The sequence below is a fragment of the Mesorhizobium sp. 128a genome (assembly GCF_053848025.1).
In genome coordinates this window covers 406,643-461,480 of the sequence record NZ_JBSPKY010000002.1, presented here as the reverse complement: position 1 = coordinate 461,480, position 54,838 = coordinate 406,643, and the positions used below count along the sequence as shown (strand labels likewise).

Annotated in this window: 55 protein-coding genes, 1 tRNA gene, 1 other RNA gene and 1 pseudogene (2 of these 58 cut by a window edge); 41 read left to right on the top strand and 17 right to left on the bottom strand. The window is 62.6% G+C overall.

Annotated elements, in window-relative coordinates:
• Positions 1 to 135, top strand: partial view of a hypothetical protein gene (locus ACWTU9_RS05980; protein WP_455857484.1) — the 3' portion only. It extends 63 nt beyond the left edge of the window; the window shows 135 of its 198 coding nt (coding positions 64-198); its start codon lies off the left edge, out of view; its stop codon occupies positions 133 to 135.
• A gap of 98 nt (positions 136 to 233) precedes the next feature.
• Here ACWTU9_RS05980 and ACWTU9_RS05975 read toward each other — a convergent pair whose 3' ends face one another.
• Complete coding sequence (locus ACWTU9_RS05975; protein WP_455857483.1) at positions 234 to 1,280, bottom strand: class I SAM-dependent methyltransferase; 1,047 nt, start codon at positions 1,278 to 1,280, stop codon at positions 234 to 236.
• Between the two features lie 276 nt (positions 1,281 to 1,556).
• Between ACWTU9_RS05975 and ACWTU9_RS05970 the strand changes: the two genes are divergently transcribed.
• Positions 1,557 to 3,536 carry a putative bifunctional diguanylate cyclase/phosphodiesterase gene (locus ACWTU9_RS05970; protein WP_455857482.1) on the top strand — a complete coding sequence of 660 codons (1,980 nt, stop codon included), beginning with the start codon at positions 1,557 to 1,559 and terminating at the stop codon, positions 3,534 to 3,536.
• A gap of 741 nt (positions 3,537 to 4,277) precedes the next feature.
• A complete protein-coding gene (locus ACWTU9_RS05965; RefSeq protein WP_455857481.1) occupies positions 4,278 to 4,877 on the top strand; it encodes a hypothetical protein in 600 nt (199 codons plus the stop codon).
• 703 nt (positions 4,878 to 5,580) lie between these two features.
• Here ACWTU9_RS05965 and ACWTU9_RS05960 read toward each other — a convergent pair.
• The 3 genes from ACWTU9_RS05960 to ACWTU9_RS05950 form a co-directional block, all read right to left on the bottom strand.
• Entirely contained in the window at positions 5,581 to 6,117 is a 537-nt protein-coding gene (locus ACWTU9_RS05960; protein WP_455857480.1) for a hypothetical protein, read from the bottom strand.
• Positions 6,118 to 6,133: 16 nt separating this feature from the next.
• The gene (locus ACWTU9_RS05955; protein ID WP_455857479.1) at positions 6,134 to 6,355 is read right to left on the bottom strand and encodes a hypothetical protein; all 222 of its coding nucleotides are present in this window, start codon (positions 6,353 to 6,355) and stop codon (positions 6,134 to 6,136) included.
• Positions 6,356 to 6,424: 69 nt separating this feature from the next.
• A tRNA-Ser gene (locus tag ACWTU9_RS05950) sits at positions 6,425 to 6,514 on the bottom strand.
• Between the two features lie 368 nt (positions 6,515 to 6,882).
• Here ACWTU9_RS05950 and ACWTU9_RS05945 point away from each other — a divergent pair.
• The 3 genes from ACWTU9_RS05945 (at position 6,883) to ACWTU9_RS05935 (ending at position 8,686) form a co-directional block, all read left to right on the top strand.
• Positions 6,883 to 7,593, top strand: coding sequence for a 50S ribosomal protein L21 (locus ACWTU9_RS05945; protein ID WP_454572914.1), 711 nt, complete (start codon positions 6,883 to 6,885; stop codon positions 7,591 to 7,593).
• 100 nt (positions 7,594 to 7,693) lie between these two features.
• On the top strand, positions 7,694 to 7,963 hold the full coding sequence (gene rpmA / locus ACWTU9_RS05940; RefSeq protein ID WP_015315190.1) for a 50S ribosomal protein L27: 270 nt from the start codon (positions 7,694 to 7,696) through the stop codon (positions 7,961 to 7,963).
• A 135-nt stretch (positions 7,964 to 8,098) separates the two neighbouring features.
• Positions 8,099 to 8,686: a GNAT family N-acetyltransferase gene (locus ACWTU9_RS05935; protein WP_454572915.1), complete on the top strand. Its 588-nt coding sequence runs from the start codon at positions 8,099 to 8,101 to the stop codon at positions 8,684 to 8,686.
• Positions 8,687 to 8,871: 185 nt separating this feature from the next.
• On the opposite strand, the gene ACWTU9_RS05930 is transcribed toward ACWTU9_RS05935, so the two are convergent.
• Positions 8,872 to 9,735 carry an endonuclease/exonuclease/phosphatase family protein gene (locus ACWTU9_RS05930; RefSeq protein ID WP_455857478.1) on the bottom strand — a complete coding sequence of 288 codons (864 nt, stop codon included), beginning with the start codon at positions 9,733 to 9,735 and terminating at the stop codon, positions 8,872 to 8,874.
• Between the two features lie 170 nt (positions 9,736 to 9,905).
• Here ACWTU9_RS05930 and obgE point away from each other — a divergent pair, with 170 nt between their 5' ends.
• The gene (gene obgE, locus ACWTU9_RS05925; RefSeq protein WP_455857477.1) at positions 9,906 to 10,937 is read left to right on the top strand and encodes a GTPase ObgE; all 1,032 of its coding nucleotides are present in this window, start codon (positions 9,906 to 9,908) and stop codon (positions 10,935 to 10,937) included.
• Between the two features lie 2 nt (positions 10,938 to 10,939).
• Entirely contained in the window at positions 10,940 to 12,067 is a 1,128-nt protein-coding gene (proB, locus tag ACWTU9_RS05920; protein WP_455857476.1) for a glutamate 5-kinase, read from the top strand.
• Positions 12,068 to 12,086: 19 nt separating this feature from the next.
• On the opposite strand, the gene ACWTU9_RS05915 is transcribed toward proB, so the two are convergent.
• The gene (locus ACWTU9_RS05915) at positions 12,087 to 12,575 is read right to left on the bottom strand and encodes a hypothetical protein (RefSeq protein ID WP_455857475.1); all 489 of its coding nucleotides are present in this window, start codon (positions 12,573 to 12,575) and stop codon (positions 12,087 to 12,089) included.
• Between the two features lie 78 nt (positions 12,576 to 12,653).
• On the opposite strand from ACWTU9_RS05915, the gene ACWTU9_RS05910 reads away from it, so the two are divergent.
• From ACWTU9_RS05910 to ACWTU9_RS05900, 3 genes are all read left to right on the top strand, one after another.
• On the top strand, positions 12,654 to 13,934 hold the full coding sequence (locus tag ACWTU9_RS05910) for a glutamate-5-semialdehyde dehydrogenase (protein ID WP_455857474.1): 1,281 nt from the start codon (positions 12,654 to 12,656) through the stop codon (positions 13,932 to 13,934).
• A 204-nt stretch (positions 13,935 to 14,138) separates the two neighbouring features.
• The gene (locus ACWTU9_RS05905; RefSeq protein WP_455857473.1) at positions 14,139 to 14,771 is read left to right on the top strand and encodes a nicotinate-nucleotide adenylyltransferase; all 633 of its coding nucleotides are present in this window, start codon (positions 14,139 to 14,141) and stop codon (positions 14,769 to 14,771) included.
• Between the two features lie 221 nt (positions 14,772 to 14,992).
• Positions 14,993 to 16,273 (top strand): MFS transporter, encoded by a 1,281-nt coding sequence (locus ACWTU9_RS05900; protein ID WP_455857472.1) that lies wholly within the window; start codon positions 14,993 to 14,995, stop codon positions 16,271 to 16,273.
• Between the two features lie 69 nt (positions 16,274 to 16,342).
• Here ACWTU9_RS05900 and ACWTU9_RS05895 read toward each other — a convergent pair whose 3' ends face one another.
• A complete protein-coding gene (locus tag ACWTU9_RS05895; RefSeq protein ID WP_454589042.1) occupies positions 16,343 to 17,197 on the bottom strand; it encodes a mechanosensitive ion channel family protein in 855 nt (284 codons plus the stop codon).
• Between the two features lie 240 nt (positions 17,198 to 17,437).
• Here ACWTU9_RS05895 and rsfS point away from each other — a divergent pair, with 240 nt between their 5' ends.
• From rsfS to ACWTU9_RS05855, 8 genes are all read left to right on the top strand, one after another.
• A complete protein-coding gene (gene rsfS / locus ACWTU9_RS05890; RefSeq protein WP_454572924.1) occupies positions 17,438 to 17,815 on the top strand; it encodes a ribosome silencing factor in 378 nt (125 codons plus the stop codon).
• A gap of 62 nt (positions 17,816 to 17,877) precedes the next feature.
• On the top strand, positions 17,878 to 18,360 hold the full coding sequence (gene rlmH / locus ACWTU9_RS05885; RefSeq protein ID WP_455857471.1) for a 23S rRNA (pseudouridine(1915)-N(3))-methyltransferase RlmH: 483 nt from the start codon (positions 17,878 to 17,880) through the stop codon (positions 18,358 to 18,360).
• A gap of 210 nt (positions 18,361 to 18,570) precedes the next feature.
• The gene (locus tag ACWTU9_RS05880) at positions 18,571 to 19,914 is read left to right on the top strand and encodes a murein hydrolase activator EnvC family protein (protein ID WP_455857470.1); all 1,344 of its coding nucleotides are present in this window, start codon (positions 18,571 to 18,573) and stop codon (positions 19,912 to 19,914) included.
• Between the two features lies 1 nt (position 19,915).
• Positions 19,916 to 21,241: a S41 family peptidase gene (locus ACWTU9_RS05875; RefSeq protein ID WP_454572927.1), complete on the top strand. Its 1,326-nt coding sequence runs from the start codon at positions 19,916 to 19,918 to the stop codon at positions 21,239 to 21,241.
• Between the two features lie 180 nt (positions 21,242 to 21,421).
• The gene (locus ACWTU9_RS05870) at positions 21,422 to 22,600 is read left to right on the top strand and encodes a divergent polysaccharide deacetylase family protein (protein ID WP_455857469.1); all 1,179 of its coding nucleotides are present in this window, start codon (positions 21,422 to 21,424) and stop codon (positions 22,598 to 22,600) included.
• 5 nt (positions 22,601 to 22,605) lie between these two features.
• A complete protein-coding gene (locus tag ACWTU9_RS05865) occupies positions 22,606 to 23,124 on the top strand; it encodes an RNA pyrophosphohydrolase (protein ID WP_455857468.1) in 519 nt (172 codons plus the stop codon).
• 295 nt (positions 23,125 to 23,419) lie between these two features.
• Complete coding sequence (gene alr, locus ACWTU9_RS05860) at positions 23,420 to 24,553, top strand: alanine racemase (protein ID WP_455857467.1); 1,134 nt, start codon at positions 23,420 to 23,422, stop codon at positions 24,551 to 24,553.
• 90 nt (positions 24,554 to 24,643) lie between these two features.
• Positions 24,644 to 25,900 carry a D-amino acid dehydrogenase gene (locus ACWTU9_RS05855; protein WP_455857466.1) on the top strand — a complete coding sequence of 419 codons (1,257 nt, stop codon included), beginning with the start codon at positions 24,644 to 24,646 and terminating at the stop codon, positions 25,898 to 25,900.
• 3 nt (positions 25,901 to 25,903) lie between these two features.
• On the opposite strand, the gene ACWTU9_RS05850 is transcribed toward ACWTU9_RS05855, so the two are convergent.
• Together ACWTU9_RS05850 and ACWTU9_RS05845 are read right to left on the bottom strand one after the other, a co-directional pair.
• On the bottom strand, positions 25,904 to 26,314 hold the full coding sequence (locus ACWTU9_RS05850; protein WP_455857465.1) for a phospholipase D-like domain-containing protein: 411 nt from the start codon (positions 26,312 to 26,314) through the stop codon (positions 25,904 to 25,906).
• Positions 26,315 to 26,607: 293 nt separating this feature from the next.
• Positions 26,608 to 27,489: a LysR family transcriptional regulator gene (locus ACWTU9_RS05845; RefSeq protein ID WP_455857464.1), complete on the bottom strand. Its 882-nt coding sequence runs from the start codon at positions 27,487 to 27,489 to the stop codon at positions 26,608 to 26,610.
• A 365-nt stretch (positions 27,490 to 27,854) separates the two neighbouring features.
• Here ACWTU9_RS05845 and ACWTU9_RS05840 point away from each other — a divergent pair, with 365 nt between their 5' ends.
• Together ACWTU9_RS05840 and ACWTU9_RS05835 are read left to right on the top strand one after the other, a co-directional pair.
• Positions 27,855 to 29,351, top strand: a complete 1,497-nt coding sequence (locus tag ACWTU9_RS05840; protein ID WP_454572936.1) for a CoA-acylating methylmalonate-semialdehyde dehydrogenase — start codon at positions 27,855 to 27,857, stop codon at positions 29,349 to 29,351.
• A 290-nt stretch (positions 29,352 to 29,641) separates the two neighbouring features.
• Positions 29,642 to 29,953 carry a hypothetical protein gene (locus tag ACWTU9_RS05835; RefSeq protein WP_455857463.1) on the top strand — a complete coding sequence of 104 codons (312 nt, stop codon included), beginning with the start codon at positions 29,642 to 29,644 and terminating at the stop codon, positions 29,951 to 29,953.
• 8 nt (positions 29,954 to 29,961) lie between these two features.
• Here the strand turns inward: ACWTU9_RS05835 and ACWTU9_RS05830 are convergent, their stop codons facing one another.
• Positions 29,962 to 30,651, bottom strand: coding sequence for a GntR family transcriptional regulator (locus ACWTU9_RS05830; RefSeq protein WP_455857462.1), 690 nt, complete (start codon positions 30,649 to 30,651; stop codon positions 29,962 to 29,964).
• Between the two features lie 69 nt (positions 30,652 to 30,720).
• Here ACWTU9_RS05830 and ACWTU9_RS05825 point away from each other — a divergent pair, with 69 nt between their 5' ends.
• From ACWTU9_RS05825 to ACWTU9_RS05765, 13 genes and pseudogenes are all read left to right on the top strand, one after another.
• Complete coding sequence (locus tag ACWTU9_RS05825) at positions 30,721 to 31,614, top strand: dihydrodipicolinate synthase family protein (RefSeq protein ID WP_455857461.1); 894 nt, start codon at positions 30,721 to 30,723, stop codon at positions 31,612 to 31,614.
• Between the two features lie 10 nt (positions 31,615 to 31,624).
• Positions 31,625 to 32,068 (top strand): GNAT family N-acetyltransferase, encoded by a 444-nt coding sequence (locus ACWTU9_RS05820; RefSeq protein ID WP_454589029.1) that lies wholly within the window; start codon positions 31,625 to 31,627, stop codon positions 32,066 to 32,068.
• Positions 32,065 to 33,312 carry an NAD(P)/FAD-dependent oxidoreductase gene (locus ACWTU9_RS05815; protein ID WP_455857460.1) on the top strand — a complete coding sequence of 416 codons (1,248 nt, stop codon included), beginning with the start codon at positions 32,065 to 32,067 and terminating at the stop codon, positions 33,310 to 33,312. Before ACWTU9_RS05820 ends, ACWTU9_RS05815 begins: the two co-directional genes overlap by 4 nt.
• Before the next feature lie 13 nt (positions 33,313 to 33,325).
• Entirely contained in the window at positions 33,326 to 34,327 is a 1,002-nt protein-coding gene (locus ACWTU9_RS05810) for a 4-hydroxyproline epimerase (protein WP_455857459.1), read from the top strand.
• A gap of 335 nt (positions 34,328 to 34,662) precedes the next feature.
• The gene (locus tag ACWTU9_RS05805; protein ID WP_454572944.1) at positions 34,663 to 35,565 is read left to right on the top strand and encodes a branched-chain amino acid ABC transporter permease; all 903 of its coding nucleotides are present in this window, start codon (positions 34,663 to 34,665) and stop codon (positions 35,563 to 35,565) included.
• Between the two features lie 4 nt (positions 35,566 to 35,569).
• Positions 35,570 to 37,165, top strand: coding sequence for a high-affinity branched-chain amino acid ABC transporter permease LivM (gene livM / locus ACWTU9_RS05800; protein WP_455857458.1), 1,596 nt, complete (start codon positions 35,570 to 35,572; stop codon positions 37,163 to 37,165).
• A pseudogene (locus tag ACWTU9_RS05795) lies at positions 37,165 to 38,271 on the top strand (ABC transporter ATP-binding protein); the annotation flags it as partial. The gene livM and the pseudogene ACWTU9_RS05795, both read left to right, overlap by 1 nt.
• Before the next feature lie 11 nt (positions 38,272 to 38,282).
• Positions 38,283 to 39,011 (top strand): ABC transporter ATP-binding protein, encoded by a 729-nt coding sequence (locus ACWTU9_RS05790; RefSeq protein WP_455857457.1) that lies wholly within the window; start codon positions 38,283 to 38,285, stop codon positions 39,009 to 39,011.
• Positions 39,012 to 39,028: 17 nt separating this feature from the next.
• The gene (locus tag ACWTU9_RS05785) at positions 39,029 to 39,376 is read left to right on the top strand and encodes a DUF6867 family protein (protein ID WP_181057727.1); all 348 of its coding nucleotides are present in this window, start codon (positions 39,029 to 39,031) and stop codon (positions 39,374 to 39,376) included.
• Positions 39,377 to 39,513: 137 nt separating this feature from the next.
• Entirely contained in the window at positions 39,514 to 40,635 is a 1,122-nt protein-coding gene (locus tag ACWTU9_RS05780) for a branched-chain amino acid ABC transporter substrate-binding protein (RefSeq protein WP_142869799.1), read from the top strand.
• A gap of 292 nt (positions 40,636 to 40,927) precedes the next feature.
• Positions 40,928 to 44,386, top strand: a complete 3,459-nt coding sequence (gene pyc, locus ACWTU9_RS05775) for a pyruvate carboxylase (protein WP_455857456.1) — start codon at positions 40,928 to 40,930, stop codon at positions 44,384 to 44,386.
• Positions 44,387 to 44,651: 265 nt separating this feature from the next.
• Entirely contained in the window at positions 44,652 to 44,912 is a 261-nt protein-coding gene (locus ACWTU9_RS05770) for a DUF2312 domain-containing protein (RefSeq protein ID WP_023800031.1), read from the top strand.
• 47 nt (positions 44,913 to 44,959) lie between these two features.
• Positions 44,960 to 45,412, top strand: a complete 453-nt coding sequence (locus ACWTU9_RS05765) for a hypothetical protein (protein WP_455857455.1) — start codon at positions 44,960 to 44,962, stop codon at positions 45,410 to 45,412.
• Between the two features lie 10 nt (positions 45,413 to 45,422).
• Here the strand turns inward: ACWTU9_RS05765 and ACWTU9_RS05760 are convergent, their stop codons facing one another.
• Positions 45,423 to 45,932 (bottom strand): arsenate reductase ArsC, encoded by a 510-nt coding sequence (locus tag ACWTU9_RS05760; protein ID WP_455857454.1) that lies wholly within the window; start codon positions 45,930 to 45,932, stop codon positions 45,423 to 45,425.
• A 203-nt stretch (positions 45,933 to 46,135) separates the two neighbouring features.
• Between ACWTU9_RS05760 and ACWTU9_RS05755 the strand changes: the two genes are divergently transcribed.
• On the top strand, positions 46,136 to 46,483 hold the full coding sequence (locus tag ACWTU9_RS05755) for a hypothetical protein (RefSeq protein ID WP_455857453.1): 348 nt from the start codon (positions 46,136 to 46,138) through the stop codon (positions 46,481 to 46,483).
• Between the two features lie 51 nt (positions 46,484 to 46,534).
• On the opposite strand, the gene msrB is transcribed toward ACWTU9_RS05755, so the two are convergent.
• The 4 genes from msrB to ACWTU9_RS05735 form a co-directional block, all read right to left on the bottom strand.
• Entirely contained in the window at positions 46,535 to 46,939 is a 405-nt protein-coding gene (gene msrB, locus ACWTU9_RS05750; protein ID WP_455857452.1) for a peptide-methionine (R)-S-oxide reductase MsrB, read from the bottom strand.
• A gap of 103 nt (positions 46,940 to 47,042) precedes the next feature.
• Complete coding sequence (locus ACWTU9_RS05745) at positions 47,043 to 48,221, bottom strand: vWA domain-containing protein (RefSeq protein WP_455857451.1); 1,179 nt, start codon at positions 48,219 to 48,221, stop codon at positions 47,043 to 47,045.
• A gap of 8 nt (positions 48,222 to 48,229) precedes the next feature.
• The gene (locus tag ACWTU9_RS05740; RefSeq protein WP_454589018.1) at positions 48,230 to 48,676 is read right to left on the bottom strand and encodes an N-acetyltransferase family protein; all 447 of its coding nucleotides are present in this window, start codon (positions 48,674 to 48,676) and stop codon (positions 48,230 to 48,232) included.
• Positions 48,677 to 48,766: 90 nt separating this feature from the next.
• On the bottom strand, positions 48,767 to 49,606 hold the full coding sequence (locus tag ACWTU9_RS05735) for an AAA family ATPase (RefSeq protein ID WP_455857450.1): 840 nt from the start codon (positions 49,604 to 49,606) through the stop codon (positions 48,767 to 48,769).
• Between the two features lie 145 nt (positions 49,607 to 49,751).
• Here ACWTU9_RS05735 and ssrS point away from each other — a divergent pair.
• The 6 genes from ssrS to ACWTU9_RS05705 all read left to right on the top strand — a co-directional run bounded on the left by ssrS (position 49,752) and on the right by ACWTU9_RS05705 (position 53,622).
• Positions 49,752 to 49,907: non-coding RNA, 6S RNA (ssrS, locus tag ACWTU9_RS05730), on the top strand.
• A gap of 137 nt (positions 49,908 to 50,044) precedes the next feature.
• On the top strand, positions 50,045 to 50,632 hold the full coding sequence (locus ACWTU9_RS05725; protein WP_455857449.1) for a 5-formyltetrahydrofolate cyclo-ligase: 588 nt from the start codon (positions 50,045 to 50,047) through the stop codon (positions 50,630 to 50,632).
• A 59-nt stretch (positions 50,633 to 50,691) separates the two neighbouring features.
• Positions 50,692 to 51,516: a TIGR00282 family metallophosphoesterase gene (locus ACWTU9_RS05720; RefSeq protein WP_455857448.1), complete on the top strand. Its 825-nt coding sequence runs from the start codon at positions 50,692 to 50,694 to the stop codon at positions 51,514 to 51,516.
• Positions 51,517 to 51,589: 73 nt separating this feature from the next.
• The gene (locus ACWTU9_RS05715) at positions 51,590 to 52,351 is read left to right on the top strand and encodes a TerC family protein (RefSeq protein WP_454589014.1); all 762 of its coding nucleotides are present in this window, start codon (positions 51,590 to 51,592) and stop codon (positions 52,349 to 52,351) included.
• 187 nt (positions 52,352 to 52,538) lie between these two features.
• Positions 52,539 to 53,288: a YebC/PmpR family DNA-binding transcriptional regulator gene (locus ACWTU9_RS05710; protein ID WP_454572959.1), complete on the top strand. Its 750-nt coding sequence runs from the start codon at positions 52,539 to 52,541 to the stop codon at positions 53,286 to 53,288.
• Positions 53,289 to 53,301: 13 nt separating this feature from the next.
• Positions 53,302 to 53,622: a SelT/SelW/SelH family protein gene (locus ACWTU9_RS05705; protein ID WP_455857447.1), complete on the top strand. Its 321-nt coding sequence runs from the start codon at positions 53,302 to 53,304 to the stop codon at positions 53,620 to 53,622.
• A gap of 33 nt (positions 53,623 to 53,655) precedes the next feature.
• Here ACWTU9_RS05705 and ACWTU9_RS05700 read toward each other — a convergent pair whose 3' ends face one another.
• Together ACWTU9_RS05700 and ACWTU9_RS05695 are read right to left on the bottom strand one after the other, a co-directional pair.
• Complete coding sequence (locus tag ACWTU9_RS05700; RefSeq protein WP_455857446.1) at positions 53,656 to 54,132, bottom strand: anthrone oxygenase family protein; 477 nt, start codon at positions 54,130 to 54,132, stop codon at positions 53,656 to 53,658.
• Between the two features lies 1 nt (position 54,133).
• On the bottom strand, positions 54,134 to 54,838 hold the 3' portion of the coding sequence (locus ACWTU9_RS05695; protein WP_455857445.1) for an NAD(P)H-binding protein. Its footprint extends 129 nt past the window's final position; 705 of the gene's 834 nt are visible here — the last part of the coding sequence; its start codon lies beyond the right edge, outside the window — the gene reads right to left on this strand; the stop codon is at positions 54,134 to 54,136.

Here is a 54,838-nt window from a genome sequence, read left to right as displayed (position 1 = left end):
AGGATGCTGGACGCGCAGATTACAAAAGGCGAAATGCAGACGTTTCAGAAGGTCGCGGCCATCATGGAGTGCGGCCAGGGCCGCATTGATGGCGACGACCTCATTGCTGCATCGTTCCTTGCCGGAACATCGTAGAGCATCAACTCCCTGAGTGACCATTCGGTATCCATCGCGCGTGGCAGGCCGCACCTTGTTACGCCGATGCGCGCGCGACCTCCGGCGCTCGTGCCCAGTTAGAGGTCGTCCCTCCTGACCTTGCCGTAGACGATATTCCGGTTCGAGCCATAATATACCTGCGCTTCGAAAGAACTCCCGCCGAGGGCGGCATTGATGATGTCCCGCATATCGTCAGCCGAACGCAAGATGAGTGGCCAATCCATGAAGGTCTCCATGTAACCATCCGTCGTGATCTCGTCGCTGAAATTGGCAAACAGGAATTCGCCACCCGGCTTGACGAGTTCCATGGCTCTTTGCAGCAGGCGCACGCCAGTGGCACGCGGCAGGTAATCGTAAAGCCCCGATGCGTAGACGAGATCGAATGTGCCAAGGGCGTAGGCGCGGCGCAGAATGCCGCGTACAGAGCCCTGGATTGCCTCGACTGCCGTGCCGGCAAAGTCGTGGTTCACAGTGGCTACGCTGACGGGGTCCTGGTCCAGGCCGATCCAACGGTGCAATTTACGCTTGGCCAAGGCGTCGGAGCGTTCGGCTTCCCTGAGGTGGCCGCAGGCAATCGCCAGCACCTCCGCCTTTTCCACAGTGCTGGCCGTCCCGTCCACCGTCCTGGCCAGAATATCCCGCCGCTCGCGCCCCGCCACCGAACTGGCAGCTTCGCTGGTGTACGCATAAATTTGCCGACCAAGCGAGGTCGATGAGGCCACGATATCGGCGGCTGTGGGATGCTTGTAGTAAATGTCCAGCAGCCCTGCATCGCCAGAATACCCACGAGGTTTTTCGACCGACCAACGTGTGAACGGGTCCTGGATCAAATATTCCGCGACGCGGTGCTGCTGAGCCAAAGGGACGAGTTTCTGCCAGACCGCGGGGGCAACCTGCCGGCGAAGCTTGTGGAGTCTGCCTGCCAGGCGGTGGACGGTGAGGGCGGCCGGTTTGCGCCGCGCGAAGGCCTGATAAGCAAGGTCCAGTATCAATGCGAGCTGGACCGCGCTGTTCCTCAACTCGTCGGAGTCGGCCGTCCCTTCATACGTATCGGCATGTTTTTTCATCAGCCTTGTGGTGACGAGGCTGTATTCGTCGAGCTGCAATTTTGGGTCGATAGGCATGCCGTTTACCCTCTGGTTTGCCCCCCGGCCCACGTCAAACAGCATAGTGTGTTGCTGCATGACGCGAACTATTTTAATAAAACTTTAGTAAAACTTTAGTAAAACTTTAGCCAATTGAGCGGTCATCCGCCTCCTGAACCGGCTAAATCCGAACCGCCTGTTTACCGTCGGTTAGCGACATCCGACTTTTCTTGCGGACAGTGGTGCCTTCATTCTCCGATGGCGGGCGACCTCGGCTATTGCATTCGCTACTGCAGATCGCGGAGGAGCGTTGCAATGCAACTGAGTGAGGACGTTGCCCAGAAGGTGGCGGCTGCAATTGCACGCCCGCGGTGGCATTCGGCCGATCCGGAACTGCTGGCACTGTTCCTGCAGAAAGATGCCGATAAAAATCGCAGTCTCGTGCGATGGGGAATTGCGGCTGCTGTATTCAGCTATGTGGCCTATGGCCTCTTCGATTGGTTTCTTTTTCCGGATATCGCGGATCGGCTTCTTTTGACCCGCGTTACGCTAGGGATCACGTCCCTGGCGCTTGTCGAATTTGTCGCCCGGCGAGGCTTCGCCCTTGCCACCTTGCACCTTGTAGCAGCACTGGCGATTGTCTCCGGTGCCCTTGGATGGCTCGTCTCCGCTCGTGGAACAGAGCATCAGGATGCCCTCTCCCATTTCATGGTTTTTGGCACCGTATTCATCCTGGGTGCGAATTTGTTCTTCAACTTCCGGTTCTGGCTTTCGGCCATAGCCTCCGCGACGGTCGCTGCAAGCTTTGCGTACGCCGCGATGTTCTCCCTTCAGGCCGACATGGCGGGCCGGGTTGTGCTGTCGGCCTATTTCGTGAACTGCCTGGTGCTGTCGCTTTATCTTTCCTGGCGACTGAGCCTGGAGCGGTACCAGACGTTCCTGCACGCACTTCGGGCACAGATTCAGGAGCAGGCTGCTATCCAGAAGGGGCAGAAGCTAACCGAAATCGCGGATACCGATCCGCTCACGGGAATGAAAAACCGGAGAGCGATCATTCGAGAATTCTCGGAGCTGCGCGAAGACTGGGTCGCGGACGACGACGAGATAGGCCTTATTTTGATCGACGTCGACTACTTCAAAAGGTTCAATGACGGACTTGGTCATCAGGCCGGCGACGATTGCCTGATCAAACTCGCCCACGTCCTTTCCGAGATGGCGGCTGCGAACGACGCCGTCGCGGCCCGCTATGGCGGAGAAGAATTCGTCATTCTCTGCAAGGTCACCGGACGGGCTCACCTCCATGAAATAACGCAGCAATTTTGCCGGGCTGTGGAGGATTTGGAGATCTACCACCCCGATCGGGGCGACAAGCTCAACATTGTCACGATCAGTGCCGGAGCCTCGTTGACGCGCGCCGATCAGAGCATAGAACTTAGAATCCTGCTGCAGGAAGCTGACCGCGCACTCTATGCGTCCAAGTTTGCGGGTCGGGCTACGTTCACAATTTACGACCCGCACGCCGCTGGCCGGGATCGCTCCGGCGAAAATCTTTCGGAACTGCTGAAGCTGGCGGTTTCCAGCCAACTCGTTTCTGTCGCTTACCAGCCAATTTGCGACCTGGCGTCTGGACGAGTGCTGGGCCACGAGACCCTGATGCGGGTATGTGACTTCGACGGCACCATGATCAGTCCGGCCGTATTCATACCCGTTGCCGAGCAGACCGGAGCGATAGTGGAACTGGGTACGTGGCTGATCGATCGAGCCTGCGGTGACATGGCGGAATACGGATTGGGCTCGGTCGTGACCGTGAATGTATCTGTTCTTCAGCTCAAGGTTCCCAACTTTTCACTCCGGATCACCGAAATCCTCAGTCGGCATGGCCTTGCGCCCCAGAAACTGGCCATCGAAATCACCGAAGGCAGTGACATCTTTCTGGAGGCGCAAGCGGTAAGAAACGTGGAGCGGCTGCGAAAATTGGGCGTTCAGATCTGGCTGGACGACTTCGGAACGGGATTTGCTGGCCTTACATGGCTCCGCCGTTTCAAATTCGACGTGGTCAAAATTGATCGCAGCTTCCTCCACGATTGCCAGACGTCTCGTGGCTTGAGCCTGTTGCGGGACATGGTCGGACTGCTTCGCAATCTCGGCCATGTCGTGCTCGCCGAGGGCGTTGAAACCGAAGAGCAATACATGTTGCTGCAGCGCCTGGGGGTGCACTTGATGCAGGGCTTCCTCACCGGGCATCCGGTCCCGATCGAAGACGTAAACCAAATCAGGCAAGGCCTCGTTGCCTAGAGCACGTCATCGTTTCACGGAACGGCGAAATGCCCCATCTCTTTGATTTCACCCACTTTCGGGCGGAAAACCGTTTCACACTTTTCCTGAAATTGCTCCAGTAGCCGCCAATCGAAGATCGGCACGACGATTTAACGGGAATATTCCCATGGCGGGAAGAAGTTTCCGCCGGGAAGTGCCACCACAACAAACGCTTCCCTCGGAAAGCTCCGCGACCGCTTTGGCACCCATGCGCCCGCGGTGGAATGGGATCTGAAGCCAAAGCTGAAATGCGAAGTTTGCCAGTCGAAAGATGTCGGCCTGATCTACCCGCCGGATTCAGCCAAGGTGTCCGCCATGGCCAGAACCTGTATTCGAAGGCGAAGGAAACCCAGTTCTGGCTGCTCGCTTATGAGCAGATGAGCACACGCGGGATCAACTTCTTTGACCGATGGATGGCCGAACACCTGCCGAACGCATAACGGACGATCCTGTCGCTGTGAGCGACCTCGTAGACGAGATCGAGGCAATGCTTCACCGCGATGGCAGCTTGGCGGACTGACGCCAGGGGCCCGCGCTGCTCGCTATGGCGCGGCCAGTGTATATCCATTTAAAATTTTAGGAAAATCCTTAAAAATCATTAACCACGTCGGTGGAAAAGCGATGCCATATTAGAAACTCAAAATGTAGCTGCACGTAATATTAGATGGCGGCCGGCATGGTTGGGGCTGCCTCAAGCGCAACGACAAACAGGAGAGTGTTATGGCTTCGATCAGCAAAACGTTCACCAGCATGTTGGCAGGTGGCGCAGTGATTTTCATCCTTTCGATGCCGGCAATGGCCGACAGTGGGATTGGTGTCGGCGCGGGCGCTTCGATTGGCGGCAGCGGCGGCGTCAATGCAGGCGCAGGCGCATCCATCGGTGGAAGCGGTGGTGTAAACGCCGGCCTTGGCGCATCAGTGGGCGGGTCTAACGGTGTTGATGCTGGTGCGGGCGTTTCGGTTGGAGGCGCAAACGGTGTCGGCGCTGGCGCAGGAGCCACAGTCGGCGGGGCGAGCGGAGTTACCGCTGGTCTGGGCGCTAACGTTGGCGGTGCTGGCGGCATCGGCGCTGGCGCCGGTGTCGGCATAGGCAATGGCATTAACGTTGGCGCTGGGGTCGGCGTCGGAGGGACTGTCCCCGGCACGCTTGGCACCCCCGGTACACCTGGAACGGTGACGCCCGATATACCAGGAGTTGTTGCACAGATGTCGACCAGCCAGATTAGCCGGATGAAGAAGCGCTGTGCGGATGTGCTTAGCAATGGCGCCAGCTACGACGCTGACTTGCGTCAACTCTGCTTGCTGATCTCGCGCCGCTAAGCGATCTAACCGGAACGGGTAGGGCAACAGGCAGGAGGCCAATGGCACTCTCCGGCCTCCAGCCCGTCAGAGAGCCCACCGCTCACGCCGTGGGCTTTTTGGTTCCTGTAAGATGTGTTTGTCCGGCGTCGGTGCAACGGCGTCCATCTTCTCGCAAAGGTCTTCCATCGATCAGAGCGCCTGAGACACGCCAGCGGCCATCACCGGCGTCATTCTCAGCGTCTGGCTTGGCCGACTGACCGACGCGGGGCTATATCGGCCTGAGGGCAAAAGGCTGGGCTGTTCGCAAGATCAACTCGCCGGGCGAAGACCCCACGACCTCAAGCCCGGCGAGCCTATGCCTGATCACAACGCGCGATCAGGGCCGGGATTAGCCGGCGGACATTGCGGTGCAAGGTCGATGCCTGCTTTTCGTTCCAAAATGGCACAACGTAGGGGATAGCCGCGCTCGCCGGGTTCCTTTAAGGGATGACTAATATAACGCTCGGTCTTAGCCGGTGGGTTGCCCACACCCAGGCGCCGCCGGTCAGGCTCGGCGGCCATTCCCGTCCACACCACAGGCTGCCGGGCCGCTTACGTTTTGCAACGCATTGACGCCCCAGGCCAACTCGCGAGGCGATGGTCTTCGCGCTACTGCGCGTTTGACCTTCGGCAAATCTGCTAGAAGAGGCCCGCCACCTTCGGTGGTGGGTCTTTTTTTAGCTCAGCGACTTGCTGCGACTGTTTTAACTGGTCCCCACATTCCCCCTGTAAAACTGTCAGAATCGGCGATCTGCAAGATGTTTGGCAGGTCTCTTTGATATTTTTCTCCGAACCAACCTTCATATTCGATCTGGATCGGAAACTCGGCCTGCGCCTTCCAAAAGCTTTGCCGCGGATCTCGATGGGTTAGACCAAAAGAGCATGATGTTCGAGCGCCGTTTTGGAGGAGACGGATCACGCTGGCAGGCTCGAAACAAGCCAACCATTGGCCCTTGTTCTCGTCGTTGGCTCCGGCGCCAAGGGCCCCCTCAAGCGCTGTCTGGTCGCGAATGAGGAGCTTTATATTCTTTGCCGGGATCGATCCGGAGTTAAGGATGACCAGGTTGTAAGCAATCCCCTCGTTGCCGCCGTGGTGCGTCTCAACCATTGCCGTCACGATCGGCCGGAACTGGCGATACCAGAAAAAGATCGAAAAGCCGAGCGCCACCATCGAAACGAGCAACGCGATGGTGGCGACTGCGAGATTGATCAAGTCCATGCGCTGTCCCTCAAACCTAGCGCGACAATCGCAGGAAAGAATTTGCGCCGAATGTGGCCAGCTTCTTTTCAGTCACCAGCGCTTTGCCGTCCCAGTAGAGTTCCCCAGTCTGCTTATGGATGCCGAGCAGAGTGGTTCCATCGATGCTGATGGCCTTGACGCCGGCCGGCCATTCCGGAGGCGATGGCTCGGAAATGTGCCGGTTCCTCCGAATTTCAGCCCAGTCAATTTTAGCCATTTCGTCTGTCCGCTATTTTGTGCGTAAGAGAAGAAAATCGACAGATTATATAAGTAAAACAATTGGTAATGGCGGAGAGGGAGGGATTCGAACCCCCGATGGGCTTGCACCCATGCCGCATTTCGAGTGCGGTGCATTCGACCACTCTGCCACCTCTCCGCGGTCATGGTCGGCCGTTGCCGGCGCGGCGCACTAGATAACGGCTGGGCGGGCAGGTTACAAGGCCAAATCCGCGGGGAAATTCAGCTTACTGTGGGGGCTCTGCCGGGAGAGCTGTGTTGCGGCCGCGTCGACAGGCGAGGCCGACCAGCCTTCGACCGCAGGGATCGGGTGCGACAAGCAGCCAGCATGGCTAAGGAATCCGGCCGTTTGCCTTGACTTCACCCAAACCTTCGGTTAGGGGAAGCGCGCAATCGGCGTGGAGGGTTCTTCCGCGCCGCTTGTTTTTTGAACCCGCAGACTGACAAAAAGACGGCCGAACCGCTGACGCGGTTCATCAAGGCCGACCGAACAGCGAAAGGCAAAAAATGTTCGCAGTCATTAAAACGGGCGGTAAGCAGTATCGCGTTGCCGCCAACGATCTCCTGAAGATCGAAAAACTCGAAGCCAATGTCGGCGATATCGTCGAAATCGGCAGTGTTCTCGCGCATGGCGAGGGCGAGAATGTCACCTTCGGCGCCCCGTTCGTCGATGGCGCTCTGGTCACGGCGGAAGTCGTCGAGCAGGGCAAGAACCGCACCGTTATCGCTTTCAAGAAGCGCCGCCGGCAGAATTCGCGCCGCAAGATCGGCCACCGCCAGCTTCTGACCACCGTGCGGATCGCCGAGATCCTGCTGGGTGGCGCCAAGCCTTCCAAGAAGGCCGCCGCCAAGCCGGAAGCCAAGGCTGAGGCAAAGGCTGAAGTCGCTGCCGAGGCGAAGACCGAGGCCGCGCCGAAGGAAGCCAAGGCCAAGAAGGAAGCCAAGGCTGAGGCTGCCCCGAAGGCGGAAGCCAAGGCTGAGACCGCTGTCGCTGCGCCGCTGTTCAAGGCGCCGAAGGGCGAGCCGGACGATTTGACCGTGATCAAGGGCATCGGCCCGGTCGCCGCCAAGGATCTGGCCGAGCAGGGCATCATCACCTTCGCGCAGCTGGCCAAGCTGACCGACAAGGATGTCGCCAAGATCGACGAGCACATGCCCTTCAGCGCCGACCAGATCAAGGACTGGCGCGAGCAGGCCAAGGAACTGGCGAAGAAGTAAAGCGAACCGGCGACAAGGTCGCCGGATCGGACTTGAAACGGAACGCGAACGCGTTCATAAGACCATTCAAGCGCCCCCAGGGCGCATCGGAGTTAGTTAGATGGCACACAAGAAAGCTGGCGGCTCGTCGCGCAACGGTCGCGACTCGCATTCCAAGCGTCTGGGCGTGAAGAAGTTCGGCGGCGAAGCCGTCATCCCGGGCAACATCATCATCCGTCAACGCGGCACCACCTGGCATCCCGGCGTCAATGTCGGCATGGGCACGGACCACACCCTTTTTGCGCTCGAGACCGGCGCAGTCACCTTCAACAAAAAAGCCAACGGCCGAACCTACGTATCGGTCAATCCGATTACCAAAGCCGCGGAGTAGCCGGTTCCGCACTATAAAACCGGCGCCCATCTCGGGAACCGGTGTCTGGAAGCCAAAAGGTTTGGCAAATCCAGGAAAAGGATCAGGGGAGATGGGTTTTCCATCTCCCCTTTTTTCTTGCCTGGAGGACTGAAAATGGTTGCCGAAGCGGAAGACACCGAAGACGAAAGTTACGCGATAGACTGCCCGACGCTGGCCACGGAGCGGCTGGTGATGCGGGCGCCCTGCGAAGCCGATATCGCGCAACTGGTCGAGCTTGCCGACAACCGTCATGTCGCCGAAATGCTGGCCCGCATGCCGCACCCCTATGGGGAGGCCGAGGCGCGCGCCTTCCTGGCCATGACCCGGTCGCGCCGCGCCGGCATTGCCTATGCGCTGACGCTGGCCGGCACCGACACGTTCGTCGGCTGCGCCGGCCTCAACATGACCGATCGCGGACTGGAGCTCGGCTACTGGATCGGCGAGCCCTACTGGAAGCGCGGCTATGCGACGGAGGCCGCGCATGCGCTGGTCGACCTCGCTTTCCAGCGGACGTCGACGCAGGTGCTGCAGGCCTCGACCAGGGTCATCAATCCGGCCTCGCGCAGGGTCATCCACAAGTGCGGCTTCCAGTATGCGGGCCAGGGCATGCTGAACTCGATCGTCGCCGGCCAGGTGCCGGTCGAGCGGTATAGGCTGGATCGCAAGACGTGGATCAGCCTCCGCAACTGGGTCCACTTCTAGGTGGGTCGGTATTCAGGTGATGCCGGCCTGCAAACGCTGGTTTTCTGCGCTTCCGGTGCTCACGTACTTCAAGTACGCTCCGCTCCGGTTCTCGAAAACCAGCGTTTTCGACTCGGCCTAACCTGAATCTCGACCCACCTAGCGCTCGGCCCGAATTGAGGTCCGAAAAGTCTTCGGCCGCAGGCTCAGCCCATCTCTACCCAGACCGGCAAGTGGTCCGAGCCGACGGCTTTCTGGTCGACCCACAGGCGCTTCAGCGAGCCGGCGAGCGAGGCTGAGGTGAAGATGTAGTCGATGCGTTTGTGGCGGCCTGCGTCCTCGGGCCGGTTGGGGTCGACCCAGGTGACGAGATCCGATGCATCGAGGCGCTGGGCGACATCGACGGCGAGATCGGCGGTCAGCGGCATGCCGAACTCGTGGTCCGGGCGGCCGACGAGTTCGACATACTCCGAGGAGCCGGGCAGCATGTTGAAGTCGCCCATGACGATGAAGGCTTCGGGATAGGGCAGGTCAGGCAGGCCGATCTCGGGAATGCCGGAGAGACCGCCGCCCTCGAGGGCATAGTTCAACAGGCGCTGGCGCAGAAAACGGATCTGGCTGGCGCGCTCAACCGGACTGCGATGGTCGAGGTGGGTGGAATAGAAGCGCACGAAGCCGAGCGGGGTCTCGATCAGCGCCTCGAGCGCACCGCGCTGGAAGTTCATCGCCTCCAGGCTGCGACTGCGCGGCAAAAGCAGATTGCGCGACAGTTGGATGGGCGTCTTCGACAGCACCATGTTGCCGAGCTGGAAGGTTGTGGTGATGGCGCGGCCTTCCTCCAGGCGCGAACCGACATTGACCTCGAAATTGCTGCCATAGGCGGCAAAATACTCAGGCAGCGCCTCGCCGATCTCGGTCACCATGTCGCGGTTGCCGTTCCTCGGGTTGTTGCGGGTCACTTCCTGCAGGGCAATCACGTCGGCGCCGCGCACCGCGTCGGTGATGCGGCCGAGATCGTATCGGCCATCGAGCCCGATGCCGTACTGGATGTTATAGGTGACAACCTTCATTCCCGCCCCCCTCACGCTCCGTCCCGCGAACACAGCTACTGCGTCCCCGGCAAAAGGGCATCAGGCGCTTTAGTCGCAAATCGGCCTCGCCCTTCGGTCCGCCTTGGTTTAGAGCAAGGCGCAAGGTTAGAGCAAAGCCGCAAGGCCAACGGCAGAAACTGCGTAGTCCAATGAAATTTCTCGATCAAGCCAAGGTCTATATCCGCTCCGGTGACGGCGGCGCCGGGTCGGTGTCGTTCCGGCGCGAAAAGTTCATCGAGTTCGGCGGCCCGGATGGCGGCGACGGCGGCCGCGGCGGCGATGTGTGGCTGGAAGCCGTCAACGGGCTGAACACGCTGATCGACTATCGCTACCAGCAGCATTTCAAGGCCAAGACCGGCGTCCACGGCATGGGCCGCAACATGACCGGGGCCAAGGGCGCCGACGTGACGCTGAAAGTGCCGGCGGGAACCCAGGTGTTTGCCGAGGACAATGAGACGCTGATCTGCGACCTGACCGTGGTCGGCCAGCGCTACCTGCTCGCCAAGGGCGGCAATGGCGGTTTCGGCAACCAGCATTTCAAGACCTCGACCAACCAGGCGCCGCGCCGCGCCAATCCCGGCCTGCCCGGAGAAGAGATGAACGTCTGGCTGCGGCTGAAGCTGATTGCGGACGCCGGCCTCGTCGGCTTGCCCAATGCCGGCAAGTCGACCTTCCTGGCGGCGGTGACCGCGGCCAAGCCCAAGATCGCCGACTACCCATTCACCACGCTGCATCCCGGCCTCGGCGTTGCCCGCATCGACGCGCGCGAATTCGTCATCGCCGACATACCGGGCCTGATCGAAGGCGCACATGAGGGCGTCGGCATCGGCGACCGTTTCCTCGGCCATGTCGAGCGCACACGGGTGCTGCTGCACCTGGTCTCGGCGCAGGAAGAGAACCCGGGCAAGGCCTACAAGACCGTGCGCGCCGAACTCGAAGCGTACGGCAACGGCTTGACCGACAAGGTCGAGATCGTGGCGCTCAGCCAGATCGACATCCTCGACGCCGATGAACGCAAGAAGAAGGCCGCATCGCTGAAACGCGCTGCCGGCCGCGCGCCGATGTTGTTGTCGGCAGTCACCGGCGAAGGCGTCGAAGCGGTGCTGCGCGCGCTGATGGCGGTGGTTGGCGAAGCGCGCGACAGGGCTACGGCCCCCGCCGAGACCCGCTGGAATTCATAACAATGACGGCGCAGTCGCTGACAAAATACCGGCGCATCACGGTCAAGATCGGCTCGGCCTTGCTGGTCGACCGCACCAGCGGGCTGAGGCGCGACTGGCTGGCCTCGCTTGCCGAGGACATTGCGGTGCTGGCCAATGGCGGTGCTGAGATTCTCGTTGTTTCGTCCGGCGCCATTGCGCTCGGCCGCACCATTCTGGGGCTTGGCAAGCGGGCATTGAAGCTCGAAGAGAGCCAGGCGGCAGCGGCTGTCGGGCAGATTGCGCTGGCCGGCGCATGGTCGGATGCGCTGGGCAAGGGCGCGCTGAAATCGGGCCAGATCCTGCTGACGCTCGGCGACACCGAAGAGCGCCGCCGCTACCTCAATGCCCGCGCCACGATCTCGACGCTGCTCAAGATGAAGGCGGTGCCGGTCATCAACGAGAACGACACGGTGGCGACCTCCGAAATCCGCTATGGCGACAATGACCGGCTGGCGGCGCGGGTGGCGACGATGATGGGCGCCGACCTTTTGGTCCTGCTCTCAGACATTGACGGGCTCTACACCGCACCGCCGGCGCGCGATCCCGCTGCAAAATTCATTCCGGTGGTCGACCGCATCACGCCCGATATCGAGGCGATGGCGGGTGCTGCCGCGTCCGAACTGTCGCGTGGCGGCATGCGCACCAAGCTCGATGCCGGCAAGATTGCCACGGCCGCCGGCACCGCCATGATCATCACCTCCGGCACCAGGCTGTCGCCGCTGATGGCGATCGAGCGCGGCGAGCGCGCCACCGTCTTCAGGCCGAGCGCCAACCCGGTGAAGGGCTACAAGACCTGGATCGCCGGCCAGCTCGAACCGGCGGGGCGGTTGACCGTCGACGCCGGCGCCATTGGCGCGCTTCTGTCGGGCAAATCGCTGCTGCCGGCCGGCGTCAGGCTGGTCAGCGGCAATTTCTCGCGCGGCGACACGGTGGCGATCCTCTCGCCCGAAGGCCGCGAGATCGCGCGCGGGCTGGTCGCCTATGATGCCGCCGATGCCGTGAGGATCGCAGGCCTGAAGACCGCCGAGATCGAAACCGTGCTCGGCTACGAGGCGCGCTCTGCGATGATCCACAGAGATGACCTTGTGGTGAGCGGCACCACCGGCTGAGATGCCAGCAGGCGCGTTATTATTTCTCAGCTTCAGGCGGCCATTTGGGCGGATTGCGGTACATCTTCAGAAACTCCTGCCGCATTTTCAGAAGCTCACCGCACCCTCCTAACTCTCCTTCGATAGCGGCCTTGGCGCGTCGATCCACTTCAGCCTGGGGCATATCCTTCTCTTCTCCGAAGGGGATATCGCGGATGATAGCGTCGGCCGTCATTGCTTCTGCGCCCTTTTCCTCTTCCGTCCGTTTTTTAAACTCCGCCTCAAGCCGAGCACGCGGTCCACACCCATGGATTTCCTCAACAACGACGAAGATCTGGGAAGGCGGTGTCGGCGGTGCGCCGCAATAGCGCTCGGCGAGCGCGAAGGACACTATCGTGGCCATCATGGTCATGGCTTTGCCGTCGGGACTCTCGCCGGGTTCGATCTTGTCGTCGCAATAATCGGCGGCGCGAACGCCTGTCGGCAAGAGCATCGCTCCGAGCGCAACCAGGATTATGGCTCTGTTCATTCTGCCCCCTCAGCCTTGCGGCCATTGCCGCGAAGGCCAGCCGCGTGTAAATCCACCAGGCTTCACCGGAGCGGTCAGATGCTGAAAAAACACCAAGGCGATGATGTAGTCAGTTTGATGGCCGATATCGGCCGCCGCGCCCGCGCTGCCGCCCGACCGCTGGCCATCGCCACCACCGCCGCCAAGAACGCCGCGCTGCTGGCCATGGCGGATGCGATTGTCCGTCGCGAAGCTGAAATACTCCAAGCCAACGCCATCGACGTCTCGAATGGCCACGAATCGGGCTTGTCCTCCTCCTTCATGGATCGGCTGAAGCTCGATCCGGCGCGCATCCGCGCCATGGCCGAAGGTATCCGCGAAATCGCCGCACTCAAGGATCCGGTCGGCGACGTCATCGCCGCATGGGACCGTCCCAACGGCCTGCATATCGAGCGCGTACGCACGCCGCTCGGCGTCGTCGGCGTCATCTATGAGAGCCGACCGAACGTGACGGCGGATGCCGGTGCGCTCTGCCTCAAGGCCGGCAATCCGGTGATTTTGCGCGGCGGTTCGGATTCGCTCAATTCATCCGCCGCCATCCATGCCTGCCTGGTCGAAGGGCTGAAGGCCGCCGGCCTGCCGGAAGATGCCATCCAGCTGGTGCCGACCACCGATCGCGCCGCTGTCGGCGAAATGCTGAAGGGGCTCTCCGGCAATCTCGACGTCATCATTCCACGCGGCGGCAAAAGCCTGGTCGGTCGGGTGCAGAGCGAGGCGCGGGTGCCGGTATTCGCTCATCTCGAAGGCATCTGTCATCTCTATATCGACGGCTCGGCCGATCTCGACATGGCGGTGAAGATCGCCGTCAACGCCAAGATGCGCCGCACGGGCGTCTGCGGCGCCGCCGAGACGCTGCTGGTCGACCGCGCCGTCGCGTCCACCCATCTGGTACCAATCCTCGACGCGCTGCGTGCCGCCGGCTGCGAAATCCATGCCGATCTCGAAGTGATGAAGCTGTTCGACGACGCCAAGCCGGCGACCGATGGCGACTGGGTGACCGAATATCTCGACGCCATCATCGCAGTGAAGCTGGTCGAAGGCATCGCCGGCGCTATCGACCATATCGAAACGTTCTCCTCGCATCACACCGAGGCGATCATTGCCGAGGATGCAAAGGCGGTGGAGCGCTTCTTCAACGAGATCGATTCGGCGATTCTCCTGCACAATGCCTCGACCCAGTTCGCCGATGGCGGCGAGTTCGGCATGGGCGCCGAGATCGGCATCGCCACCGGCAAGATGCACGCGCGCGGGCCGGTCGGCGTTGAGCAGCTGACCTCGTTCAAATACCGCGTGCGCGGGTCGGGACAGGTGAGGCCTTGATGCCGGTCGTTCACAAGGCCTGAAGCTTGCATCCAGGCACCCCCCTCTGTCCTGCCGGACATCTCCCCTGCAAGGGGGGAGATCAGATGTCTTTACGGCTTTCGCCAATCTCCGGCGTGGGAAGAAGCGCGTTATCGATGGAACTGCCAATCTCCCCACCTGCGGGGGAGATGTCCGGCAGGACAGAGGGGGGTGCCTAGCGCGATGCTATCCACGTCGGCGCCTGCCATCCCCTCGCCCTATCTCCGCATGCCGCACGCCGAAAAGGGCCTCGCCGTCGGCCTGTTCGGCGGCTCGTTCAACCCGCCGCATGCCGGCCATGCGCTGGTGGCCGAGATTGCGCTCAGGCGTCTGGCGCTTGACCAGCTGTGGTGGATGGTAACGCCGGGCAATCCGCTGAAGAACACGCGTGAACTGGCACCGCTCAGTCACCGCCTGGCCCAGTCTGAGCAGATCGCCAAGAACCCGAAGATCAAGGTCACTGCCTTCGAGGCGGCGCACCATATCCGCTTCACCGCCGACACGCTGGCGCTGGTCAAGGCGCGCAATCCGGGTGTCGATTTCGTCTGGATCATGGGCGCCGACTCACTTCGCGATTTCCATCGCTGGCAGCGCTGGCGCCAGATCGTCATGACCTTCCCGATCGCCGTCATCGACCGCCCGGGCGCAACCCTGTCTTTCCTGTCTTCCGTCGTTGCCAAGACCTTCGATTATGCCCGCGTCGACGAGGGCGACGCACCCAGGCTTGCCCGCATGAAAGCGCCGGCCTGGACTTTTATTCACGGCCCGCGCTCGTCGCTGTCGTCGAGCGCTATTCGCAGGCAAGCGAAGGGGTAAGGGCTGATTTCCCCTTCCCCCCTTGTGGGGGAAGGTGTCGCCGTAGGCGACGGATGAGGGGTGTTCCAGGGAACGCCGACGCCTCACTCCGCTGGAACACCCCTCATCCGTCTCGGCGTTGTCGCGCCGATCCACCTTCTCCCACAAGGGGAGAAGGGGGAAACCGCCCATGTCGCTTTTACGGCGGCCTTTCAACGTCGGCTGAGCGATGCTGCGCTGATATGGCCACTCCAGTGAATCACACCCACATCGACCCGCAGCACGGCGCCCCGCCGGCGCCGGTGATCGCCATTGCCAGTGTCGTTGTGTCGATGGCCCTGATCGCGGTCGGCAACGGGCTGATGTTCGCCTATATCCCGGTTCGGCTCGGCGTCGAGCGTTTCGATCCGACCTGGGCCGGGCTGATCATCACCGGTCTGTCGGCCGGCGGCCTTGCCGGCTGCATCCTGACCGGACCTCTCGTCAGAAGGGTCGGGCATGCTCGCGCCTTCATGGTGCTGTCGGCGCTGATTGCGCTGTCCAACGCCGCCATCGGCGCCGGCACCTATCCGCTTTTGTGGATTGCGGCGCGTGCGCTTTATGGGTTTGCCATATGCGGCCTTTTCATCGTTGCCCAGAGCTGGCTCAACGATGCCGTCGCCAATGCTATCAGAGGCCGGGTGATGGCGGTGTTCTACGTCGCTTATGTCGCCGGCCTCGGCGTCGGCTATGCTCTGCTCGCGGCGGTCGATATCGCGACGGCCGAAGCGCCGCTGATCGGCATTGCCTTCACCGCGCTGTCGATCCTGCCGGTCGGCATGACGCGGCTCGCCCAGCCGCCACCGCCGCAGGCCGCGTCCGTGGCGCTTGGCCGCGCCTGGCGGATTTCGCCAGTGGGGGTGGCCGGCATGCTTGCGGTTGGCGGCCTATCGATGGCGATCTCGGGATTCGCGCCGATCCACGCCACGGCCAAGGGCTACAGCCAGGCCGATGTGGCGCTGCTGCTCTCGGCCATGCCGGTAGGCACGCTGATCCTTCAAATTCCGCTCGGCTGGATCTCTGACCGTACCGACCGCCGCTACGTGCTCGCAGGTGCTGCGGCACTCGCCATCGTCACCGGCTTGCTGGCCATCGGCTTCGATGGGGGCGCGCTGGCGGTGCTGGTGGTGATCTATGTGATCTGGGACGGCGCTTCGGAATCGATCTATTCGCTGGCCAGCGCGCATGCCGCCGATCGCGCCGGCAAGGACGACATGGTGGCACTGTCGAGTTCGCTGCTGTTTGCCTGGTCGCTGTCGGGTTTCATCGTGCCGGGCATCGTGACGGCCCTGTCGGCCGTCTATGGAACGCAGGCCTTCATCTATGTGGCCATCGTCATCGCCACCGTCTTTTGCCTGTTCGTGCTGTGGCGGGTGGCGACGACGCGCGCCGTCCCCGCCACGGAGACCGGCAGTTTCGCGCCGATGTCGGCACAGGCGCCGTTGCCGGTAGAGCTCGCTTACGCCCCGGAAGAGCAGCGCTAAAGCAATTTCAGGAAAAGTGTGAAGCGGTTTCCGTCCGGAATTGCTGAAGCAAGGAACAGTTCCTCGGACCTACTGTCGGGTGGCGGATGCCTCCTGTCGGGCCTCCGGCGGCGGTGCCGGAACCGAGATGGCCTCGGCGTCGAAGGCTTGCTTGACGCGTTTGGTGAGATCGATCTGGGTGGCGAAGAAATCCGCCGCTGACGTCCAATAGCGCAAGGTGATGGCGACGCTGGCATCGCCGACCGTGGCGACGAAGGCGATCGGCGCCGGCTCGCGTTTGATGCGGCGCTCGCCACCGGCGACGCCCAGCATGGTCTTCTGCGCCAGGTCGATGTCGTTCCACGAGCCGATGGTCAGCGTGATGTCGCTGCGGCGCACGCCGTTGCGGGTAAAATTGCGAACCGGCTGATTCCACAGCGTCGAATTGGGCGCCAGCACGTAGACGCCGTCCGTCGTGCGAAGCTTGGTGGCGAAAAGGCCGATTTCCTCGATCGTGCCGGCAATGGCGCCGACCTCGACATATTCACCGATGCGGAACGGCCTGAGCGCCAGAAGCATGATGCCGGCGGCGATGTTCTGCAGCGTGCCTTGCAGCGCAAGACCAATGGCCAGGCCGATGGCGCCGATGGCGGCGATGATCGAGGCCGTCTGTACGCCGAACTGGCCGAGCACCATGATGACGACGAGGATCAGGATGGCGTAGCGCACGATCTTCGAGAAGAAATGGCGCAGCGTCGCGTCGAAGCCATGGATATGGCCGAGCCCGGCTGAGATCGAGCGCTCGGCGAGCCCGGCCACGGCGTAGCCGACCACCAGCAGGATGATGGCGCCGATGGCGGAGAAGGAATAGGAGACAATCAGCGTGCTGAGTTGCGCAAGCCCTGCCTGCACGGTGAGAAGCGTGTTTTGGGGGTCGATAGGCATCAGGAAAATCCGGTTGGGGGAGTGTCGATAACCCCTGCGGACGCCATGGGTTCCGATTTTTTTGAAGCTCGGCGGAACCGCAAGGTGGGCGCCACGTTCGCGCTCGCAGAGGGTCCGTCTTGAAACTGCAACGGAACTCTGCCTATCTATGGGGTGTCACCTGATTTCATGGGTGATTTGGTTGTTCTTGCTGCGAAAGGAAATACACTGAGAACAGCACTACGGAAGAAGGCCGACATCGTGCCTTCGCCGGCCGGGATCAGCGTAGACGACGCCGTGTCCCGCGCCATCAAGACAGTCCTTGCCAGTCTGGAAGACTCCAAGGCCGAAAATATTGTCTCAATCGACATTCAGGGGAAATCGAGCCTCGGCGACTACATGGTCGTCGCATCGGGCCGATCGCACCGTCATGTCTCGGCTGTTGCCGACCATCTCCTCAAGGCGCTCAAGGATGCCGGACTCGGCATGGCGCGCGTCGAGGGGCTGTCCGGCGCCGACTGGGTCCTGATCGATTCAGGCGACATCATCGTCCATGTCTTCCGCCCCGAAGTCCGCGAATTCTACAATCTTGAAAAGATGTGGCAGGCGCCGGATCTCGAGGAAGAGACCTTGCACTGAGCTCCGTCTCATGTCGTAACCGTCGTGGGTGCGACATGGGCTGAAAGCTCGGCGAGGCAGGGATGAAGATATCAGTTCATGCCGTGGGCCGGATGAAGACCGGCCCCGAGAGAGAGTTGGCCGACCGCTATTTCGAGCGTTTCGGCAAGAGCGGCCCGGCGATCGGGCTCGAATTCTCTGGTGTCGCCGAGATTCCTGAGGGACGCGCCCAGAACGCCAATGAGCGCCGCCGCGAGGAAGGCCAGAAGCTGCAGGCGCAGCTGCAGCCGGGCACGGCGCTGTTCCTTCTGGATGAACGCGGCAAAAACCTGTCCTCGGACGATTTTGCCACCCGCATCGGCCAGCTGCGCGACGGCGGCCGCAAGGCGCTGGTCATCGCCATTGGCGGCGCCGATGGTCACGACCAGCCGCTGCGCGACCAGGCCGATCTGGTGCTGTCGTTCGGCGCCGCAACCTGGCCGCACCAGCTGGTGCGTGTCATGCTGGGTGAGCAGCTTTACCGCGCGGCGACGATTCTTGCAGGCCATCCCTATCATCGTTCGTAAACCGGTGGGTTGAGGTCAACCGTACCGATTTCCGCCCCAATGCACCGCTGTTTTATGCTAAAGCGCGTCATGCGACGCGCTTTAGGTCTTTTGGTTTTATGCATGTCGTTTTCCCAAAACCGAGGTCACTTTTGGGCGACATGCATTCGGCTTCGGTTTCGATCATGGTTGATGGTTCGTTAACGAAGCCACGCATAGAGTCGGGCTTCAATGTCTGAAAGCGGGAAATCAGGAACGGGCTTCCGGCACGCGCGCTGCGGCATCGCTGCAGCAGTGGTTTTGCTGTCGCTCGGGCTTGCGCGGGCCGAAAACACGCTCGACGTGGCGCCCGACCCCGATCAAAGCCGCGCCGAATATGAGAAGGTTTCGGCCGAGATCACGCTGTCGTCCGAACGATTGGCCAAGCTTGCTGCCGACATTGCGGCGGTCAAGAAGGACCATGCTTCGATCACCGCGGCGCTGATCCAGTCGGCGATGACCGAGCAGAAGCTCGGCCAGGACATCGAGGATATCGGCGCCAGGCTCGAAGGCCTGAAGGGCGAGGAGCAGAAGATCCGCGTCTCACTGGCGGCGCGGCGCGACGTGCTGGCCGAGGTGCTGGGCGCGTTGCAGCGCATGGGGCTCAATCCGCCGCCGGCGATCCTGGTCAAGCCGGAAGACGCGCTGTCGTCGGTGCGCAGCGCCATCCTGCTCGGCGCGGTGGTGCCGGAACTGCGCCAGCAGACTGAAAAACTGCTGGCCGACCTCAAGGAACAGACGCGGGTGACAGCCTCGATCGAGGCCGAGCGGACCCGGCTGACGGCGGCGGTCGGCGAGCAGACAGCGGAGAAGAAGCGCCTCTCCATGCTGCTCGAGGCCAAGCAGAAGCTCGAGGCGGACACCTGGACCGCGATGGTGGCGGAAAAGCGGCGATCCCAGGCACTTGCGGCTAAGGCCGGCAGCTTGAAGGAACTGATTGCCTCGCTCGAGGCCGACAAGAGCCGCAAGGCGGCGGATGCTGCCAAGGCCGGCGAGCAGAAGGCCGCCGACGGCGACAAGACGGACGCGGATAGCACCGCGTCGACCGAGCTCGCCTCGCTGCCGGTGCCGGAAGGCAATCGTCTCACCGCGGCGGCGCCGTTTTCGGCGCTTCAGGGCCAGGTCGCGCTGCCGGTCACCGGCAAGATCAAGCGCCATTTCGGGGCCGATGACGGTAACGGCGCGGTGATGCTTGGCGACATGGTTGCGACACAATCGGGAGCCATCGTCACGGCACCGGCGGACGGAAATGTGCTTTATGCGGGGCCTTTTCGCTCCTATGGTCAACTCTTGATCCTCAATGCGGGAGACGGCTATCATGTCGTCCTGGCGGGGATGAGCAGAATCAGCGTCGCGTCTGGCCAGTCGGTACTCGCAGGAGAGCCGGTCGGCGCGATGGGAGAGGCCCGGGTGGCAAGCACCTCGGCCTCGAAGAATGGAAATGCCACGCCGGAACTCTACGTCGAGTTCCGCAAGGATGGAAAACCCGTCGATCCGACCCCATGGTGGGCGGACCGCTTCTCTGGAAGGACCTGAAATGATGCGGAAACTGTCGCTTCTTATTGCCGGTGCGCTGATGGGCGCGTCAGCGATGAGCCTGGTCTATGGCGCGCCCGGCTCGACGGCGAACGCTGCAGGCTCCGAAACCTACAAGCAGCTGGCGATCTTCGGCGACATTTTCGAGCGCGTGCGGGCGCAGTATGTGACGCCGCCGGACGACAAGTCGCTGGTCGAAAACGCCATCAACGGCATGCTCGCCTCGCTCGATCCGCACTCGTCCTACATGAATGCCGAGCAGGCGCAGGACATGCGCGTGCAGACCAAGGGTGAGTTCGGCGGCCTCGGCATCGAGGTCACCATGGAGAACGACCTGGTCAAGGTAATCACGCCGATCGACGACACCCCGGCCGCCAAGGCAGGCGTGCTGGCCGGCGACTATATCGCCAAGATCGACGGCCAAGAGGTTCGCGGCCTGACGCTCAACGACGCAGTCGAAAAGATGCGCGGCCTGGTCAATACGCCGATCAAGCTTACCATCCTGCGCCAGGGCGCCGACAAGCCGATCGAGCTCACCGTCGTGCGCGACATCATCAAGGTCAAGGCGGTCAAGTTCCGGGTCGAGAACGACATCGGCTACATGAAGATCACCTCCTTCACCGAAAAGACCTATGACGACCTCGAGAACGCCATCGACACCATCAAGAAGCAGGTGCCGAACGACAAGCTCAAGGGCTATGTGCTGGATCTGCGCCTCAATCCGGGCGGGTTGCTCGACCAGGCGGTGAGTGTGTCCGACGCCTTCCTCGACCGTGGCGAGATCGTCTCGACCCGCGGCCGCGATCCGAAGGATGTCACCCGCTTCGACGCCAAGGCAGGCGACGACATCGGCGCCAAGCCGCTGATCGTGCTCGTCAATGGCGGTTCGGCCAGTGCTTCGGAAATCGTTGCCGGCGCGCTGCAGGATTTGCGCCGCGCCACCGTGGTCGGCACGCAGTCCTTCGGCAAGGGTTCGGTGCAGACCATCATCCCGCTTGGCGAGAACGGCGCGCTGCGCCTGACGACGGCGCTCTATTACACGCCGTCCGGCAAGTCGATCCAGGGCAAAGGCATTACGCCCGACATCAAGGTCGACCAGCCGCTGCCGCCCGAACTGCAGGGCAGGGACCTGACGCGCGGCGAATCGGACCTCAAGGGCCATATCAAGGGCGCCGACGAGAGCGACACCGGTTCGGGCTCGGCTGCCTATGTGCCGCCAGATCCGAAGGACGATCTGCAGCTCATCTATGCAGAACAGTTGCTGCGCGGCCAGAAGACCGATCCGGCTTTCCCGCCGAATCCGGAGAAGGCCGTGCTCAACCAGTAACTCGACCAACGGCTCTGGCCGCCTGATCGATGCGATGCAATGCTGCCGGGACCGCAAGGTTCCGGCAGTTTGATTCGGGGGGCGGCTGGGGCGGCGTTCCCAAGGAATGCGCGGGGACGTGCCAGTGGTTGAATTTGCGCCTTCTGAAGCCCTTCGGAATTATGCGCCCGGGGATGCGGCTTGGCTGACATCGGCAAAGACATAGAACGCCCGCTCGGACAGACCGTCCGGCCGCGCGCCGCGTCGCGCGGGTTGAGCGCCCGTGCTGTCGCGACGACACTGGTCGTGCTGGCCGCGGTCGGCATCTCCGGCGCGATCGCGCTGCGCGAAAAGCCGTTCCGCAAGCCCGAACAGGCGGTGGTCTCGACGCCGAAGGTGACGGCGGCAGCGGAGCCTGCCGCGGCGGCACCAACCGCAGCGCCCGCGGCGCCGAAGCCGGAAACGCCACCCAAGGCCAGCGGGCCGCAGATCATCCATATGCAAACCGAAGGGGGCGATGGTCCGCCCAATGCAGCCATCGTCATCCATGACCCGTCGACGATCGGTCAGAATCTGAAGATTGCGCATATCCCTGACAAGGCGCTGATCGAGGCCAGCGACACCGGCCCGCTGCCGGTACGCGCCGCCGACGGCAGGCGGCCGTTTGACGTCTATGCGCGGCCGTGGTCGGGCTCGCGCGGCGCGCGGGTGGCGATTGTCATCGGTGGGCTTGCGGTGTCGCAGACCGGCACGCAGGCGGCAATCGCCAAGCTGCCGGCGGAAGTGACTTTGGGCTTTGCGCCGCAAGGCAACAGCATCGGCCGCTGGATGCAGGCGGCACGGCAGAGCGGGCATGAGGTCGTCATGCAGGTGCCGCTCGAACCGTTCGACTACCCCAACGTCAATCCCGGCCGCAACACGCTGACGGTGGCGGCAAGCCCGGATGACAACCTGAAGAACCTGCGCTGGGCGTTGTCGCGAACGACCAACTATACCGGCGTCATGAACTATATGGGCGCGCGCTTTTCCGCCGACGCGACGGCGATGGGACCGTTCATGGCCGAACTCGGCAAGCGCGGCCTTGCCTATATTGACGACGGCTCGTCCGCGCGGAGCCTGGCTCCCGATCTCGCCCTGAAGGACGGCGTGCCGTTTGTCGCCGGCGATATGGCGATCGATGCCGTGCAGGACCGCGGTGCCATTCTGAAGAAGCTCGACGCGCTGGAAGCCACCGCACGCGCCAAAGGCTCCGCCGTCGGCATTGGCTCGGCTTTCGATCTTACCGTCGACACGGTTGCGGCGTGGGTGCTCGAAGCGAAAAAGCGCGGCATCGAAATTGTGCCGATCTCGGCGGTGGCTATAGATCCGGAAAAAGGCTGACCTGTATGGAGAAGAAGAAAACTGTCGATCCAGAGACGCTGCCGTACCGGCCCTGCGTCGGGCTGATGATCCTCAATGGCGACGGGCTGGTCTGGGTCGGTCATCGCATCGCCGAACCGGACAGCGAATTCGCCGGCACCACGCAGCTCTGGCAGATGCCGCAAGGCGGCATCGACAAGGGCGAGGAGCCGCTGCAGGCGGCCGGGCGTGAGCTATACGAAGAGACCGGCATGCGCTCGGTCACGCTGCTGGCCGAAGCGCCGCACTGGATCAACTACGATCTGCCGGCCGATCTGGTCGGCATCGCCTTCAAGGGGCGTTATCGCGGCCAGACGCAGAAATGGTTCGCCTACCGCTTTCACGGCGAGGCCAGCGAGATCCAGATCAATCCGCCGCCCGGCGGCCATACGGCCGAATTCGATGAATGGGCCTGGCGGCCGATGCAGGACCTGCCCGACTTGATCGTGCCGTTCAAACGCAAGGTCTATGAGGACGTGGTGGCGGCGTTCCGGCATCTGGCGTAGGCGGATTTGAGCAGCCAGGTTCGCATGGTAAGAAATCCATGCTTTATTGGTTGAAGCATGGACGACGCCCGGCAATCGCCCCCTAGCGCTGCGTTAGCGCTGCCCCTCACCTGGCTGCCGCCATCCTCTCCCCGTATAGGGGCGGGGAGAGGGGCAATGTCGTCGACGATTTCGCCAATCTCCAGCGTCGCAAGAAGAGAGCGGGCGTTGAGGCCAGCCCTTTCTCCCCGTCCCTATACGGGGAGAAAGGTCCGGCAGGACAATGAGGGGCGGCGCCGACCTCCATGTGTCTGCCATGACTGAAGCGAAGGCGTGTCTGCCACAATCCGATACGATCACCGAGGCCGCCGCAGGCGCGATCCTGACCATCGATCTCGGCGCGGTCCGGGAGAATTACCGGCGGCTCAAGGCAAAGCTCGGCGGCGTACGCTGCGCCGGCGTCGTCAAGGCCGACGGTTACGGGCTCGGCGCGCGGCAAGTGGCGACGGCACTGGTTGCCGAAGGCTGCGACATCTTCTTTGTCGCGCATCTCACTGAGGGTGTCGCGCTGCGCGACGCGCTCGGGCCGTTTCCATCGATCCATGTGCTGAACGGCTTGCCGCCGGGCGCGGAGCCGGAAGCGGTTGCGGCGGATCTTGTGCCCGTCATCAACAGTGCGGCGCAGCTGAAGGCATGGGGCGGCGTCGGCCAAAAGGCCGGCCGCAAACTCAAGGCGGCCATCCAGGTCGATAGCGGCATGTCGCGGCTTGGCATGCCGCCGGCCGAGGTGGAGACGCTCGCCCGAGACGCGACAGCCTTCGACGGCATCGACGTGGCATTGGTGATGAGCCATCTCGCCTGCGCCGACGAGCCGGCGCATACGGCTAACGAGCGGCAGTGGCTGGCCTTTGAGCGCTTGCGCAAGATGCTGCCCGAGGCTCCTGCTTCGCTCGCCAATTCCTCCGGCATCTTTCTGGGGCCGACGTTTCATTTCGACCTCGCGCGCCCGGGCGCCGCGCTCTACGGCATCAACCCGACACCGGGCGAGCCAAACCCGATGCTGCCGGTGGTGCGGCTGGAGGCAAAGATCATCCAGACGCGCAGCATCGAAAAGGGTGCGGGCGTCGGCTACGGCCATGCGTTTTTGGCCAGCGGCCACTTGCGCGCGGCGACGATCTCGCTCGGCTATGCCGATGGCTGGCACCGGCGCGCCGCGTCGGCCGCCTGGTTCGAAGGTGTCAGGCTGCCCTTTGTCGGACGGGTGTCGATGGATTCGATCATCCTCGACATTTCGGCGTTGCCGGCCGGGCGGCTGCGCGAAGGCGACCTTGTCGAGATGCTGGGTCCGTCGCAGAGCGTCGATGACGCCGCCGGCCATGCCGGCACCATCGGTTATGAAATCCTGACCAGCCTCGGCCCCCGCTTCCACCGCCGCTATGTGGACGCGTAGGACGAGACGCGCCCCCTTGGCGGACGCTGCAAAATCCGGCAGACAGGAGATGGCGGCCTTCTGACAGATGTCGTCGTGGAGAGTGATGCGATGAAGATCTTCGTGTTGGGCGGCGGCGTGATCGGGGTCACCACCGCCTACTATCTCGCCGAGGCCGGCCACGAGGTCACGGTGTTCGATCGCCAGAAAGGGCCGGCGCTGGAAACCAGCTTCGCCAATGCCGGCGAGGTCTCGCCGGGCTATGCCTCGCCCTGGGCCGGTCCCGGCATTCCGCTGAAGGCGATCAAATGGCTGCTGATGAAGCATGGCCCGCTGGTCGTGCGGCCGGCCCTCGATCCGCATATGTGGACGTGGCTCATCAAGATGCTGCGCAACTGCACGGCCGATCGCTACGCCATCAACAAGGCGCGCATGGTGCCGCTCGCCGAATACAGCCGGGACACGCTGAAGGCGCTACGGGAGGCGACCGGCATCGCCTATGACGAGCGGAGCAAAGGCACGCTGCAGCTGTTTCGCACGCAAAAGCAGCTCGACGGCACCGGCGGCGACGTCGAGGTGCTGAAGAAATACGGCGTGCCCTACGAGTTGCTCGATCCCGATGGCTGCATTGAGGCCGAGCCGGCGCTGGCCAGCGTGCGGGAAAAGTTTGTCGGTGGGCTCAGGCTGCCCGGCGACGAGACCGGCGACTGCAAGATGTTCACCGACAGATTGGCCGAGCTCTGCGTGGCGCGCGGCGTCACGTTCGAATATGGCGCGCAGCTCAGGCGCTTCACCAAGAACCGCAATCGTATCGTCAGCCTCGGCGTGGATCAGCGCTCGCGGGCGGCCGACGCCTATGTTCTGGCGCTGGGCAGCTATTCGGCGCGCTTCATGCGCCTGCTGCGGCGCCCGATCCCGGTATACCCGGTCAAGGGCTATTCGATCACCGTGCCGATCAAGGATGCAACGGCCGCACCGGTTTCAACGGTGATGGACGAAACCTACAAGGTGGCGATCACCAGGCTGGGCGACCGCATCCGCGTCGGCGGCACGGCGGAGATTTCCGGCTTCGATCTCAGGCTGCACGAATCGCGCCGGCGCACGCTCGAACATTCGGTCGGCGACCTCTTCCCGGATGGCGGCGACCTCAAGGCGGCGTCGTTCTGGTGCGGGCTGCGGCCGATGACGCCCGACGGGCCGCCACTGATCGGCCGCACGGAGTTCTCCAACCTCTATCTCAATACCGGCCACGGTACGCTTGGCTGGACCATGGCCTGCGGCTCGGCCAAGGTGCTGTCCGACATCATCTCCAGCAAGGTGCCGGATATCGACGTGCGGGAATTGGGGCCGGAGCGGTATCAGAGGTAGGGATCAAAACGCCTCCTTCACCCAGCCCTTCGAGAACAGCAGCCGGTAGGCCCATGGTATCGTCACCTTGGTCGAGACCGGGTTCGAATGGGCGACATAGTCGTCGTAGACCGGCTGCATTCTGGCGTAGAAGGCGGGGTCGAGGACCATCATGCCGTTTTCCAGGTCATGGAAGAAGCTGCGGTTGTTGAGGTTGACCGACGAGATCGTCACCAGCCTTTCGTCGATCATCACGATCTTGGAATGCAGCGCGACGTCGGGCGCCTTGAATTCGCGGATGTTGATGCGGTCGCCATATTTCTCGACGAACAGCTTGTTGAGCGCGGTCAGCAACTTGCCGCCAATGTCGCCCTTGAGGTCGATGCGGCCGACAATGTCGATCCTGACGCCGCGCCAGCGCCCGCTCGATGGCAAGGCTGAGCTTCGCCGGTGCGGGTGCCGGGACCACAATAATTGCCAAAGACGAAGGGCGAGGGGCGGGCCATTGCAGTGCGAACAGGCTTGGGAATGTCGGATTCCGGAACTTCGGCCCATGGGTTGGCGCAGGCCGAAAGCACAGCAAGCGTCAAGATGGCTAGAATGGCTCGCATCTTGATCCGCGCCAGTTTTGCAAAGAAATGTCCCACCCGGCGCAGCCAGTCCTCAAATGACCGGCGACATCGCGCTTACTGCCACACGCGCCGTTTTTATGGCAAGGGAATGGCGGCCTACACGAACAGGCTTCGCTCTTTCTCAACCGCCTTGGTGATGAAGTTGGCGACGATCTGGACGCGGCGCAGCGGACGGACCGATTCATGATAGACCAGCCAATAGGCGCGGCGGATCGGCGCCACGATGTCGACGGGGATCAACTCCGGCATCGAGCGGGCGACGAAGGTGTGCAGGATGCCGATGCCGGCGCCCGAGCGCACCGCTTCGGCCTGGCCGAGGGCCGAGGAAATGGCGAAACTGGTGCGCCAGTCCGGGCTGAATTCGGCGGCATAGTCGAGTGACGGGCTGACGATGAGGTCCGGCACATAACCGATCAACGTATGCTGGCCAAGTTCCGCTGATGTCCGCGGCAGGCCATGCGCCTCGACATAGCCACGCGAGGCAAACAGGCCGAGCGTGTAGTCGACCAGCTTTCCCGCCACCAGCCTGCCTTCGCTCGGCCGCTCGACGGTGATGGCGATATCGGCCTCGCGCCTGGACAGCGAGAAGGAACGCGGTACCGGCACCAGCTGGATGGTCAGTTCGCGGTGCAGCGCCGTCAGCGCGCCCAGACGCGTGGCGAGGAAAGCGACGCCGAACCCGTCAGGCGCGCCGATGCGCACCGTGCCGGAGATGTCGTCACCTTCGCCCGACACAGTCGAGCGCGCGGCAATCATGTCGCTCTCCATGCGCTCGGCAATGTCGAGAAAGCGCTCGCCGGCCGGCGTCAGTTCGCTGCCGGTGGTAAGCCGGCGAAACAGTTTGGTCCGCAGCGCATCCTCGAGCGCCGCGATGCGGCGCGAGACGGTGGCGTGGTTGAGCTCGAGGCGCTTGGCGGCACCGAGGATCTGGCCGGCGCGCGCCACCGCGAGGAAGATGCGGACGTCATCCCAGTTCATGGGGGTGGTCCGGGTTAGTTGCCGGCGTCGCGTTCCCGCCCACCCCCCTCTGTCCTGCCGGACATCTCCCCCGCAAGGGGGGAGATTGGATATCGTCTCTGCTTTTGCCAATCACCAACGATTGAGAATGGGCGTCATCGAGGAAGCTGCTGATCTCCCCCCTTGCGGGGGAGATGGCCGGCAGGCCAGAGGGAGGTGTGAAGGAATGCAACCTTCGATCCTTTTAGCACCGCATCATTTGCGACAATTAATGCACACCTGCCCCTCGTTGTCTATTTTCTGCACAACGGTTGCGTTCTCCCTCGCGTTGCCTTCGCGCCTGCAAAGGCGTTGAATGCATCATCACAAACTCAGGGAGAGAAACCATGATCGAATACGGTCATTTCATCGGCGGCAAGCATGTCGCCGGGACCAGCGGGCGCAAGCAGGACGTGATGCAGCCGATGGACGGCACGGTGCGCGGCACGGTGGCGCTGGCTTCGCCGGCGGAACTGCGCGCGGCTGTCGAGAACGCCAGGGAAGCGCAGCCGAAATGGGCCGCCACCAACCCGCAGCGCCGCGTGCGCGTCTTGATGAAATTCCTCGAACTGGTCGCCCGTGACTATGATGAACTGGCCGACATACTGGCGCGCGAGCATGGCAAGACCATCGCCGACGCCAAGGGCGACATCCAGCGCGGCCTCGAAGTGGTCGAGGTCTGCATCGGCGCGCCGCACATGATGAAGGGCGAATTCACCGACGGCGCCGGCCCCGGCATCGATGTCTATTCGATGCGCCAGCCGCTCGGCGTCGTTGCCGGTATCACTCCATTCAATTTCCCGGCGATGATTCCGCTGTGGAAGATCGCGCCGGCAATCGCTTGCGGCAACGCGTTCATCCTGAAGCCTTCCGAGCGTGACCCGGGCGTGCCGATGCGCATCGCCGAACTGTTCATCGAGGCCGGCCTGCCGGCCGGCATCCTCAACGTCGTCAATGGCGACAAGGACGTCGTCGATGCCATCCTCGACGACCCGGACATCAAGGCCATCGGCTTTGTCGGCTCGACGCCGATCGCCCATTACATCTATTCGCGCGGCACGGCTGCGGGAAAACGCGTGCAATGCTTCGGCGGCGCCAAGAACCACATGATCATTATGCCCGACGCCGACATGGACCAGACCGTCGATGCGCTGATCGGCGCCGGCTACGGCTCGGCCGGCGAGCGCTGCATGGCGATCTCGGTGGCGGTTCCGGTCGGCAACGACACCGCCAACCGGCTGATGGAAAAGCTGGTGCCGCGCGTCGAAAGCCTCAAGGTTGGCCCATCGACCGATTCCTCCGCCGATTTCGGCCCGCTGGTGACGGCGCAGGCCCTGGAGCGCGTGAAGGGCTATGTCGACACCGGCGTCAAGGAAGGCGCCAAGCTGGTCGTCGACGGCCGCGGCTTCTCCATGCAGGGCTATGAGGACGGCTACTATATGGGCGGCTGCCTGTTCGACAATGTCACTGCGGACATGCGCATCTACAAGGAAGAGATCTTCGGGCCGGTGCTGTCGGTGGTCCGCGCGCCGACCTATGAGAGCGCCATCAAGCTCGCCAATGACCATGAGATGGGCAATGGCGTCGCCATCTTCACCCGCGACGGCGACGCCGCGCGTGACTTCGCCAGCCGTGTCCAGGTCGGCATGGTCGGCGTCAACGTGCCGATCCCGGTTCCGATCGCCTACTACACCTTCGGCGGCTGGAAGGCGTCGTCCTTCGGCGACCTCAACCAGCACGGCCCGGACGCGTTCCGCTTCTACACCAAGACCAAGACGGTGACGTCGCGCTGGCCGTCCGGCATCAAGGACGGCGCGGAATTCGTTATTCCAACGATGAACTGAAATATCGCCCATGCTGGGTTTTCGCGGGCGCCTCGTCTTTGCGGGGCGCCCGTTTTGCGTCGGAGCCCGCCCGGTGATGCCAATCCTGGCGGCGCTTGAAACGACGCTTGTTTTCGAGAGACAGGGCCACCATATCGAATCCAGGGAGCGTTATAGCTGCTCCCGACGACAGACCGGAAACCAGAAGGAGTGACGTGATGAAGACGTCGAATCCGGCCTGGAGCGCTTCGGTACATTGAGGCGGCCGATATGCCTCCCTTGCCGGAACGCGAAGGCAAAGGAGGTGCCCTATGGCACGCACATTCTTGTTTCGATGGATCAGGGTGGCCGCGATCGGCACTGCGCTGGCGCTGTCGACGCTATCGGCGCAGGCGCAATTTATCTGCGGTGGCCACAGCGACCTGGTCGCGGGGCTGGCGCAGGCCTTTCAACAAAAGCAGATCGGCTACGGTGTGGTCGGCGAGGCCGCCATTGTCGAGATCTATGTTTCGGCAAATGGGACCTGGTCGATGCTGGTGACCGACGTGCAGGGCCGAAGCTGCATCTTCGCGACCGGTGACGGATGGGAGAATACCGCCATCGCCACCGCGCAAGGGATCTGATCGTCCGTTCAGCGGGTCGCGGCGACTTCGGCATGGCCGCGCAGCAGGGCCATCAGCCGCTTGGCGTCCTTGGCTGCGGCTTCCTCGTCGCCGGCCAGGATCGAGCGGATCAGGGCGACATGGTGCTCGGCGGATTCGGCGAGGCCCGTATCGGCCTTGTAGCGGAACCAGAAGCGGCGGCTGTGGGTTTGCAAGGGCGCGGCCAGCCGCGCGGCGAACGGGTTGTCGGCGGCTAGCGCCAGCGCCTCGTCTAGCGCCTTGTCGGCCTGGATGAAGGCCAGCACATTGCCCGAGATGACTGCCTTCTGCATGGAGAGTGCCGCCTCGTGAAACAGGTCCGCGGCCTCGCGGGTGACGAAGCGGGCGGCCGAGCGGGCCAGCACCACCTCGACGCCGCGCCTGGCATCGAGCACCCGCAGCCAGTCGCCGGGATGCAGCGGGGCAATGGCGATGCCGGCACGTGGCCTGATGTCGAGCAGGCCTTCCCATGCCAGGCGCTGGATCGCCTCGCGCACCGGTGTGCGCCCGAGGCCCAGCTTTTCGATCAGGGCGCCTTCGGTGACGAAGCTCGCCGGCGCCAGTTCCAGCGTCACGATCATGTGCTCGAGCACGCGGTAGGCCCTGGCGGCGACCGGTTCAGCAGACTGGGTGTCGATGGATATCAAAGGCGCGCTCCTGATATATTTTAAATATATCATAACGGAATCCGTATTGACAGCTGGTTTTCTAACAGATATACGGCTGATATATCAGATGGAGAGACAACTATGTGGACCGGAGTTTTCCCCGCCGTCACAACCAAATTCACTGCCGACGACCGGCTCGACCATGCCGAGATGGAGCGCTGCTTTGCCTTGCAGATGGAGGCCGGCTGTGATGGCATCATCGTCTGCGGCTCGCTCGGCGAGGGTCCGATGCTGTCGCATGACGAAAAGATCGAAGTGCTGAAGACCGCCCAGAAAGTCGCCGGCAAGAAGCCGGTGCTGCTGACGGTCAACGAGGCCGGCACCCGCGAGGCGGCGAGCATCGCCAAGCGCGCCGCCAAGGAAGGCGCCAACGGGCTGATGGTGGTGCCGAGCCCGATCTATCACACCAATCCGGAAGAGACGGTCGCCGCCTTGCGCGCTGTCGCTCAGGCCGGCGACCTGCCGGTGATGATCTACTCCAACCGGCTCGCCTACCGCGTCGACGTCACAGTCGACCAGATGGAAGAACTGGCCACGGACAAGCGCTTCGTCGCCATCAAGGAATCCTCCGACGACATCCGCCGCTCGACCGAGATCATCAACCGCTTCGGCGACCGCTACGACCTCTTCACCGGTGTCGACAATCTCGCCTTCGAGGCACTGTCGGTCGGCGCCATCGGCTGGGTGGCGGGTCTGGTTGTCGCCTTCCCGCGCGAGACCGTCGCCATCTACCAGCTGATGAAGCAGGGCCGCCGCGAAGAAGCGCTTGCGATCTACCGCTGGTTCCGGCCGCTGCTCGATCTCGACGTATCGACCTATCTGGTGCAGAACATCAAGCTCGCCGAAGTGTTCGCCATCAACACCAACGACCGCGTGCGCATGCCGCGCCAGCCGCTATCGGGTGAGCGCCGCAAGGCGGTCGAGAAGATCGTCAAGGACGCACTGGCGGTACGGCCGAAGCTGCCGACGTTCTGAGGGAGGTTCCATGCCGCCTCAACTCAAGCGCGTCGAAAGCGATGGAGACTGGGCGGCATATCACGGCATACGCAAGCGGGTGCTTTGGGAGGATCGGGGCTTGGAGGGCTATGACGAACGGCATCCCGACGACCGTCTTGCCGATAATCATCCTCTGCTCCTCATGCATGATGAATCGCCGGTGGGGACTGCCAGGCTGGATGTTGTCGACCAACGCCTCGGCATCGTCAGGCTTGTCGCGATCGAGGCCGGGCTGCAACGGCGTGGCCTCGGCCGGATTCTCATGCGGCAAGTCGAGATCTATGCCCGTGGCCTCGGTCTCGTCCGGCTGGAAGTCAATGCCGCCAGGGACGCCGAAGGGTTCTATCAAAGGCTCGGCTGGGAGACGGTGCATTCGGACCGGAAGAACCCGCTGATGACGAAAGTGCTGAAAGCTGGAGACAGCCCATCGTGACCGCGCCTATTTTGGACGTCGCCATTGTCGGTGGCGGCATTGTCGGCATTTGCGCGGCAGCCATGCTGGCCGAGGCGGGGCGCAGCGTCACGACCTTCGACCGCACGGGCATTTGCGAGGAAACCAGCTCCGGCAATGCCGCCGCCTTTGCCTTCTCCGACGTGCTGCCGATGGCGCACAAGGGCATGATACGGCAATTGCCGAAATGGCTTGCCGACCCGCTCGGGCCGCTCAGCATTCCACCCGCCTATCTGCCCAAACTCCTGCCGTGGCTGATCCGCTTCTGGCGCGCGGGCGCGCCCAGGCACTATGAGGCTAGCCTTGCCGCCCAGGCCGGCATGATGAAGCTCGCCGAGGCCGAATGGATGGCGCTGCTCGACCGCTCCGGCACGCGGCCGATGCTGCGCGAGGACGGCTCGCTGGAGCTCTACGAAAACGAGGCCGAGTTTCAGGCAGGGCTGTCCAGCTGGGCGGCTCGCGAGCGCTTCGGCATCGGCTTTCGCCACGTCGAAGGCGAGGAACTGGCGCGGCTGCAGCCGGGCCTGTCGCCGCGCTTCATCAAAGGCACGTTCGTACCGGGATGGAAGACTGTCGCCGACCCGAAGCTGCTTGGCAAGGCGGTGTGGGCCTATGCCGAAGGGCGGGGCGCGCGTTTCGAGAAAGCACACGTCGAACGCATCGTGGCCGGACCCGAGGGCACGACAATCGTACTTTCGGACGGCACGGCGCGGAAGGCGAGGCAAGCTGTCATTGCCGCCGGCGCATGGTCGCATCTGCTGGCGAAGACGCTTGGCGATGCCATCCCGCTCGAGTCCGAGCGCGGCTACAACACAACGCTGCCGGTCTCGGCCTTCGACCTGAAGCGTCAGTTGATCTTCTCCGGCCACGGCTTCGTCATTACGCCGCTCGACACTGGACTGCGCGTCGGTGGCGCCGTCGAGTTGGGCGGACTCGATCGGCCTCCGAATTTTGCGCGTTCGAAGGCCATGGTGGAAAAAGCCAAACAATTCCTTCCGGGGCTGGACGCGTCAGGCGGCCGCGAATGGATGGGTTTTCGCCCGTCGCTGCCGGATTCGCTGCCGGTGATCGGCACGGCGCGTACCGCGCCCAACGTCGTCTACGCCTTCGGCCATGGCCATCTCGGGCTGACACAGGCGGCGTCGACCGGCCGCTTGATCCGCGATCTCGTTCTCGGGCAGACTTCGCCGATCGATCTTGCTCCCTTCAGCCCGCAACGGTTTTGAGTTCGAGGAAATCATGGCCAAAAAATCCTTCTTCTGCATCGACGGCCACACCTGCGGCAATCCGGTGCGGCTGGTCGCCGGCGGCGGTCCCTTGCTCGAGGGCTCGACGATGATGGAAAGGCGGGCGCATTTCCTGGCCGAGTATGACTGGATCCGCACCGGGCTGATGTTCGAGCCGCGCGGCCACGACGTGATGTCGGGCTCGATCCTTTATCCGCCGACGCGCGAGGATTGCGACATTGCCATCCTGTTCATCGAGACGTCGGGCTGCCTGCCGATGTGCGGTCATGGCACGATCGGTACGGTGACCATGGCCATCGAACACGGGCTGATCAAGCCGAAGACACCGGGTGTGCTCAGGCTCGATACGCCGGCCGGGCTGGTCATCGCCGAGTACAAACAGGTCGGCGACTATGTCGAAGAGGTGCGCATCACCAATGTGCCGTCCTTCCTCTATGCCGAAGGGCTGACAGTGGAGTGCCCCGGGCTGGGAGAGATAAGCGTCGATGTCGCCTATGGCGGGAATCTCTACGCCATCGTCGAGCCCCAAGCGAACTATCGCGACATGGCGGATTACTCGGCCGGCGATTTTATCGCCTGGAGCCCAGTGGTGCGCCAGCGGCTCAACGAGAAGTATTCCTTCGTCCATCCGGAAAACCCAGGCATCAACCGGCTGTCGCACATGCTGTGGACGGGCAAGCCGACGGTCGAGGGTGCGGATGCGCGCAATGCCGTCTTCTATGGCGACAAGGCGATCGACCGCTCACCGTGCGGCACCGGTACCTCGGCGCGCATGGCGCAGCTTCATGCCAAGGGCAAGCTTAAGGCGGGCGACAACTTCGTCCACGAATCGATCATCGGCTCGCTGTTCAAGGGCAAGGTCGAGAAGGACGTCACCGTCGCCGGCAAGCCGGCCATCATTCCCTCGATCGGCGGCTGGGCGCGGATGACCGGCCTGAACACCATCTTCATCGACGACCGCGACCCGTTCGCGCATGGTTTTGTGGTCAAGTAGTGAGAATCCTGCCCCCAAGGAAAGGAATGTGGCTAAAAAACGAACCGTGCCGGAATCGCAACGTTTCGTCTCTTCACCTAAACTTGACGGCGATTTCTTCGAAAAAGCGTGCATTCTCAAGCTGAATCGTCAAAGACATTGCGTTATGCCAATGGTAGGGTCCGCGATAGTCCAGGGGTCGGGAGCAAAAAAACGGGCAATCGGAAGGCGTGCCGGCAAAACACGCACGACGTTTGAAAAATCACGTTGCAATCCGGGCTCGAAACTTTACGACTAGGGGAAATACGAAAAGGAATGCGTCTGCATGGGCGACATTCCAGGGGAGCCATGTACACATGCAATATTTTGTCCAGCAGCTTATCAATGGGCTGACGCTGGGATCGATCTATGGGCTGATCGCAATCGGCTACACGATGGTCTACGGCATCATCGGCATGATCAACTTCGCCCACGGCGACATTTTCATGGTCGGGGCCTTCGCCGCCCTCGTCGTCTTCCTCATCCTCGGCTCCTTGTTCTATTCGGTGCCGGTCGTCCTGGCGCTGCTGATCATGATGATCGTGGCGATGCTGCTTACCAGCCTGTACAACTGGACGATCGAGAAGGTGGCCTACCGGCCGCTGCGCGGTTCGTTCCGGCTGGCGCCGCTGATCACTGCCATCGGCATGTCGATCGCGCTGTCGAACTTCATCCAGGTGACGCAGGGTCCGCGCAACAAGCCGATCCCGCCGATGGTCAGCCAGGTCTACAACATCAACGGCATCAGCGTGTCGCTGAAGCAGATCATCATCGTCATCGTCACCGCGCTGCTGCTGGCGCTGTTCTGGTACCTGGTCAACAGGACCTCACTGGGCCGGGCGCAACGGGCGTGCGAGCAGGACCGCAAGATGGCGGCGCTGCTCGGCGTCGATGTCGACCGCACGATCTCGATCACCTTCATCATGGGCGCCGCGCTTGCGGCCGTCGCCGGCACGCTGTTCCTGATGTATTACGGCGTCATCGCCTTCTCCGATGGCTTCGTGCCGGGGGTCAAGGCCTTCACCGCGGCCGTTCTCGGCGGCATCGGGTCTCTGCCCGGCGCCGTGCTTGGCGGGCTTTTGATCGGCTTCATCGAGAGCATGTGGTCGGCCTATTTCTCGATCGACTACAAGGACGTCGCGGCGTTCTCCATCCTGGCGATCGTGCTGATCTTCCTGCCTTCCGGCATTTTGGGCCGGCCAGAAGTCGAAAAGGTCTGAGACAATGGCGGTTTCCGTATCCTCGGAGCGCGACACCGTCGCCTCCCCCGTGCAGCGTGCATTTCGTGAAGCGCTCTATGCCGGCGCCATCGCGCTGGGCCTGTTCATTCTCTTCATCGGCCTGAAGACCGACCAGAACATCAGCAACCAGCTGATCCTGGCGCAGCGCTGGGGGCTGCTCATAACCGTGGTCGTACTGACCATGCTTGGCCGCTTCTTCTATATCGCCTACGGCCAGCCGTTCATGGCCAATCAGAAGATCGCCAATGTCGCCACCGGCCTGTTGCCGGCGAGCGTGGCGTCGCGCTTCTTCCTGCTTCCGGCCTTCATCGCCGCCATCGTGCTGGCGGCGGTCCTGTTTGTGCTCAACGGTTCCCTGCCGGGGCTGGTGGGCGATGCAGCGGCCGGCTCTCTGCAGTTCATCCGCGCACTGGCGATCATCTATGCGCTGGCCTGCGTGATCTTCTACTTCCGCGCGTTCATCCACGCCAATTTCACCAAGCTCGGGATCACCGCATTGGTGCTCTATCCGATCCTGGTCGTCGGCGTGCTGTCGCTGATGTCTTGGTCGTTCGTCGGCGGGCTGCAGGGCTCGCTGAAATGGATCGACAATTTCGGCATCCAGATCCTGATCTATGTGATGCTGGCCTGGGGGCTGAACATCGTTGTTGGCCTCGCCGGTCTGCTGGATCTCGGCTACGTCGCCTTCTACGCGGTCGGCGCCTATGCCTATGCGCTGCTCGGCTCGCATTTCGGCCTGTCCTTCTGGATCCTGCTGCCGGCTGCCGGCGCCATGGCCGCTTTCTGGGGCGTGATGCTGGGCTTTCCGGTGCTGCGCCTGCGCGGCGATTATCTGGCAATCGTCACACTGGCCTTTGGCGAGATCATCCGCCTGGTGCTGATCAACTGGCGTGACGTGACCAACGGCTCGGCCGGCATCTCCGGCATCCCTAAGGTCACCTTCTTCGGCCTGATGACGTTCAATTCGACGGACCCGAACTATATCGGCAAGGTGCTGCACATCGCCCAGTCTAGCGCGTACTACAAGATCTTCCTCTACTATCTGATCCTGGCGCTGGCACTGCTGACCGCCTTCGTCACGATACGGCTCAGGCGCATGCCTGTCGGCCGCGCCTGGGAGGCACTGCGCGAGGACGAGATCGCCTGCCGCTCGCTCGGCATCAACACCACCACCACCAAGCTCACCGCCTTTGCCACCGGCGCCATGTTCGGCGGTTTTGCCGGCGCCTTCTTCTCCGCACGGCAGGGCTTCGTCAGCCCTGAATCCTTCGTCTTCCTGGAATCGGCGATCATCCTGGCCATCGTTGTGCTCGGTGGCATGGGCTCGCTGGTCGGTATCGCGGTCGCCGCAATGGTGATGATCGGCGGCACCGAGGCATTGCGGGAGCTCGACTTTCTCAAGCAGGTCTTCGGCAAGGATTTCACGCCGGAGCTTTACCGCATGCTTCTGTTCGGCATGGCCATGGTCATCGTCATGCTGTGGAAGCCGCGCGGCTTCGTCGGTAGTCGTGAACCGACAGCCTTCCTCAAGGAGCGAAGAGCGGTCTCCAGTTCCTTCACCAAGGAAGGACACGGCTGATGAATGCGAGTTCGATTCAGAAGGCCAATCCGGGAATGAAAGACGCCATTCTCCAGGTCGAGCATCTGTCGATGAAGTTCGGCGGCCTGGTCGCCATCGGCGACCTGTCGTTCCAGGCCAAGCGCGGCGAGATCACCGCGCTAATCGGGCCCAACGGCGCCGGCAAGACCACCGTTTTCAACTGCATCACCGGCTTCTACAAGCCGTCGGAAGGCATGATCACGCTCAACGGCGCCGACGGCTCGAGCTTCCTGCTCGAACGGCTGCCCAATCATGAGATCCCGGCGCGCGCCAAGGTGGCGCGCACCTTCCAGAACATCCGCCTGTTCTCCGGCATGACGCTGCTGGAGAACCTCTTGGTTGCCCAGCACAACAAGCTGATGAAGGCATCGGGCTATACGATCCTGGGCCTGTTCGGGATCGGCGGCTACCGCCGGGCCTCGGCCGAATCGGTGGAGCTCGCCAAGCACTGGCTGGAGAAGGCGGATCTTGTCGATCGCGCCGACGATCCGGCCGGCGACCTGCCCTATGGCGCACAGCGGCGCCTCGAGATCGCGCGCGCCATGTGCACGGGGCCCGAGCTTCTGTGCCTCGACGAGCCGGCGGCCGGTCTCAATCCGAAGGAATCGGCCGCGCTCAATACGCTGCTGATGGACATCAAGACCAGCACATCGATCCTGCTGATCGAGCATGACATGTCGGTGGTCATGCAGATTTCCGACCATGTCGTGGTGCTCGAATATGGCCGCAAGATCTCCGACGGCAGCCCGCAATCGGTGCGCACCGACCCGCGCGTCATCGCCGCCTATCTCGGCGTCGACGACGAGGAGGTCGAGACGGTGCTGACCGAGGTTGGCGATGAAGACGTCATCGAGCAGTTGGACATAGGGCCTGATACGGCACACGGACCAGGCACGTCGTCGTCTTATCTCGCCGGCCCGGTGAGCGACACGATCGGCCACAGCGAGGGCGAGCGGGTCACCGTGTCGAAGGGCGCCTCGAAGGCAGCTCAATTCGATGCCAAGGCCAACGTCGCGCCGAGAAAACCGACCGAGCGGGCCACGGCCAAGCCCGCCGGGAAATCCCCGACATCCAAGCCGCGCGGAGGGCGTAAGTGATGGCCGAGACAACGTTGCTCGACATCAAGGGCGTCGAGACCTACTACGGCAACATCAAGGCGCTGAACGGCGTCGATGTGCACGTCAACCAGGGCGAGATCGTCGCGCTGATCGGCGCCAACGGCGCCGGCAAGTCGACGCTGATGATGACCATCTTCGGTGCCCCGCGGGCGCGTGCCGGCAGCATCACTTTCGCCGGCACCGACATCACCCAGCTGCCGACGCACGAGATCGCGCGCATGCGCATCGCGCAGTCGCCCGAAGGCAGGCGCATTTTCCCGCGCATGACGGTGATGGAAAACCTGCAGATGGGCGCCGGTCTAGACAACCTCAAGCACTATGACGAGGATGCAGAGAAGGTGTTCACGCTGTTCCCGCGCCTCAAGGAGCGCATCGCCCAGCGCGGGGGCACGCTGTCGGGCGGCGAGCAACAGATGCTGTCGATCGGACGCGCGCTGATGGCGCGGCCGAAGCTGCTCCTGCTCGACGAGCCGTCGCTGGGCCTAGCACCGCTGATCGTCAAGCAAATCTTCGACGCCATCCGCGAGCTGAACCGCACGCAAGGGCTGACCGTGTTCTTGGTCGAGCAGAACGCCTTCGGCGCGCTCAAGCTCGCCACGCGCGGCTATGTCATGGTCAACGGCAACGTGACCATGAGCGGCACCGGCAAGGAATTGCTCGCCAATCCGGAAGTGCGCGCGGCCTATCTCGAAGGCGGCCATCACTGAGTTCAGGAGTCTTCATCATGCAAGGCATTCTCTACGAAGAACCTTCCATCTGGCAGTTCTTCTTCGTCACCTGTCTGCTCGGGGGCTGGGCGGCATGGATGACCGGCAAGGCCAGCGCCCAGACATGGCGCAGCCTGCCGGCGCTGTTCGCCTACTTGCTGGGGCTAGGCATCGGCATCAGGTTCATCCATCATGCCCTGTTCGGCGGCACGATGTTTTCGCTGCAATACTATGTCGTGGACACAATCGTGCTCATGATATTGGGGTTCGTCGGCTATCAATACACGCGCACCAACCAGATGGTGACGCAGTATAATTGGCTTTACGAACGTGCTTCGATCTTAAGCTGGAAACCGAAAGGCTGACGTTCACCATTAACGCCGTTTCGGGGATGAATCGGCGTGACAAGGGCCTGAAAATCGGCAAAGTACGCTTTCTGCGATAAGGGTGGGCATCGCATGAAAGTATCATCCACGCCCACCTCGTAAATGGGAGCGTTTAAATGAAAAAATCACTTTTGTCCGCCGTTGCCCTGACCGCGCTTGTCGCGTTCGGCGGTAACGCATGGGCTGATGTCCTCGTCGGCGTCGCCGGTCCGATCACCGGCCCGAATGCGGCTTTCGGTGCGCAGCTGCAGAAGGGTGCGGAAGCGGCTGTCGCCGACATCAACGCAGCAGGCGGCATGAATGGCGAGCAGATCAAGCTTGAAGTCGGCGACGACGTCTCCGATCCGAAGCAAGGCATCTCGGTCGGCAACAAGTTCGTTGGCGACGGCGTCAAGTTCGTGGTCGGCCACTTCAATTCGGGCGTCTCGATCCCGGTGTCGCAGGAAGTCTATGTCGACAACAACATTGTCGAGATCACCCCGGCGGCGACCAACCCGAAATTCACCGAGCGCGGCCTGTGGAACGTGTTCCGCACCTGCGGACGCGATGACCAGCAGGGCGGCATTGCCGGCGCCTACATCGCGGCCAACTTCAAGGACGCCAAGGTTGCCGTCATCCACGACAAGACCCCCTACGGTCAGGGCCTTGCCGACGAAACCAAGAAGGCGATGAACGCGGCCGGCCTGACGGAAGTCATGTACGAAGGCGTCAATGTCGGCGACAAGGACTTCTCGGCGCTGATCGCCAAGATGAAGGACGCCGGCGTCACCCTGATCTATTGGGGCGGCCTGCACACGGAAGCCGGGCTGATCATCCGCCAGTCGGCTGACCAAGGCCTCAAGGCTACCCTGATGTCGGGCGACGGCATCGTCACCGATGAGCTGGCTGCGATCGCCGGCGATGCGGTCATCGGTACGCTCAACACGTTCGGTCCGGATCCGCGCCTGATCCCCGAGAACAAGGCACTGGTCGAGAAGTTCCGCGCGCAGGGCTTTGAACCGGAAGCCTACACGCTCTACGCCTACGCCGCCATGCAGGTGATCGCGGAGGCCGCTGCCGTGGCCAAGTCGAACGACCCGGTGGAAGTGGCCAAGGCTATGCATGAGAAGGGTCCGTTCAAGACCGTTCTGGGCGACCTCGCCTATGACGAAAAGGGCGATCCGAAACTCCCGGGCTACATCATGTACGAATGGAAGAAGGGTCCGGACGGCAAGATCACCTGGCTTCCGAAGTCCTGATCGGATAACTCAATGCCTACGAAATGCCCGGCGCTTGCGCCGGGCATTTTGCTTTTTGACCGGAGCAGGGCGCGATTGCGTTGGCTAAAAGACATCCCGTTAGCCGGGAGCGGATCGTGCGCGGGATGGCAATTAGCGCCACTTCGCGACGCCATTCGCACGCTGTCTTTTGCTTTGTGGTGCTATAATCCATTTAAATCGGTTTAATCGCTTCTCGATTTCGGTTGCACTGCAGCATTTTCGCGTTAATCATTTGCTGAGCCCATCCCTCCCTGTCCCGGAGCCTTCTTCCTTGGCCATCACGAAGATCCTCGTCGCCAACCGGTCCGAAATTGCCATCCGCGTCTTTCGCGCGGCCAACGAACTCGGCCTCAAAACCGTGGCGATCTGGGCCGAGGAGGATAAATATTCGCTGCATCGGTTCAAGGCCGATGAAAGCTATCAGGTCGGGCGCGGGCCGCATCTGGCCAAGGACATGGGGCCGATCGAAAGCTATCTGTCGATCGAGGAAGTGATCCGCGTCGCCAGGTTGTCCGGCGCCGACGCCATCCACCCGGGCTATGGCCTTTTGTCGGAAAGCCCTGAATTCGCAGATGCCTGCGCCGAGGCCGGCATCACCTTTATCGGCCCGAAGCCGGACACGATGCGCCGGCTCGGCAACAAGGTCGCCGCACGCAATCTCGCCATCGAGGTCGGCGTGCCTGTGATCCCCGCCACCGATCCGCTGTCCGACGATATGGACGCGGTCAAGAAATTGGCCAAGGAAATCGGCTATCCGGTGATGCTCAAGGCATCGTGGGGCGGTGGTGGGCGCGGCATGCGCGCCATCCGCGCCGAGGCCGATCTGGTCCGCGAAGTCACCGAAGGCAAGCGCGAGGCCAAGGCCGCCTTCGGCAAGGACGAGGTCTATCTCGAAAAGCGGATCGAGCGCGCCCGCCATGTCGAGGTCCAGGTGCTTGGAGACACGCATGGCAATGCCGTGCATCTGTTCGAGCGCGACTGTTCGATCCAGCGCCGCAACCAGAAGGTCGTCGAGCGGGCGCCGGCGCCGTATCTCGAAATGTCGCAGCGCGAGGAGCTTTGCGGGTTTGCGCTCAAGATCGCGCGCGAGACCAGCTATATCGGCGCCGGTACGGTGGAGTTCCTGCAGGACGCGGACACCGGAAAATTCTACTTCATCGAGGTCAATCCGCGCATCCAGGTCGAGCATACCGTCACCGAGCAGGTGACAGGCATCGACATCGTCAAGGCGCAGATACACATACTGGACGGCTTTGCCATCGGCACGAAAGAGTCGGGCGTGCCGGCGCAGGCCGACATCAGGCTGAACGGCCACGCGCTGCAGTGCCGCATCACCACGGAGGATCCGGAGCATAGTTTCATTCCGGATTACGGCCGCATCACCGCCTATCGCGAAGCCGCCGGTTTCGGCATTCGCCTCGACGGCGGCACCGCCTATTCCGGCGCGGTCATCACCCGCTTCTACGATCCGCTGCTGGAGAAGGTGACGGCCTGGGCGCCGACACCGGTCGAGGCGATCGCCCGCATGAACCGGGCCTTGCGCGAGTTCCGCATCCGCGGCGTGGCGACCAACCTCACCTTCCTCGAGGCGATCATCAACCATCCGCGCTTCGCCGACAATTCCTACACGACCCGGTTCATCGACACGACGCCGGAACTGTTCGCGCAGGTGAAGCGGCAGGATCGTGCCACCAAGCTGCTCAACTATCTGGCCGACGTCAGCGTCAACGGCCATCCCGAAACCCGTGGCCGTCCGATGCCGAAGGCCGATGCGGCAGCGCCGGTCGTGCCCTATCTCAACGGCAATGTGCCGGGTGGCAGCAAGCAGAAACTCGACGCGCTGGGGCCGGAGAAATTCGCCGCCTGGATGCGTGAGCAAAAAGAGGTGCTGGTTACCGACACGACGATGCGCGACGGCCACCAGTCGCTGCTCGCCACCCGCATGCGCACGCATGACATTGCCGGCATTGCCGGCACCTATGCGCGGGCGCTGCCGCGGCTGCTGTCGCTGGAATGCTGGGGTGGCGCAACTTTCGACGTTGCCATGCGCTTTCTCACCGAGGACCCGTGGGAGCGGCTGAGCAAAGTGCGCGAGGCGGCCCCTAACCTTTTGCTGCAGATGCTTCTGCGCGGCGCCAACGGCGTCGGCTACACCAACTATCCCGACAATGTCGTGCAGCATTTCGTCAGGCAGGCGGCAAGCGGCGGCGTCGACCTGTTCCGTGTCTTCGACTGCCTGAACTGGGTCGAGAACATGCGCGTCGCCATGGACGCCGTGGGCGCCGAGGGCAAGCTGGTCGAAGCGGCGATCTGCTACACCGGCGATATCCTCGATCCGGCGCGCGCCAAATACGACCTCAAATACTATGTCGGGCTTGCGAAGGAATTGCAGGCCGCGGGCGCCCACATCATCGCCGTCAAGGACATGGCGGGGCTGTTGAAGCCGGCGGCTGCCCGCGTGCTGTTCAAGGCGCTGCGCGAGGCGACCGATTTGCCGATCCACTTCCACACCCACGACACGTCGGGACTGTCGGCGGCGACCGTGCTGGCGGCGGTGGAAACCGGTGTCGACGCCATCGACGCGGCGATGGACTCTTTCTCCGGCAACACCTCGCAGCCTTGCCTCGGCTCGATCGTCGAGGCGCTGAAGGGAACCGAGCGCGACCCCGGCCTCGATCCGCAGTGGATCCGCAACATCTCCTTCTACTGGGAAGCGGTACGCAACCAGTACGCCGCCTTCGAAAGCGACCTCAAGGGGCCGGCCTCGGAAGTCTACCTGCACGAAATGCCGGGCGGCCAGTTCACCAACCTCAAGGAACAGGCGCGTTCGCTCGGGCTGGAAACGCGCTGGCACGAGGTGGCCCAGGCCTATCACGACGTCAACCTGATGTTCGGCGACATCGTCAAGGTCACGCCGTCGTCCAAGGTGGTCGGCGACATGGCGCTGATGATGGTGAGCCAGGACCTGACCGTGGCCGACGTCGAAAACCCGGCGAAGGACATTGCCTTCCCCGACTCGGTCGTTTCGATGCTGCGCGGCGATCTCGGCCAGTCGCCCGGCGGCTGGCCTGCGAAGCTGCAGAAGAAAGCACTGAAGGAAAGCAAACCGATCACCGTGCGGCCGGGCTCGCTGCTCAAGCCGGCCGACCTCAAGGCCAGCCGCAAGGAGATCGAGGAGAAGCTGGAGCGCAGGCTCTCGGAGTACGAATTCGCGTCCTGGCTGATGTATCCGAAAGTGTTCACCGACTTCGCCGCCGCGCAGGAAACCTACGGGCCGGTCAGCGTGTTGCCGACGCCGACCTATTTCTACGGCATGAAGTCCGAAGACGAGATCTTCCTCGACATCGAGAAAGGCAAGACGCTTGTCGTGCGCTGTCTCGCCATCGGCGATGTCGATGAGAAGGGCATGGTCACCGTGTTCTTCGAGCTCAACGGCCAGCCGCGCCGCGTCAGGGTGCCGGACAGGGCGCACGGCGCCTCGGCGGCCAAGGCACGGCGAAAGGCCGAGCCTGGTAACGAGGCGCATGTCGGCGCGCCGATGCCGGGCGTGGTCTCCGCGCTCAGCGTTGCCGCCGGCCAGGCGGTCAAGGCTGGCGACGTCCTGTTGTCGATCGAAGCCATGAAGATGGAGACGGCGCTGCATGCCGAGCGCGACGGCACGATCGCCGAAGTGCTGGTCAAGGCCGGCGACCAGATCGACGCGAAGGATTTGCTGATCGCGTTCAGCTAAGGCGTATTGATATTCAGGTGAGGCCGGCCTGCAAACGGCGGCTTTCTGCGCTTCCGGTGCTCACGTACTCGAGTACGCTCCGCTCCGGTTCTCGGAAGCCGCCGTTTTCGGCTCGGCCTGACCTGAATCTCAACACGCCTTGTGGCGCGCGCAACTCTTCATGCCGCATCGATAATGGCTTGACCCGCCGCGCCCGCTCGGGCATCGAACCCGCTCCAATTTTGCCGCGCCAGAATCGCGGCGCTTAAAAAGAAGCGGAGAGAACATGGCCGACGACATCACCGAGACCAGCCAGACTGTTGCCGCCGGCCAGTTGCGCGCCTTCATCGAACGCATCGAGCGGCTCGAGGAAGAAAAGAAGACCATCGCCGACGACATCAAGGAAGTGTTCGCCGAGGCCAAGGGCACCGGCTTCGACACCAAGGCGATGCGCTCGATCATTCGGCTGCGCAAGAAGGACCAGGCCGAGCGGCAGGAAGAGGAAACGATCCTCGACCTGTACAAGGCCGCTCTCGGCATGGTGTAAGGCTGGCCTCCGGGCGCCGGTAGCGGCGCCCTTCGACGGGTCGAACCATGAGCGAATTCGACTTTGGCGCCCGCCGCGCCTCTGAATTCCGCCAACGCAGCTTCTGGGCGCTGTTTGCAGAACGGCATCCGGAAGAGCGGGCCTCGATGGCGCGTCGCGGACCCTGGTTCTGGCAGCGCGGGCTGCCAGACTTCGCCCTGGTCCTGTCCATGTATGTCGCGCCGGCGCAGAGCCAGGTCGGCGTCTTCTTCGGCCGCAACGAGAAATTCGGCGCCACTGAAGCATGGTCGCGGCTGAAGCCGTTCCAGCCGGCGATCGAAGACAGGCTGAAGCTAAGGCCGGAACAGAGTTGCGAGGGCCTGGGCATCAATTCGATGTGGCGGGTGAACTGCTATGCCGAGGACAACTGGCCGGCCATGGCCGACTGGCTGGTGACGGAATGCTCCCGTTTCGAGCGCGCCGTCACCGACGTGTTGGGGCAAGCCGAGACCGGCTCGTGAACGGGGCCGCCTAGTTCGGCTTCGGCGCGTCGCGGCCGATCTCATCCAGATGCTGCTGCAAAGCCATGTGGTCGAGCGCGTCCATCGGCAGGTTGGTGAACAGCGAGATGCGGTTGTTCAGCATGCGATAGGCATTGGCGAAGGCCAGATGCATCTCGGCGTCGGTGCCTTGTGCCTTGGCCGGATCCGGTATCGCCCACAGGGCCGTCATCGGGTGACCGGGCCAGACCGGGCAGGGTTCATTGGCGGTGCTGTCACAGACGGTGAAGACGAAATTCATTTCCGGCGCGTCGGGCTTTGCAAACTCGTCCCAGCCTTTCGAGCGGGCGAAGCCGGTGTCGTAGTTGAGGCTTTCGAGCAACTGCAGAGCGTAGGGATTGACGGTGCCCTTCGGCTGCGAGCCGGCGGAGAAGGCCTTGAATCTCTCGGCGCCAATGCGGTTTAGGATGGCTTCGCCCATGATCGAGCGGGCCGAGTTGGCGTTGCAGAGAAAGAGAACATTGTAGACGTGATCGCTCATTTCGAACTCCCTCCAGGTTTCGAATTCCCTCCAGGCAGGCGCTCCAGGGAGAGAATGGCAATCCAGATGATAAGTTCCGGTGCCATCGTAGCGAAAACGTTGATGACAGATTTCTGTGTCATGCATGTGTCACATTTCATGCGGGCCTTGCCTTGCGGGCAAAGTTCGGCACTTTCGGCGCCGCGGAAGCGAGGCTCAATGCGATGAGCGATTCAGACCCGACCGAGAGGATGGCCAGGAAAGCAGGCCACCCGGCTGCCGCCTTCTTCCGCTCGCGCTGGCAAGGTGAGGTGCCGCTCGACCGCCTGTTCTGGCGCGATCTGGTCGTTGTCGGTACGGCCATCAACATCGCATCGTCGGCGCTGGCGCTCATTCTGCTCGGGTTGAAGCTGCCGCTTGGGCTGGTTCTGGCCGTGCATTTCGCGCCGGTGCCCTACAATCTCTTCCTGACCTTTGCCGTCTGGCGAACCACCGAAAAATTGACGGGCACCAAGGCGTGGATGATGACGCTCGGTGCCACGCTGTGGCTGGTTTTGGTGGTCGTGGCCTGACAGGCACAAAAAAGGCGGCCAAAGCCGCCTTTTCCATGCCCGGACAGCCGGCTACACCGCCGGCTCGAATTTCAGCGCCACGCCATTGATGCAATAGCGCAGGCCGGTCGGCGGCGGGCCGTCCTCGAAGACATGGCCGAGATGGCTGCCGCAGCGCGCGCAATGGCATTCGGTGCGGACCATACCGTAGCTGCGGTCGACGGTGTTTTCGACCGAACCCGGCACCGGGTCGTTAAAGCTCGGCCAGCCGGTGCCGCTCTCGAACTTCAGCTTGGATTCGAACAGCGGCTGATCGCAGCCGACGCAGGAAAAGGTGCCGGCGCGCTTTTCATAGAGCAGCGCGCAGCTTCCGGGGCGCTCGGTGCCGTGGCCGCGCATGACCGCATATTGCTCCGGCGTCAGCCGGGCACGCCATTCGGCGTCGGTGCGGGTAACGGGGTACGCGTGGGTGTCCATTTGATCTCCTCAGCCTTGGCGGCTTGTTGTTGGTTGCAAGCTTCATTCGCACGAAGATAGGGGTTTGTTACAGGTTCGACCAGCGCTGCGATGTCCCTGATCCTCAATGCTTGCGTGAAAGCTGCTTCGTCGCACCTTCCAGCCCGGCCAATGTCAGCGGGAACATGCGGCCGCCGAAGAGGTCGCGGATCATTGCGATCGAAAGTGTAAAGCCCCAGTTTTTCTGGTTTTCCGGGTTCAGCCAGACCGCATTCGGCCATTGCTGCAGCAGGCGGCCGAGCCAGACGGCGCCGGCTTCCGGGTTCCAGTGTTCGACCGAACCGCCGGGATGCGCAATCTCGTAGGGGCTCATCGAGGCGTCGCCGACGACGATCACCTTGTAGTCGGGGCCGTATTTGTGGAGCAGGTCGAAGGTCGGGATCGTCTCGGAATGCCTGCGGCGATTGTCCTTCCACACGCCCTCATAGAGGCAGTTGTGGAAGTAGAAATATTCGAGCTGGCGGAATTCGGCGCGGGCGGCCGAAAACAGCTCCTCGACGCTTTTGATGTGGTCGTCCATCGAGCCACCGACATCGAAGAACATCAAGAGCTTCACGGCGTTGCGCCGTTCGGGGTGCGTCTGCACATCGAGATAACCGTGCTCGGCGGTGGCGTGGATGGTGCCGGGCAGGTCGAACTCTTCCTCCGCGCCCTCGCGCACCCAGCGGCGCAGGCGCTTCAGCGCCACCTTGATGTTGCGGGTGCCGAGTTCGACCGCGTCGTCGAAATTCCTGAATTCGCGCGTGTCCCAGACTTTCACCGCGCGGCGGTTGCGGCTTTCGTTCTGGCCGATGCGCACGCCTTCGGGATTGTAGCCATAGGCGCCGAAAGGCGAGGTGCCGCCGGTGCCGATCCACTTCGAGCCGCCTTGGTGCCTGCCCTTCTGCTCCTCCAGCCGCTGCTTCAGCGTCTCCATCAGCTTGTCGAAGCCGCCGAGCGCCTCGACCAGTTTCTTCTCTTCCTCGGTCAGGTGTTTTTCGGCGAGCCGGCGCAGCCACTCCTCGGGGATGTTGGCGACATCGACGGCCTCCGCTTCAATGCCCTTGAAGACATGCGCAAACACCTGGTCGAAGCGGTCGATATGGCGCTCGTCCTTCACCAAGGCGGCGCGGGCGAGGTAGTAAAAACCCTCGACATCATAGTCGACCAATCCTGCCTCCAACCCTTCCAGCAGCGACATATATTCCCTGAGCGAAACAGGTACCCGCGCGGCTTTCAGTTCGAGGAAGAAGGGAAGGAACATGGGCTCGTCTATAGCAGATCATACTCGATGAAGCCCGTGCGCCGCGCGACATGGTCGTAGAGCTTGCGCGCGGTGGCGTTGGTCTCGTGGGTCATCCAGTAGACGTTCTTGACGCCGATCTTGCCGGCCTCCTGCCTGACCGCTTCGATCAGCGCCGCACCGATGCCCTTGCCGCGCACGTCCGGGTCGGCGAACAGGTCCTGCAGGTAGCAGTTATTTTTTTCGGACCAGCCGGAGCGATGGTAGAGATAGTGGGTGAGGCCCACAGCCTTGCCGTCGAGCGTAGCGATGAACCCTTTCGGCTCGAACTCGTCGGCCGTGAACAGCCGCTTCCAGGTGATGGCGTAAACCTCTTCTGGCAGCTTTGTTTCGTAGAAGGTGAGATAGGCCGTCCACAGCCGGCGCCATTCGGCGTGATCGGACTGCGCCAAGGGACGAACGCTGATCTCGGACATCTTGTTTTCCTCCATTGCTTTGACGAAGTTGCGCCCGGCGCCGCCTGCCGGGCAACGGTCCACAGCTCGGGAAGTGCTGTTGCTGCTCGCCTAGCCTTGTCGTCTCGCCATGAAGGCCAGGCGCTCGAACAAATGCACGTCCTGCTCGTTCTTCAAGAGCGCGCCATGCAGCTTGGGCAGCGCGTTCTTCGGGTCGGCACGCAGATCCTCCGGGGCTATGTCGTCGGCGACCAGCAGGCGGATCCAGTCGAGCGCCTCGGAGGTTGAAGGTTTCTTCTTCAGGCCCGGCACCTCGCGGATTTCATAGAACTGGGTGAGCGCCGCGCGCACCAGATTCTGCTTGATGCCGGGATAGTGGACATCGACGATTTTGTGCAGCGTCTCGACGTCGGGGAAGCGGATGTAGTGGAAGAAGCAGCGACGCAGGAAGGCGTCGGGCAGTTCCTTCTCATTGTTGGAGGTGATGATGACGATCGGTCGGACCGCGGCGCGGATCGTCTCGCCGGTCTCGTAGACGAAGAACTCCATCCGATCGAGTTCCTGCAGCAGATCGTTGGGAAACTCGATATCGGCCTTGTCGATCTCGTCGATCAACAGCACGACCTTCTTGCCGGCCGCGAACGCTTCCCAGAGCTTGCCGCGCTTGATGTAGTTTCTGATGTCGTTGAAGCGCTCGTCGCCGAGCTGGCTGTCGCGCAGCCGCGAGACGGCGTCATATTCGTAGAGGCCTTGCTGCGCCCGCGTCGTCGACTTGACGTGCCATTCGATCAGGTCGAGGCCGAGCGCTGATGCCACCTGGCGAGCAAGTTCGGTCTTGCCGGTGCCGGGCTCGCCCTTGACCAGCAAGGGCCGCTCCAGCGCGATCGCGGCGTTGACCGCCACCATCAGGTCCTTGTCGGCGACATAGGCGGCCGTGCCTTCAAAACGCATTTCCGCTCCTTGGTTCACTTCGGGCGACCGTAAGGAGGCGGCCCGGTCCGCGCAAGGGTCGGTGTCCGCGGCGAGCGTGTGAGGATCGCAGGGAAAGAACGCCAGCTCTCTGGCGCTCAGGGGGCCATCGGCCTATATTGGTCAAGACGGTCTGCGCTTCCCGGCAGGAGAACATTTTCCCCGGGGCCTTAACGATCCTTAGGGAGCTGTCCCTGTGAAGACCCGTGGGTTTTCTCACACGGCGCCCACCTACTTTGTAGGTTCCCGGGATCGCTCTCTCCACCGGTTGTGTGGATCGTCACTCACGAACGAAAAGTTCGCCCCCGGTAGTCTTTCCGCAAGATCGTTCGCCTGACCGCTGCCATTTCGGTTGATCATGCGGTAGAAAACGTCGCTTCTAAAACTTCATCCAAATCCGACCTTTTCTAGCGTCCGCGCATGACATCTCCCAAGGAACTGAAAAAACATCTGCGCAAGGAAGCGCTCGCACGCCGGGACGCGCTTGATGATTTCTGGCGGGTGGAAATCGCGCTCGAAATGGCCGAGACCGCGCGCGACCAGATCGCCGTCGAGCCGGGCCAGGTCATTTCGGGTTTCTGGCCGATGCGCTCAGAGGTCGATGTGCGGCCGCTGATGTTCGCCTTACGCGAAAAGGGCGCGCGGCTCTGCCTGCCGGCGATCCTCGACAAAACCACCATCGTCTTTCGCGAACTGGTGCGCGGCGCGCCGATGGTCGAGATGGGTTTCGGCACGGTCGGGCCGCATGAAGAGGCGGCGGTGCTCGACCCCTCGGTGATGCTGGTGCCGCTCGCCGCTTTCGACGCGCGCGGGCACCGCATCGGCTACGGCGCCGGCTATTATGACCGCGCCATCGCCAAACTCGTCGACAAGGGCCAGCCGCCCAAACTGATCGGCATCGCCTTCGACTGCCAGGAGGTGGCGCTGGTGCCGGATGAGAACCACGATGTGATCATCCCGGAAATACTCACCGAGAGCGGGTTGCGCCGGTTCATGCCACAATTGTAGATAGTTTTTTGAAACGCATGATCTTTGCCGAAAAGTCATGCAACTTTTCGGATGTTCATATGAGACTTCTCTTCCTCGGCGACATGGTGGGCAAGACGGGACGTACGGCAGTGTGGGAACAACTGCCCGGCCTGATCTCCGATTTCAAACTCGACTTCGTCATCGTCAATGGTGAGAACGCCGCCGGCGGCTTCGGCATCACCGAAGAGATTTTTCGCGACACGATCGCCGCCGGCGCCGATGTCGTCACCACCGGCAACCATGTCTGGGACCAGCGCGACGCGCTGATCTTTGCGCCGCGCGAGGAACGCTTCCTGCGTCCGTCCAATTTTCCCAAAGGCACGCCGGGGCGCGGCTCCGGCGTCTATATCGCCAGGAACGGCGCGCGGGTGCTGGTCGCCAACATTATGGGCCGGGTGTTCATGCATCCCGAGCTTGACGATCCGTTCCAGGCCGGCGAGCGCGAGCTGGCCGCGTGTCCGCTGGGCGAGCAGGCCGATGCCGTGGTCATCGATTTCCACGCAGAGGCGACTTCGGAAAAGATGTGCTTCGCGCATTTCGTCGACGGCCGCGCCAGCCTCGTCATCGGCACCCACACGCACCAGCCAACCGCTGACCACCAGATCCTCAATGGCGGCACCGGCTACATGTCCGACGCCGGCATGTGCGGCGACTATGATTCCTCGCTCGGCATGGACAAGGAAGAACCGCTCAACCGATTCCTGTCGAAAGTGCCGAAAGGTCGCTTTGAGGCGGCAACCGGACTGGCGACATTGTGCGGCATCGGCGTCGATATCTCCGATCGCACCGGCCTGACCGAGAAGATCGCGCCGTTTCGTCGCGGGCCTCGGCTTGAAGAAACCGCGCCATCCTTCTGGTCATGACGTTGATATAGTCGAGTACAGTACCTAACTGGCGACGAAACTGCTCTAGATCGTTAAAGAGGGGACGACCTCCATGCAGCTGATCGAGTTCTTCGCGCCGCATTTTCAATTCGTTTCCGACCCCACCGCCTGGGTCGCGTTGCTGACGCTGATTGTGCTCGAGGTCGTGCTGGGCATCGACAATCTGATCTTCATCTCGATCCTGACCAACAAATTGCCGGAAGCGCAGCGGGCGCGGGCCCGCCGTCTCGGCATATCGGCGGCGCTGATCATGCGGCTGGTACTGCTTGCCACCATTTCCATCATCGTCCAGCTGACGACGCCGGTGTTCACCGCCTTCGGCCACGGTTTTTCCTGGCGCGACCTGATCCTGATCGCCGGCGGCCTGTTCCTGGTCTGGAAGGCGACCAAGGAAATCCATCACACGGTCGATCCGGAAGACCACAAGGACACGATGCTGGGCGAGACGCTACAGATCTCGCTTGCCGGCGCCATCTTCCAGATCCTGCTGCTCGACCTCGTCTTTTCGATCGATTCCATCATCACCGCCGTCGGCATGACCGACGAGATCGCCATCATGTATATCGCCGTCATCGTGGCGGTCAGCGCGATGATGCTGGCGGCCGGGCCGCTAGCCAACTTCATCGCCAAGAACCCGAGCATCGTCATGCTGGCGCTGGGCTTCCTGTTGATGATCGGCATGACGCTGATCGCCGACGGCATGGGCTACCATGTGCCCAAGGGCTACATCTACGCGGCGATGGGCTTTTCGGCGCTGGTCGAAGGCCTCAACATGCTGGCACGGCGAAGGAAGAAATCCGGCGGGGGGCACTGAACTCGGCGCGAACGCTGCGGCTGGACGAATTGAGCCGATTTATCTATAAGCCGGCCATTCCGACAAAGAGCGACGTATGCCTTCGCAGGCATGCGAGAGACGTTCTGAAGTTTAAATTCGAGCATAAGGAGGACGAGGCAGGAATGCCTCGCCTCGAAATGCTCTAGCCGAAGACGACAGGGGTGCCATGGCTGGCCATTCACAGTTCAAGAACATCATGCACCGCAAGGGCCGCCAGGATGCGGTGCGGTCGAAAATGTTTTCCAAGCTGGCGCGCGAAATCACCGTCGCCGCCAAAAGCGGGACGCCCGATCCGTCGATGAACCCGCGCCTGCGTCTGGCGATCCAGAACGCCAAGGCGGTGTCGATGCCCAAGGACAACATCCAGCGCGCCATCAACAAGGCGTCGATGGGCGATGCCGAAAACTATGAGGCGGTGCGCTATGAAGGTTACGGCCCGGGCGGCGTGGCGCTGATCGTCGAGGCACTGACCGACAACCGCAACCGTTCGGCCTCGAACGTGCGCGCCGCCTTCACCAAGGCCGGCGGAGCGCTCGGCGAAACCGGATCGGTGTCGTTCATGTGGAACCGCGCCGGCGAAATCTACTATCCGGCCTCCGTCGGCAGCGCCGACAAGGTCATGGACGCAGCGATCGAAGCTGGCGCCGATGATGTCGAGTCCGACGAGGAAGGCCACACCATCTATTGTGGCTTCGAGAGCATGGGTGAAGTGTCGAAGGCGCTGGAAGCTTCGCTCGGCGAGGCCGAATCGGTAAAGCCGATCTGGCAGCCGCAGAACAATGTTCCAGTCGACGAAGAGCGCGCGCAATCGCTGATGAAGCTGGTGGCGACGCTCGAGGACGATGACGACGTGCAGAGCGTCTACGCCAATTTCGAAGTCGACGACGAGACCATGGCCAAGCTCAGCGCGGCGTGATCGAAACTCGAGCATGAGCGAGCTGCCCACCATCCGCATCACTTATTGCACGCAGTGCCAATGGCTGCTGCGTGCCGGCTGGATGGCGCAGGAGCTGCTCTCCACTTTCGGCATGGATCTGGGTGAAGTGACGCTGGTGCCGGGCACCGGCGGCATCTTCACCATTTCCTGCAACGATGTGCTGGTCTGGGACCGCAAGCGCGACGGCGGCTTTCCCGATGCCGCCAAGCTCAAGCAACTGGTGCGCGACGTCGTCGATCCGGACCGGGATCTCGGCCATGCGGACCGAAAAACTCATACGCCCAGGGGCCATGAGCAAAAGGACCCCACCTGAGGCAGGGTCCTGCGCGATTGCGACATGCCATCTTCAGAGCAGTGCGAAGATGAAGCAGGCCATCGACACGATGGCGGTGACGGTGCGGACGTGGTTCCACATAACCCATTCGCTGAGATGGTTTGCCCATACGGCGGCGCCGTTGGCACTGGCCGGGTCGACGGCGGCGAGTGCGTCGTTGAGCGGCACATTGAAGATCATGGTCACGATCGGGTTGCCAACCACATAGATTACGGCACCGGCAAGCAACCAGTACGAGCCGGACTGGCTCCAGCCCATGATGGCGGCGGCGATAAGCACCAGACAGAGCAGGCCGGTGCCGAACAGCGCCGTCATGAAGGTCGGGGTGATCACCGTGATGTTGATCGAGTTCATCGCCGCAATGCCTTGAGGGACGGGCAGCCGGGCAAGCGCTGCCATGACGAAGTTGGAAAAGGCGAAGAACACGCCGCCGACGACGCCCGAGCCGATTGCGGCAATGATGGTGAGGGTGGGAAGAAGCTTGACCATCTCAGTTACCCCAGATGCCGGTTGCGGCTGTTTCGGTTGCGTAGGCGGAAAAGTCTTTCGGTGCATGGCCGAGCACGCGCTGCACACCATCGGTCAGGACCTCGTTGCGACCGTCGAGCACTTCGGTGAACAGCTCGTTGAGCAGCCAGGCGATTTCGGGCGGCAGTTCGTGTGCCGCCGTCGCGGCGGTGAATTCGTCATGCGAAATCCTGACATAGCTTATATCGCGGCCGGTCGCCTTGGCGATCTCGGCGACTGCGTCGGCGAAGCTCAGCAGCCGCGGTCCGGTCAGCTCATAGAGCTGGCCGACATGGCCTGGCTCGGTCAGCGCGACGAAGGCCGCGTCGGCAATGTCGTCGACATCGATAAAGGGCTCACCGACATTACCGACCGGCAGGGCCACTTCGCCATCGAGCAGGGAGTCGACGAGAAAGCCTTCGCTGAAATTTTGCGAAAACCAGGCGCAGCGCAGGATCGTCCACTCGGCGCCCGAGGCTTTGACCATCTCTTCGGCGCGCTGGGCCTCGGTCTCGCCGCGTCCGGAAAGCAGCACCAGGCGGGTGACGCCATTGGCCACTGCAAGCCTGGCGAAGGCGCCGACGGTCTCGGCGGCACCCGGCACGGCGATGTCGGGATAGTAGCTGATGTAGACGGCACTCACGCCTTGCATGGCCGGCCCCCAGGTCGCGGGAACCTCCCAGTCGAA

Bases quoted from the DNA above. Each gene is read 5' to 3' on its own strand.
- ACWTU9_RS05975 (WP_455857483.1), bottom strand. From the start codon at position 1,280: ATGCCTATCGACCCAAAATTGCAGCTCGACGAATACAGCCTCGTCACC.
- ACWTU9_RS05970 (WP_455857482.1), top strand. From the start codon at position 1,557: ATGCAACTGAGTGAGGACGTTGCCCAGAAGGTGGCGGCTGCAATTGCA.
- ACWTU9_RS05965 (WP_455857481.1), top strand. From the start codon at position 4,278: ATGGCTTCGATCAGCAAAACGTTCACCAGCATGTTGGCAGGTGGCGCA.
- ACWTU9_RS05960 (WP_455857480.1), bottom strand. From the start codon at position 6,117: ATGGACTTGATCAATCTCGCAGTCGCCACCATCGCGTTGCTCGTTTCG.
- ACWTU9_RS05955 (WP_455857479.1), bottom strand. From the start codon at position 6,355: ATGGCTAAAATTGACTGGGCTGAAATTCGGAGGAACCGGCACATTTCC.
- ACWTU9_RS05945 (WP_454572914.1), top strand. From the start codon at position 6,883: ATGTTCGCAGTCATTAAAACGGGCGGTAAGCAGTATCGCGTTGCCGCC.
- rpmA (WP_015315190.1), top strand. From the start codon at position 7,694: ATGGCACACAAGAAAGCTGGCGGCTCGTCGCGCAACGGTCGCGACTCG.
- ACWTU9_RS05935 (WP_454572915.1), top strand. From the start codon at position 8,099: ATGGTTGCCGAAGCGGAAGACACCGAAGACGAAAGTTACGCGATAGAC.
- ACWTU9_RS05930 (WP_455857478.1), bottom strand. From the start codon at position 9,735: ATGAAGGTTGTCACCTATAACATCCAGTACGGCATCGGGCTCGATGGC.
- obgE (WP_455857477.1), top strand. From the start codon at position 9,906: ATGAAATTTCTCGATCAAGCCAAGGTCTATATCCGCTCCGGTGACGGC.
- proB (WP_455857476.1), top strand. From the start codon at position 10,940: ATGACGGCGCAGTCGCTGACAAAATACCGGCGCATCACGGTCAAGATC.
- ACWTU9_RS05915 (WP_455857475.1), bottom strand. From the start codon at position 12,575: ATGAACAGAGCCATAATCCTGGTTGCGCTCGGAGCGATGCTCTTGCCG.
- ACWTU9_RS05910 (WP_455857474.1), top strand. From the start codon at position 12,654: ATGCTGAAAAAACACCAAGGCGATGATGTAGTCAGTTTGATGGCCGAT.
- ACWTU9_RS05905 (WP_455857473.1), top strand. From the start codon at position 14,139: ATGCTATCCACGTCGGCGCCTGCCATCCCCTCGCCCTATCTCCGCATG.
- ACWTU9_RS05900 (WP_455857472.1), top strand. From the start codon at position 14,993: ATGGCCACTCCAGTGAATCACACCCACATCGACCCGCAGCACGGCGCC.
- ACWTU9_RS05895 (WP_454589042.1), bottom strand. From the start codon at position 17,197: ATGCCTATCGACCCCCAAAACACGCTTCTCACCGTGCAGGCAGGGCTT.
- rlmH (WP_455857471.1), top strand. From the start codon at position 17,878: ATGAAGATATCAGTTCATGCCGTGGGCCGGATGAAGACCGGCCCCGAG.
- ACWTU9_RS05880 (WP_455857470.1), top strand. From the start codon at position 18,571: ATGTCTGAAAGCGGGAAATCAGGAACGGGCTTCCGGCACGCGCGCTGC.
- ACWTU9_RS05875 (WP_454572927.1), top strand. From the start codon at position 19,916: ATGATGCGGAAACTGTCGCTTCTTATTGCCGGTGCGCTGATGGGCGCG.
- ACWTU9_RS05865 (WP_455857468.1), top strand. From the start codon at position 22,606: ATGGAGAAGAAGAAAACTGTCGATCCAGAGACGCTGCCGTACCGGCCC.
- alr (WP_455857467.1), top strand. From the start codon at position 23,420: ATGACTGAAGCGAAGGCGTGTCTGCCACAATCCGATACGATCACCGAG.
- ACWTU9_RS05855 (WP_455857466.1), top strand. From the start codon at position 24,644: ATGAAGATCTTCGTGTTGGGCGGCGGCGTGATCGGGGTCACCACCGCC.
- ACWTU9_RS05845 (WP_455857464.1), bottom strand. From the start codon at position 27,489: ATGAACTGGGATGACGTCCGCATCTTCCTCGCGGTGGCGCGCGCCGGC.
- ACWTU9_RS05840 (WP_454572936.1), top strand. From the start codon at position 27,855: ATGATCGAATACGGTCATTTCATCGGCGGCAAGCATGTCGCCGGGACC.
- ACWTU9_RS05835 (WP_455857463.1), top strand. From the start codon at position 29,642: ATGGCACGCACATTCTTGTTTCGATGGATCAGGGTGGCCGCGATCGGC.
- ACWTU9_RS05830 (WP_455857462.1), bottom strand. From the start codon at position 30,651: ATGATATATTTAAAATATATCAGGAGCGCGCCTTTGATATCCATCGAC.
- ACWTU9_RS05825 (WP_455857461.1), top strand. From the start codon at position 30,721: ATGTGGACCGGAGTTTTCCCCGCCGTCACAACCAAATTCACTGCCGAC.
- ACWTU9_RS05820 (WP_454589029.1), top strand. From the start codon at position 31,625: ATGCCGCCTCAACTCAAGCGCGTCGAAAGCGATGGAGACTGGGCGGCA.
- ACWTU9_RS05810 (WP_455857459.1), top strand. From the start codon at position 33,326: ATGGCCAAAAAATCCTTCTTCTGCATCGACGGCCACACCTGCGGCAAT.
- ACWTU9_RS05805 (WP_454572944.1), top strand. From the start codon at position 34,663: ATGCAATATTTTGTCCAGCAGCTTATCAATGGGCTGACGCTGGGATCG.
- livM (WP_455857458.1), top strand. From the start codon at position 35,570: ATGGCGGTTTCCGTATCCTCGGAGCGCGACACCGTCGCCTCCCCCGTG.
- ACWTU9_RS05790 (WP_455857457.1), top strand. From the start codon at position 38,283: ATGGCCGAGACAACGTTGCTCGACATCAAGGGCGTCGAGACCTACTAC.
- ACWTU9_RS05785 (WP_181057727.1), top strand. From the start codon at position 39,029: ATGCAAGGCATTCTCTACGAAGAACCTTCCATCTGGCAGTTCTTCTTC.
- ACWTU9_RS05780 (WP_142869799.1), top strand. From the start codon at position 39,514: ATGAAAAAATCACTTTTGTCCGCCGTTGCCCTGACCGCGCTTGTCGCG.
- ACWTU9_RS05770 (WP_023800031.1), top strand. From the start codon at position 44,652: ATGGCCGACGACATCACCGAGACCAGCCAGACTGTTGCCGCCGGCCAG.
- ACWTU9_RS05765 (WP_455857455.1), top strand. From the start codon at position 44,960: ATGAGCGAATTCGACTTTGGCGCCCGCCGCGCCTCTGAATTCCGCCAA.
- ACWTU9_RS05760 (WP_455857454.1), bottom strand. From the start codon at position 45,932: ATGAGCGATCACGTCTACAATGTTCTCTTTCTCTGCAACGCCAACTCG.
- ACWTU9_RS05755 (WP_455857453.1), top strand. From the start codon at position 46,136: ATGAGCGATTCAGACCCGACCGAGAGGATGGCCAGGAAAGCAGGCCAC.
- msrB (WP_455857452.1), bottom strand. From the start codon at position 46,939: ATGGACACCCACGCGTACCCCGTTACCCGCACCGACGCCGAATGGCGT.
- ACWTU9_RS05745 (WP_455857451.1), bottom strand. From the start codon at position 48,221: ATGTTCCTTCCCTTCTTCCTCGAACTGAAAGCCGCGCGGGTACCTGTT.
- ACWTU9_RS05740 (WP_454589018.1), bottom strand. From the start codon at position 48,676: ATGTCCGAGATCAGCGTTCGTCCCTTGGCGCAGTCCGATCACGCCGAA.
- ACWTU9_RS05735 (WP_455857450.1), bottom strand. From the start codon at position 49,606: ATGCGTTTTGAAGGCACGGCCGCCTATGTCGCCGACAAGGACCTGATG.
- ACWTU9_RS05725 (WP_455857449.1), top strand. From the start codon at position 50,045: ATGACATCTCCCAAGGAACTGAAAAAACATCTGCGCAAGGAAGCGCTC.
- ACWTU9_RS05720 (WP_455857448.1), top strand. From the start codon at position 50,692: ATGAGACTTCTCTTCCTCGGCGACATGGTGGGCAAGACGGGACGTACG.
- ACWTU9_RS05715 (WP_454589014.1), top strand. From the start codon at position 51,590: ATGCAGCTGATCGAGTTCTTCGCGCCGCATTTTCAATTCGTTTCCGAC.
- ACWTU9_RS05710 (WP_454572959.1), top strand. From the start codon at position 52,539: ATGGCTGGCCATTCACAGTTCAAGAACATCATGCACCGCAAGGGCCGC.
- ACWTU9_RS05705 (WP_455857447.1), top strand. From the start codon at position 53,302: ATGAGCGAGCTGCCCACCATCCGCATCACTTATTGCACGCAGTGCCAA.
- ACWTU9_RS05700 (WP_455857446.1), bottom strand. From the start codon at position 54,132: ATGGTCAAGCTTCTTCCCACCCTCACCATCATTGCCGCAATCGGCTCG.